The 57,345-nt window shown below is 71.7% G+C and carries 50 protein-coding genes (1 of these 50 only partly in view); 24 read left to right on the top strand and 26 right to left on the bottom strand.

Going from position 1 to position 57,345, the window contains the following annotated elements; genetic code table 11:
- The 6 genes from IEZ20_RS34640 to mce form a co-directional block, all read right to left on the bottom strand.
- A protein-coding gene (locus IEZ20_RS34640) for an ABC transporter ATP-binding protein (RefSeq protein WP_189306149.1) crosses the window boundary here: on the bottom strand, positions 1-840 show its 5' portion. 546 nt of this gene lie to the left of the window's left edge; only the first 840 of its 1,386 coding nucleotides appear in the window; its start codon is at positions 838-840; its stop codon lies beyond the left edge, outside the window.
- Between the two features lie 101 nt (positions 841-941).
- Entirely contained in the window at positions 942-1,712 is a 771-nt protein-coding gene (locus IEZ20_RS34635) for an ABC transporter permease (protein WP_189306147.1), read from the bottom strand.
- Between the two features lie 5 nt (positions 1,713-1,717).
- A complete protein-coding gene (locus IEZ20_RS34630; protein ID WP_189306145.1) occupies positions 1,718-2,671 on the bottom strand; it encodes an ATP-binding cassette domain-containing protein in 954 nt (317 codons plus the stop codon).
- Positions 2,672-2,804: 133 nt separating this feature from the next.
- Complete coding sequence (locus tag IEZ20_RS34625; protein ID WP_189306135.1) at positions 2,805-3,740, bottom strand: coiled-coil domain-containing protein; 936 nt, start codon at positions 3,738-3,740, stop codon at positions 2,805-2,807.
- Between the two features lie 187 nt (positions 3,741-3,927).
- A complete protein-coding gene (scy, locus tag IEZ20_RS34620) occupies positions 3,928-8,028 on the bottom strand; it encodes a polarized growth protein Scy (RefSeq protein WP_189306133.1) in 4,101 nt (1,366 codons plus the stop codon).
- 205 nt (positions 8,029-8,233) lie between these two features.
- Positions 8,234-8,674: a methylmalonyl-CoA epimerase gene (gene mce / locus IEZ20_RS34615; protein WP_189306131.1), complete on the bottom strand. Its 441-nt coding sequence runs from the start codon at positions 8,672-8,674 to the stop codon at positions 8,234-8,236.
- Between the two features lie 150 nt (positions 8,675-8,824).
- Here mce and IEZ20_RS34610 point away from each other — a divergent pair, with 150 nt between their 5' ends.
- From IEZ20_RS34610 to IEZ20_RS34600, 3 genes are all read left to right on the top strand, one after another.
- A complete protein-coding gene (locus IEZ20_RS34610; RefSeq protein WP_189306129.1) occupies positions 8,825-10,024 on the top strand; it encodes an acetyl-CoA C-acetyltransferase in 1,200 nt (399 codons plus the stop codon).
- A 71-nt stretch (positions 10,025-10,095) separates the two neighbouring features.
- Positions 10,096-11,052: a methylmalonyl Co-A mutase-associated GTPase MeaB gene (gene meaB / locus IEZ20_RS34605; RefSeq protein WP_189306127.1), complete on the top strand. Its 957-nt coding sequence runs from the start codon at positions 10,096-10,098 to the stop codon at positions 11,050-11,052.
- A gap of 146 nt (positions 11,053-11,198) precedes the next feature.
- A complete protein-coding gene (locus tag IEZ20_RS34600) occupies positions 11,199-12,419 on the top strand; it encodes an MFS transporter (RefSeq protein WP_189306125.1) in 1,221 nt (406 codons plus the stop codon).
- Here the strand turns inward: IEZ20_RS34600 and IEZ20_RS34595 are convergent.
- The 4 genes from IEZ20_RS34595 to IEZ20_RS34580 all read right to left on the bottom strand — a co-directional run bounded on the left by IEZ20_RS34595 (position 12,373) and on the right by IEZ20_RS34580 (position 15,032).
- Positions 12,373-12,849 carry a MarR family winged helix-turn-helix transcriptional regulator gene (locus IEZ20_RS34595; protein WP_189306123.1) on the bottom strand — a complete coding sequence of 159 codons (477 nt, stop codon included), beginning with the start codon at positions 12,847-12,849 and terminating at the stop codon, positions 12,373-12,375. The two genes, IEZ20_RS34600 and IEZ20_RS34595, sit on opposite strands and share 47 nt — an antisense overlap.
- A gap of 92 nt (positions 12,850-12,941) precedes the next feature.
- Positions 12,942-13,751, bottom strand: coding sequence for an AIM24 family protein (locus tag IEZ20_RS34590; protein WP_189306121.1), 810 nt, complete (start codon positions 13,749-13,751; stop codon positions 12,942-12,944).
- Positions 13,748-14,398 carry an AIM24 family protein gene (locus IEZ20_RS34585; RefSeq protein ID WP_189306119.1) on the bottom strand — a complete coding sequence of 217 codons (651 nt, stop codon included), beginning with the start codon at positions 14,396-14,398 and terminating at the stop codon, positions 13,748-13,750. The genes IEZ20_RS34590 and IEZ20_RS34585 overlap by 4 nt, the downstream gene beginning before the upstream one ends.
- A 1-nt stretch (position 14,399) precedes the next feature.
- A complete protein-coding gene (locus IEZ20_RS34580) occupies positions 14,400-15,032 on the bottom strand; it encodes an AIM24 family protein (protein WP_189306257.1) in 633 nt (210 codons plus the stop codon).
- Between the two features lie 153 nt (positions 15,033-15,185).
- On the opposite strand from IEZ20_RS34580, the gene IEZ20_RS34575 reads away from it, so the two are divergent.
- The 8 genes from IEZ20_RS34575 (at position 15,186) to icmA (ending at position 20,846) form a co-directional block, all read left to right on the top strand.
- Positions 15,186-15,536, top strand: a complete 351-nt coding sequence (locus IEZ20_RS34575; protein WP_189306116.1) for a DUF3817 domain-containing protein — start codon at positions 15,186-15,188, stop codon at positions 15,534-15,536.
- Entirely contained in the window at positions 15,533-15,826 is a 294-nt protein-coding gene (locus IEZ20_RS34570; protein ID WP_189306114.1) for an MTH1187 family thiamine-binding protein, read from the top strand. Before IEZ20_RS34575 ends, IEZ20_RS34570 begins: the two co-directional genes overlap by 4 nt.
- Before the next feature lie 142 nt (positions 15,827-15,968).
- The gene (locus tag IEZ20_RS34565) at positions 15,969-16,754 is read left to right on the top strand and encodes a hypothetical protein (protein ID WP_189306255.1); all 786 of its coding nucleotides are present in this window, start codon (positions 15,969-15,971) and stop codon (positions 16,752-16,754) included.
- Entirely contained in the window at positions 16,751-17,431 is a 681-nt protein-coding gene (locus tag IEZ20_RS34560; RefSeq protein WP_189306111.1) for a DUF4166 domain-containing protein, read from the top strand. The genes IEZ20_RS34565 and IEZ20_RS34560 overlap by 4 nt, the downstream gene beginning before the upstream one ends.
- On the top strand, positions 17,428-18,078 hold the full coding sequence (locus IEZ20_RS34555; protein ID WP_189306109.1) for a TetR/AcrR family transcriptional regulator: 651 nt from the start codon (positions 17,428-17,430) through the stop codon (positions 18,076-18,078). Before IEZ20_RS34560 ends, IEZ20_RS34555 begins: the two co-directional genes overlap by 4 nt.
- A gap of 100 nt (positions 18,079-18,178) precedes the next feature.
- On the top strand, positions 18,179-18,688 hold the full coding sequence (locus IEZ20_RS34550; protein ID WP_189306107.1) for a MarR family winged helix-turn-helix transcriptional regulator: 510 nt from the start codon (positions 18,179-18,181) through the stop codon (positions 18,686-18,688).
- 43 nt (positions 18,689-18,731) lie between these two features.
- A complete protein-coding gene (locus IEZ20_RS34545) occupies positions 18,732-19,070 on the top strand; it encodes a DUF3817 domain-containing protein (protein WP_189306105.1) in 339 nt (112 codons plus the stop codon).
- 75 nt (positions 19,071-19,145) lie between these two features.
- Complete coding sequence (icmA, locus tag IEZ20_RS34540; RefSeq protein ID WP_189306103.1) at positions 19,146-20,846, top strand: coenzyme B12-dependent isobutyryl-CoA mutase large subunit; 1,701 nt, start codon at positions 19,146-19,148, stop codon at positions 20,844-20,846.
- On the opposite strand, the gene IEZ20_RS34535 is transcribed toward icmA, so the two are convergent.
- Positions 20,843-21,508: a TetR/AcrR family transcriptional regulator gene (locus tag IEZ20_RS34535; RefSeq protein WP_189306101.1), complete on the bottom strand. Its 666-nt coding sequence runs from the start codon at positions 21,506-21,508 to the stop codon at positions 20,843-20,845. The genes icmA and IEZ20_RS34535 overlap by 4 nt on opposite strands.
- A gap of 205 nt (positions 21,509-21,713) precedes the next feature.
- On the opposite strand from IEZ20_RS34535, the gene IEZ20_RS34530 reads away from it, so the two are divergent.
- The 4 genes from IEZ20_RS34530 to IEZ20_RS34515 all read left to right on the top strand — a co-directional run bounded on the left by IEZ20_RS34530 (position 21,714) and on the right by IEZ20_RS34515 (position 26,065).
- A complete protein-coding gene (locus tag IEZ20_RS34530; protein ID WP_189306099.1) occupies positions 21,714-22,685 on the top strand; it encodes a tetratricopeptide repeat protein in 972 nt (323 codons plus the stop codon).
- 625 nt (positions 22,686-23,310) lie between these two features.
- On the top strand, positions 23,311-23,949 hold the full coding sequence (locus IEZ20_RS34525) for a DUF6230 family protein (RefSeq protein WP_189306097.1): 639 nt from the start codon (positions 23,311-23,313) through the stop codon (positions 23,947-23,949).
- A 117-nt stretch (positions 23,950-24,066) separates the two neighbouring features.
- Positions 24,067-24,624, top strand: coding sequence for a DUF6114 domain-containing protein (locus IEZ20_RS34520; protein WP_189306095.1), 558 nt, complete (start codon positions 24,067-24,069; stop codon positions 24,622-24,624).
- On the top strand, positions 24,614-26,065 hold the full coding sequence (locus IEZ20_RS34515) for a hypothetical protein (protein ID WP_189306092.1): 1,452 nt from the start codon (positions 24,614-24,616) through the stop codon (positions 26,063-26,065). Before IEZ20_RS34520 ends, IEZ20_RS34515 begins: the two co-directional genes overlap by 11 nt.
- Before the next feature lie 98 nt (positions 26,066-26,163).
- Here IEZ20_RS34515 and pyk read toward each other — a convergent pair whose 3' ends face one another.
- The 3 genes from pyk to pta form a co-directional block, all read right to left on the bottom strand.
- Entirely contained in the window at positions 26,164-27,591 is a 1,428-nt protein-coding gene (gene pyk, locus IEZ20_RS34510) for a pyruvate kinase (protein WP_189306090.1), read from the bottom strand.
- Positions 27,592-27,675: 84 nt separating this feature from the next.
- Positions 27,676-28,887, bottom strand: a complete 1,212-nt coding sequence (locus IEZ20_RS34505) for an acetate kinase (protein ID WP_189306088.1) — start codon at positions 28,885-28,887, stop codon at positions 27,676-27,678.
- Positions 28,884-31,004, bottom strand: a complete 2,121-nt coding sequence (gene pta / locus IEZ20_RS34500) for a phosphate acetyltransferase (protein ID WP_189306086.1) — start codon at positions 31,002-31,004, stop codon at positions 28,884-28,886. Before pta ends, IEZ20_RS34505 begins: the two co-directional genes overlap by 4 nt.
- Positions 31,005-31,205: 201 nt before the next feature.
- Between pta and IEZ20_RS34495 the strand changes: the two genes are divergently transcribed.
- A complete protein-coding gene (locus tag IEZ20_RS34495; protein WP_103812642.1) occupies positions 31,206-32,231 on the top strand; it encodes an ATP-dependent 6-phosphofructokinase in 1,026 nt (341 codons plus the stop codon).
- 210 nt (positions 32,232-32,441) lie between these two features.
- Here the strand turns inward: IEZ20_RS34495 and IEZ20_RS34490 are convergent, their stop codons facing one another.
- From IEZ20_RS34490 to IEZ20_RS34465, 6 genes are all read right to left on the bottom strand, one after another.
- The gene (locus IEZ20_RS34490; protein ID WP_229896417.1) at positions 32,442-33,128 is read right to left on the bottom strand and encodes an XRE family transcriptional regulator; all 687 of its coding nucleotides are present in this window, start codon (positions 33,126-33,128) and stop codon (positions 32,442-32,444) included.
- A 139-nt stretch (positions 33,129-33,267) separates the two neighbouring features.
- On the bottom strand, positions 33,268-34,095 hold the full coding sequence (locus IEZ20_RS34485; RefSeq protein ID WP_189306082.1) for a carbohydrate ABC transporter permease: 828 nt from the start codon (positions 34,093-34,095) through the stop codon (positions 33,268-33,270).
- A complete protein-coding gene (locus IEZ20_RS34480; RefSeq protein ID WP_189306081.1) occupies positions 34,095-34,967 on the bottom strand; it encodes a carbohydrate ABC transporter permease in 873 nt (290 codons plus the stop codon). The genes IEZ20_RS34485 and IEZ20_RS34480 overlap by 1 nt, the downstream gene beginning before the upstream one ends.
- The gene (locus IEZ20_RS34475; protein ID WP_189306079.1) at positions 34,964-36,331 is read right to left on the bottom strand and encodes an extracellular solute-binding protein; all 1,368 of its coding nucleotides are present in this window, start codon (positions 36,329-36,331) and stop codon (positions 34,964-34,966) included. Before IEZ20_RS34475 ends, IEZ20_RS34480 begins: the two co-directional genes overlap by 4 nt.
- A gap of 352 nt (positions 36,332-36,683) precedes the next feature.
- The gene (locus IEZ20_RS34470) at positions 36,684-38,594 is read right to left on the bottom strand and encodes a tetratricopeptide repeat protein (protein ID WP_189306077.1); all 1,911 of its coding nucleotides are present in this window, start codon (positions 38,592-38,594) and stop codon (positions 36,684-36,686) included.
- A 163-nt stretch (positions 38,595-38,757) separates the two neighbouring features.
- Entirely contained in the window at positions 38,758-39,609 is an 852-nt protein-coding gene (locus IEZ20_RS34465) for a 5'-methylthioadenosine/S-adenosylhomocysteine nucleosidase (RefSeq protein ID WP_189306075.1), read from the bottom strand.
- A 27-nt stretch (positions 39,610-39,636) separates the two neighbouring features.
- Here IEZ20_RS34465 and IEZ20_RS40145 point away from each other — a divergent pair, with 27 nt between their 5' ends.
- Together IEZ20_RS40145 and IEZ20_RS34460 are read left to right on the top strand one after the other, a co-directional pair.
- Positions 39,637-40,194 (top strand): hypothetical protein, encoded by a 558-nt coding sequence (locus IEZ20_RS40145; protein WP_229896416.1) that lies wholly within the window; start codon positions 39,637-39,639, stop codon positions 40,192-40,194.
- Complete coding sequence (locus IEZ20_RS34460; RefSeq protein WP_229896415.1) at positions 40,191-42,377, top strand: tetratricopeptide repeat protein; 2,187 nt, start codon at positions 40,191-40,193, stop codon at positions 42,375-42,377. Before IEZ20_RS40145 ends, IEZ20_RS34460 begins: the two co-directional genes overlap by 4 nt.
- Here IEZ20_RS34460 and IEZ20_RS34455 read toward each other — a convergent pair.
- Entirely contained in the window at positions 42,259-42,951 is a 693-nt protein-coding gene (locus IEZ20_RS34455) for a response regulator (protein WP_189306073.1), read from the bottom strand. The two genes, IEZ20_RS34460 and IEZ20_RS34455, sit on opposite strands and share 119 nt — an antisense overlap.
- The gene (locus tag IEZ20_RS34450) at positions 42,948-44,576 is read right to left on the bottom strand and encodes a sensor histidine kinase (RefSeq protein ID WP_189306071.1); all 1,629 of its coding nucleotides are present in this window, start codon (positions 44,574-44,576) and stop codon (positions 42,948-42,950) included. Before IEZ20_RS34450 ends, IEZ20_RS34455 begins: the two co-directional genes overlap by 4 nt.
- A gap of 155 nt (positions 44,577-44,731) precedes the next feature.
- On the opposite strand from IEZ20_RS34450, the gene IEZ20_RS34445 reads away from it, so the two are divergent.
- Positions 44,732-46,111 (top strand): cation:dicarboxylate symporter family transporter, encoded by a 1,380-nt coding sequence (locus IEZ20_RS34445; RefSeq protein ID WP_189306069.1) that lies wholly within the window; start codon positions 44,732-44,734, stop codon positions 46,109-46,111.
- A 265-nt stretch (positions 46,112-46,376) separates the two neighbouring features.
- On the opposite strand, the gene IEZ20_RS34440 is transcribed toward IEZ20_RS34445, so the two are convergent.
- Positions 46,377-46,991 (bottom strand): TetR/AcrR family transcriptional regulator, encoded by a 615-nt coding sequence (locus tag IEZ20_RS34440; protein WP_189306068.1) that lies wholly within the window; start codon positions 46,989-46,991, stop codon positions 46,377-46,379.
- 149 nt (positions 46,992-47,140) lie between these two features.
- On the opposite strand from IEZ20_RS34440, the gene IEZ20_RS34435 reads away from it, so the two are divergent.
- The 5 genes from IEZ20_RS34435 (at position 47,141) to IEZ20_RS34415 (ending at position 53,003) form a co-directional block, all read left to right on the top strand.
- Positions 47,141-48,817 carry an MFS transporter gene (locus IEZ20_RS34435; protein WP_189306066.1) on the top strand — a complete coding sequence of 559 codons (1,677 nt, stop codon included), beginning with the start codon at positions 47,141-47,143 and terminating at the stop codon, positions 48,815-48,817.
- 197 nt (positions 48,818-49,014) lie between these two features.
- Complete coding sequence (locus IEZ20_RS34430; RefSeq protein WP_189306064.1) at positions 49,015-49,782, top strand: DUF2127 domain-containing protein; 768 nt, start codon at positions 49,015-49,017, stop codon at positions 49,780-49,782.
- A 51-nt stretch (positions 49,783-49,833) separates the two neighbouring features.
- Positions 49,834-50,262 (top strand): MerR family transcriptional regulator, encoded by a 429-nt coding sequence (locus IEZ20_RS34425; protein ID WP_189306062.1) that lies wholly within the window; start codon positions 49,834-49,836, stop codon positions 50,260-50,262.
- Positions 50,259-50,591 (top strand): thioredoxin, encoded by a 333-nt coding sequence (trxA, locus tag IEZ20_RS34420; RefSeq protein WP_189306060.1) that lies wholly within the window; start codon positions 50,259-50,261, stop codon positions 50,589-50,591. Before IEZ20_RS34425 ends, trxA begins: the two co-directional genes overlap by 4 nt.
- A gap of 132 nt (positions 50,592-50,723) precedes the next feature.
- Positions 50,724-53,003 carry a HelD family protein gene (locus tag IEZ20_RS34415; RefSeq protein WP_189306251.1) on the top strand — a complete coding sequence of 760 codons (2,280 nt, stop codon included), beginning with the start codon at positions 50,724-50,726 and terminating at the stop codon, positions 53,001-53,003.
- Positions 53,004-53,126: 123 nt separating this feature from the next.
- Here the strand turns inward: IEZ20_RS34415 and glgB are convergent, their stop codons facing one another.
- From glgB to IEZ20_RS34400, 3 genes are all read right to left on the bottom strand, one after another.
- Positions 53,127-55,382, bottom strand: a complete 2,256-nt coding sequence (glgB, locus tag IEZ20_RS34410; protein ID WP_229896414.1) for a 1,4-alpha-glucan branching enzyme — start codon at positions 55,380-55,382, stop codon at positions 53,127-53,129.
- Positions 55,379-56,773: a maltokinase N-terminal cap-like domain-containing protein gene (locus IEZ20_RS34405; protein WP_189306058.1), complete on the bottom strand. Its 1,395-nt coding sequence runs from the start codon at positions 56,771-56,773 to the stop codon at positions 55,379-55,381. The genes glgB and IEZ20_RS34405 overlap by 4 nt, the downstream gene beginning before the upstream one ends.
- Before the next feature lie 93 nt (positions 56,774-56,866).
- Positions 56,867-57,345 (bottom strand): alpha-glucosidase C-terminal domain-containing protein (locus tag IEZ20_RS34400; RefSeq protein WP_189306056.1); only part of this gene is annotated, 479 nt, incomplete at its 5' end.

The following is a 57,345-nucleotide window of genomic DNA, read 5'->3' as shown; positions in this document are numbered from 1 at the left end:
CTCCCACAGCCGGACGTCCGCCTCGTGCGCGAGGTCGCTGATGCGGGGCAGCGGCAGCCCGGTCACCCGGAGCGCGCCGTCCTGCTCGGGCAGCACGTGCCCGCCGGCCTCGGTGAGCGCGGAGGTCAGCTTCTCGCGCAGCTGCGGCTCGGTGTCGGGGGTGCGCACCCGGGCGAAGTCGGCCGAGTTGGCCGAGATGAAGTCCTTCACGCTCATGTCGGCGAGCAGTTGTCCGCGCCCGATGACGATGAGGTGGTCGGCGGTCAGCGCCATCTCGCTCATCAGGTGGGAGGAGACGAAGACCGTACGGCCCTCGGCCGCGAGGGCCTTCATCAGGTTGCGGACCCAGAGGATGCCCTCGGGGTCGAGGCCGTTGACCGGCTCGTCGAAGAGCAGCACCTGGGGGTCGCCGAGCAGCGCGGCGGCGATGCCGAGCCGCTGGCCCATGCCGAGGGAGAAGCCCTTGGAGCGCTTCCGGGCCACGCCCTGGAGACCGACGACACCGAGCACCTCGTCCACGCGCCGGGCCGGGATGCCCGACAGCTGGGCGAGGCTCAGCAGGTGGTTGCGGGCGCTCCGGCCGCCGTGCACGGCCTTGGCGTCCAGCAGCGCGCCGACCTGGCGGGGGGCGTTGGGCAGGTTCCGGTACGGGTAGCCGCCGATGGTCACCGACCCGGACGTGGGGTTGTCCAGTCCGAGGATCATCCGCATCGTGGTGGACTTCCCCGAGCCGTTGGGCCCGAGGAAGCCGGTCACGGCCCCCGGCCGCACCTGGAAGGAAAGGTTGTACACGGCGGTCTTGTCGCCGTAGCGCTTGGTCAGGCCGACAGCCTCGATCATGCTCCGCACCCATCGAAAGGTTCAGGACAGCGGGGCACACGCCCCCGTAAGGGTTAGGAGGATATCCAGGCGCTGACGGTTCCGCCCAAAAGAAAGTAAAGCTATGCGTCGCGCTTCCTGAGCAGCGCGTAGCCGACGAGGAGCACCGCGACCACCCACAGCACCATGATCCCCAGGCCGCCCCAGGGGCCGTAGGGCGTGTCGTCGCCGGCTCTCGGCAGCACCTGCATGATCCGCCGGCCCGCCTGGTCCGGCAGATAGCGGCCGACCTTCTTCGTGGCCTCGACGTTGCCGAGGATGTTCGAGACGAGGAAGAAGAACGGCATCAGGATGCCGAGCGACAGCATCGGCGAGCGCAGCATCACCGCCACGCCCATGGAGAACACCGCGATCAGCGTCATGTACAGCCCGCCGCCGATGACCGCCCGCAGCACCCCGGGGTCGCCGAGGGCGGTCCGGTGGGAGCCGAGCATCGCCTGGCCGAGGAAGAACGCGGCGAAGGCGGTCACCATGCCGACGGCGAGCGCGAGCGCCGTGGCCACCGCGACTTTGCCGCACAGGAAGGTGCCGCGCCGCGGTACGGCGGCCAGGGAGACCCGGATCATGCCGGTGCTGTACTCGTTGGAGACGACCAGCACCCCGAACACGATCATCGCGAGCTGGCCGAGGGTCATGCCCGCGAAGCTGGTCACCGTCGGATCGAAGGAGAGCCGTTCCCGCACGGGCATGTTCTCGTACTGACTGTTCGTGAGCGCGGAGATCAGCATCCCGAGGGCCACGGTGACCACCACGGCCAGCGACAGCGTCCACACCGTGGACGCCACCGAACGGATCTTGGTCCACTCGGACCGGATGACCTGTACGGCCGCCATGGTTCTCAGGCCTCCTTCCCGCCGGCGCCCCAGCCGTGTGCGACCGCGGCGGGTCCGGCGTGCGCGTGGTACTCCACGGCCTCGGCCGTCAGCTGCATGAACGCCTCCTCCAACGAAGCCTGCCGCGGGCTCAGCTCGTGCAGCACGAGCCCGTGCCGCGCGGCCAGCTCACCGATCTGCTCCGCCTTGCCGCCCTCCACCTCCAGCGCCTCGCCGCCCGCCTCCACGACGGTGATCCCCGCCTGGTGCAGCACGTCGAGGAGCCGCTCGCGCTGCGGGGAGCGGATCCGCACGTACGACCGCGCGTTCGTCCGGATGAAGTCGGCCATCGAGGTGTCCGCGAGCAGCCGCCCCTGCCCGATGACCACCAGGTGATCGGCCGTCAGCGCCATCTCGCTCATCAGATGGCTCGACACGAACACCGTGCGGCCCTGCGCGGCCAGCGACTTCATCAGGTTCCGGATCCAGTGGATGCCCTCCGGGTCCAGCCCGTTCACCGGCTCGTCGAACATCACGATCCGCGGGTTGCCGAGCAGCGCGGCGGCGATCCCGAGCCGCTGCCCCATGCCGTACGAGAACCCCTTGGTCTTCTTGCGCGCCACGGAGGTCAGCCCGACGGTCTCCAGCACCTCGGCGACCCGGCTGCCCGGGATGCCGTTGCTCTGCGCGAGGCACAGCAGGTGGTGGTAGGCGCTCCGGCCGCCGTGCACGGCCTTGGCGTCCAGCAGTGCGCCGATGTACGTCAGCGGGTCCCTGAGCCGGGCGTAGTGCGTGCCGTCGATGCGGACGTCGCCGGCGGTGGGGTGGTCGAGCCCGAGGATCATCCGCATGGTGGTGGACTTCCCGGCGCCGTTGGGCCCCAGGAACCCCGTCACGACGCCCGGTCTGACGGTGAAGGTCAGACGGTCGACCGCCACCTTGTCGCCGTACCGCTTGGTCAGCCCCTCCAGCTCGATCATGCGGCCACGCTAGGACGGGCTCGGGGCGGCTGCCACTCGAGCTGCCACTCGAGCTGCCACTCGAACCGCCGACGCCGAAGGGGCGGCGGGAACAGGTCCCACCGCCCCTCAGCGGTCGTACGACTGCCCGGACCTACCGGGACTGCTGGGCCGGAACGCCCCGGGAGATCGGCTCGTCGTCGGTGGACGTGCCGGCCGCGGCCACCGCGGCACCGGTCAGCGTGGCCAGCATCTCGCGGACGTTCGTCAGCTGGGCGTTGATGGAGTCGCGGCGGTTGGTGAGCGCCGCCAGCTCGCGCTCGGATTCCGAACGGATCCGGTCGGCCTTGGCGTTGGCGTCCGCGACGATGTCCTCGGCCTGGCGCTGGGCGGTCTCCACCGTCTGGCGGGCGCGGCGCTCGGCGTCGGTGCGCAGCTTCTCCGCCTCCAGGCGCAGCTGCTCGGCCCGGTGCTCGATCTCCGCGAGCCGCTTCTCGGCCTTCTGCTGACGCGAGGCCAGGTCGCGCTCGGACTGCTCGCGGCGCTTGGCCAGGTTGGTCTCGAAGTCGGCGGCGGCCTGCGCGGCCTTGGCGCGGGTCTCCTCGAAGAGGGCGTCCGCCTCCTCGCGCTTGGACTGCGCGTCCTTCTGCGCCTCGGCGCGCAGCTGGGCCGCGTCCGCCTTGGCCTTCTCGACGATCCGGACGCCCTCGTCCTCGGCCTTGGCCTTGCGCTCGGCCGCGTACGACTCGGCGTCGTTGCGGACCTGCTGGGCCGCCGACTCGGCGAGGTCGCGGTGCTGCTCGGCCGCCCGCCGGGCCTCCTCACGCAGCTCCTTGGCCTCTTCCTCGGCCAGCCGCAGGATCTTCTCGACCCGCGCGCCGAGACCCGCGTACGACGGCTCGGCATCCGTGATCTGGGCCTGGGCGTTCTGCGTCTCGAGGTGCAGTTCCTCGATGCGCTTCTCCAGGGCGGTGATGCGGGCGAGAGCGCTGTCACGGTCGGAGACGAGCTTGGAGATACGTTCGTCCACCTGAGCGCGGTCGTATCCACGCCGCACAAGCTCGAAGCCGTAGGGGGAAGTGTCGCTCATGGGGTTCCTGTCGAATGAGACCGGTGAGTGAGGTGATAAGGGGAATCCTAGGGGCCGAAGCGGTGTGTCATCGAGCAGATACGGTTTTGATCTGGAGAATGGCACCCCATTTGGGTGGCTGACCGTCGGACGGCTTGCCACGGAGTCGGGCAAAGCCCCCAGAAGACACCGGAACCTACCCGTTGCGCTAGCTCTCTGACGACTTGCCACCCGAACGGGGGGCGCCCACCGTGGCGCCCGCCTTGACCCCGCCGTCCTTGCCGGACGTGGGCGCCTCGAAGGACTCCAGCGCCTCCAGGACGTCCTGGACCCGGGAGATCTCGGCGTTGATGTCCTCGCGCCGGCGCACCAGGATCTCCAGCTCCCGCTTGCCCTCCTCGACCGTGCGCCGGGCCTCCCGGATCGCCTCCGCCTTCAGCTCCTCGGCCTCCTTGATCAGGCTGGCCTTCTTCTGCTCGGCCTCCTTGAGCAGCCCCTCCGCCTTCTTCACGGCGGCGATCCGCACCTTGCCCGCCTCCGAGCTGGCGTCCGAGACCAGCTCCTTGGCCTTCGCCTCGGCCTTCGCCAGCTGCTCCTCGGCGGCCTTGATGAGCGCGTCGCAGCGGTCGCCGGTGGACTTCATCGTCTCGGCGGCCTCGCGGCGGGCCCGCTCGTGCAGCTCCTCGATCTCGCTGGTGATGCGGTCGCGCAGCTCCTCCGCGCGCTGCCGGATCGCGGTGGCGTCCCGGCGGGCGCCGACCAGCAGCTCGTCCGCGTCCGTCCGCGCCTTCTCCACCCGCGAGTTGCCCTCGATGGTGGCCTCGGAGACGATCCGCTCGGCCTCGCTGCGGGCCGCGCCGACCATGGTGTCGGCCTGCGACTCGGCGTCCGCGGTGGTCTTCAGCGCCTGCTTCTGCGCCTCCGTCAGCAGCTTGTCGGCCTCGGCCGTGGTCTCCGTGATGAGCTTGTCGACCTGCTCGGCCGCCTCCGAACGCCGCTTGTTGGCTTCCTTGCGGGCCTCGTCCAGGGTCCGCTCGGCCTCCTCGCGCGCGGAGCCGACGAGCCGCTCGGCCTCCGCCTCCGCGTCCGCCCTGGCGCGCTCCGCCTCGGCCCGCAGCCGCTCGGCGTGGGCCTGTGCGGAACCGACCGTCTCCGCGGCCTCCGCGCGCAGCCGCTCGGCCTCGTCGGTGGCCTCCGCGAGCAGCTGCTCGGCACCCGCGAGCGCCTCGGCGCGCACCCGGTCGGCCTCGGCGACGGTCTCGCTCTGGAGCCGCTCGGCCTCGTTGCGGGCCTCGGTGATGAGGGTGTCGGCCTGGGTGGCCGCGTCGGAACGGATGCGGTTGGCTTCCTCGCGGGCCTCCGCACGGGCACGCGTCGCCGCCTCGGTGGCCTCGGTGAGCGTCTGCGACGCCTCCGTGCGGATCCGCTCCGCCTCGGCGGCGGTCTCCGCCTGGAGCCGCTCCGCGTCCGCGAGCGCCTCCGTGCGCACCCGGTCGGCCTCGGCGACGGTCTCGCTCTGGAGCCGCTCGGCCTCGTTGCGGGCCTCGGTGATGAGGGTGTCGGCCTGGGTGGCCGCGTCCGAGCGGATGCGGTTGGCGTCCTCGCGGGCGTCCGCGCGGGTACGGGCCGCCGCCTGGTCCGCCTCGGCCAGCGCGTCCGACGCCTCGGTGCGCACGCGCTGGGCGTACTCGCCGGCGTCCGCGCGCAGCCGCTCGGCCTCCGTGATGGCCTCCGCCATCGTCCGCTCGGCCAGCGCCTTGGCGGCCTCCGACTCCTCGTTCGCCTCGCGCCGGATCCGGGTGGCGTCCTCGCTGGCCCGCTCCCGCTCCGCGTAGGCGTCGGCACGGACCCGGTCCGCCTCCTCCTCGGCCTCCCGCTTCGTCCGCTGCGCCGCGTGCTCGGCGGCCGAACGCAGCCCGGCGATCTCCTCCTGCGCCTGCTCGTGCAGCCCGGCGACGGAGTCCCGGACCTGCTGCGCGTGCTGCTCGGCGGCGGCGACCATCTCGGTGGCCCGCCGGTCGGCCTCCTCCACCAGGCGGGTGGCCTCGGTCTGCGCCTCCTCGACCCGCTTGCGGGCGGAGGCCAGCAGCTCCTCGCTCTGCTCGCGGGCCCGCTGCCGCTCCTGGTCGGCCTCCTCACGGGCCGCGCCGAGGAGTTCCTCGGCCTCGCGGCGGCGCCGGGCGGCCTCCTCCTGCGCGGCCGCCAGCGTCTCGGACGCCTCGGCGCCCAGCCGCTCGGCGGCGGCCTGCGCCTCCGCGCGCACCCGGTCGGCGGTGTCCTGCGCCTCCGCCTTCAGCCGCTCGGCCTCGGCGGCGGCCTCGGACCGCAGCCGTACGGCGACGGCCTCGCCCTCGGCACGGGAGGCGGACGCGTCGGCCGCCGCCTCGTCGCGCAGCCGCTCGGCCTCGGCCTCGGCCTGCTGCTGGAGCGTACGGATCCGCTCGGCGGCCTCGCCGCGCAGCCGCTCGGTCTCCTCGGCGGCCTCCCTGCGGATCCGGGCGGCCTCCTCGCGGGCGTCGGCCAGCGCCTGTTCGGCCGACGCCAGCCGCTCCTGCGCCTCCGTCTGGAGCCGCGTCAGCTCCTCGGCGGCCTCGGTACGGCGGGCCTCGACGGCCTTCTCGGTCTCCTCGCGCAGCTCCCGCGCGGCCTTCTCGGCGTCCGCGGCGACCGTCTCGGCCTGCTCGGCGGCCTCGGCGCGCAGCCGCTCGGCCTCCTTGCGGGTGCGCTCCAGGGTCTCCTCGGCCTGCCGGCGCAGGCTCGTGGCGCGCTCGATGGCCTCGGTGCGGACCTTCTCGCTGTCGGCGGTCGCGGTCTGCCGCAGCTCGTCGGCGTCCGCCTTGGCCTTCGCCAGCAGCTCCTCGGCGGACTTGGCCGCCTCCTCGATCTGCGCCACCGCCTCCCGGCGGGCCTCGGCACGGATCGACTCGCCCTCGGCGACCGCGTCGGCGCGCAGCTGCTCGGCCTCGCCGCGCAGCCGGCGGGCCTCCTCCTGCAGCTCGACCGTCTTGGCGCGGTACTCCTTGGTGTCGTCCTTCGCCGCGCCCTTGAGCTGCTCGGCGATGTCGTGCGCCTCGGCGCGCAGCCGGTCCGCCTCGGTCTCGGCCTCCGAGCGGATCCGCTCGGCCTCCTCCGCGGCGGCCCTGGTGGTCTTCCGGGCGTCCTCGGACGCCTTGTTGAGGACCTCCTCGGCGGTCCTGGCCGCCTTGGACAGCTGGGTGGCCGTCTCCTCGGCGGTGATCGTGCGGGCCTTCTCGGCGGCCTCGGCGACGATCTTCTCGGCCTCGGCCCGGGCGTCCGCGACCAGCTGCTCGGCCTCGGACTTGGTGTGCTCGGCCTCCTTGGTGGCCTCCTCGACCAGCCGGGCGACCTGCTCCTTGGCGGTGCGGGTGCGGGTCTCGTTGGCGGCCTCGGCGCTCGCGAGGGCCTTGGCGGCGGCCTCCTTCGCCTCGGTGACCACCTTCTCGGCCTCGGCCTGCGCCTTGCGCAGCGCCTCCTCGGCCGCGGCCATCCGCTCCTCGGCGGCCCGGCTCAGCTCGGCGGCCTGCCGGCGCGCGGTGTCCGACTCGGTGACCGTCGCCGTCCGCAGCTGCTCGGCGTGCTCGGTGGCCTCCTGGGCCTGCGTGGAGGCGGCGTTCAGCAGCCGCTCGGCGTCCGTGCGGGCCCGGCGCAGGATCTGCTCGGCCTCCGCGCGCGCCGACTCGGCCTCGCTCTGCAGCCGCTCCCGGGCCTCCCGGGTCAGCCGCTCGGCCTCCGCACGGGCGGCGGCCATCGCCTGCTCGGCCTCCGCGCGGGACTCCTCCAGCAGCCGGCGCGCCTGCTGCTCCGTCCGGGCACGCAGCTGCTCCGCCCAGGCGACGTTCTCGTTGACGTGCGACTCGACGGTGGCGCGGCGCTCGGCCAGCTCCTGGTCGAGCTGCTGGCGCCGGGTCACCGCCTCCTGGTGCAGCTCGGCCTGGAGCCGGGCGGCCTGCTCGGCGTGCTCCTGGAGGATGCGCTGGGTCTGCGCGCGGGCCTGGCTCAGCTCCCGCTCGGCGTCCTGGCGCAGCTGCTCGGCCTGCATCTGGGCGTTGCGGAGCAACTGCTCGGCCTGGTAGCCGATGTCGCCCGCGTCGTAGGCGGGCCGGGTCATGAGGGTGCGCCGCGCCTCATGCAGCTTGGCACGCAGCACCTCGACCTGGTAGCCGAGGTCCTCGGCGTGCTGGATCGCCTTCTCGCGCTCGGTCCTCAGCCGCTTCATCTCGGCCTCGAACCGAGAGAGGTGGTCGACGTCAGCCGCCGGCTCTCGCTCCTGGCTCTCGTAGCCCCGCACTGCGCGGTCCCATCCGTCCCCTGGTCAGCTTCTCCAACGAGCCTCGTCCTCCGCCGAACGGGGCCCCCGGGGAATGGTGTCAGATCAACGGCGGAGCACGGGCTGCTGCCCCGACGCACGTCCCCCGAAACCCGGACCCCGGCATGCGATCGTCCCCGTTTCAGGGACGATCGCCCCCAACCCTACCGGCCCTTATGTACGGGGGTCAGTGCTCAGGTGACTCAACAGGGGCCGAAGTGACCAGTTCCGTCAGAACACCGTGGCAGTCCTTGGGGTGCAGGAAGGTGATCCGGGACCCCATGGAGCCCCTGCGCGGCTCCTCGTACAGCACCCGGACGCCCTTGCCGCGGATCTCCTCGGAGTCCGCGTCGACGTCCGCCGTGCCGAAGGCGATGTGGTGGACGCCCTCCCCGTTCTTCGCGAGCCACTTGGCGACCGTGGAGTCCTCGCGGACCGGTTCCAGCAGCTGGAGGTAGGAGGCACCGCCGTCCGAGGTCTCGTTGATCTTGAGCATGGCCTCGCGCACGCCCTGTTCCTCGTTGACCTCGGTGTGGAACACCTCGAAGCCGTACGTGGTCCGGTAGAACTCGACGGTCGCGTCGAGGTCGTGGCAGGCGATCCCGATGTGGTCGATTCGCGTCAGCATGAACTCAGTGCAGCGCTCCCGGGGTGGTTACGCAACGTGCGCGCGATCACACCGACAGGCCGGTGACGCCGTGTCCAACCGCTCAGTACATTCGAAGTAAACCCTCGTTCACTCCTCGGCTGCGCGGCAGCTGGAAGGGGATCGCACCTCATGTCTTCTGGAACGACCAGCTCGGTGATCGTCGCGGGCGCCCGGACGCCCATGGGGCGGCTGCTGGGCTCGCTGAAGTCCTTCTCCGGAGCCGACCTGGGCGGCTTCGCGATCAAGGCCGCCCTCGACCGTGCGGGGATCGGCGGCGACCAGGTGCAGTACGTGATCATGGGCCAGGTCCTGCAGGCCGGCGCGGGCCAGATCCCGGCCCGCCAGGCCGCCGTCAAGGCCGGCATCCCCATGAACGTCCCGGCGCTCACCATCAACAAGGTGTGCCTCTCCGGCCTCGACGCCATCGCCCTCGCGGACCAGCTGATCCGCGCCGGCGAGTTCGACATCGTCGTCGCGGGCGGCCAGGAGTCCATGACCAACGCCCCGCACCTGCTCCCGAAGTCCCGCGAGGGCTACAAGTACGGCGCGGTCGAGATGCTCGACGCGATGGCCCACGACGGCCTGACCGACTCCTTCGAGGGCGTCGCCATGGGCGAGTCCACCGAGAAGCACAACACCCGCCTCGGCATCAAGCGCCCCGAGCAGGACGAGATCGCCGCGCTGTCCCACCAGCGGGCCGCCGCCGCCCAGAAGAACGGCCTGTTCGAGGCGGAGATCACCCCGGTGGAGATCCCGCAGCGCAAGGGCGACCCGGTGCTGTTCAGCAAGGACGAGGGCATCCGCGGCGACACCACCGTGGAGTCCCTGGCCAAGCTCCGCCCGGCCTTCGCCAAGGACGGCACGATCACCGCCGGCACCTCCTCGCAGATCTCCGACGGCGCCGCCGCGGTCGTCGTGATGAGCAAGGCCAAGGCCGAGGAGCTGGGCCTGACCTGGCTCGCCGAGATCGGCGCGCACGGCAATGTGGCCGGCCCGGACAACTCGCTGCAGTCGCAGCCGTCCAACGCCATCCAGCACGCCCTCAAGAAGGAGGGCCTGAACGTCTCCGACCTGGACCTCATCGAGATCAACGAGGCCTTCGCCGCCGTCGCCGTGCAGTCAATGAAGGACCTCGGCGTGTCCACGGAAAAGGTGAACGTCAACGGCGGCGCGATCGCGCTGGGCCACCCGATCGGTATGTCCGGCGCCCGGATCGTGCTCCACTTGGCGCTGGAGCTGAAGCGCCGCGGCGGCGGGGTCGGCGCGGCCGCGCTGTGCGGTGGCGGCGGCCAGGGTGACGCCCTGATCGTGCGGGTACCGAAGGCCTGAGACACCGTGGGCCTGAGCCCGGTACCTCAGGTCTCGTTCCGGTACGTCGGTGAAGTGAACGGAGCTGTTTGATGCAGGACGTCTCCTCTCTGGTGGCGCAGGCGAGGGAAGGCCGGCCGCGGGCCGTGGCCCGGCTGATCTCCCTCGTGGAGGGGGCGTCCCCGCAGCTCAGGGAGGTGATGGCGGCGCTCGCGCCGCTCACCGGGAACGCCTATGTGGTCGGCCTGACCGGCTCGCCCGGCGTCGGCAAGTCCACCTCCACCTCCGCGCTCGTCACCGCCTACCGCAAGCAGGGCAAGCGGGTCGGTGTCCTGGCCGTCGACCCCTCGTCCCCGTTCTCCGGCGGCGCGCTGCTCGGCGACCGGGTCCGGATGTCGGAGCACGCCTCCGACCCCGGCGTCTACATCCGCTCGATGGCCACCCGCGGTCACCTCGGCGGCCTGGCCTGGGCGGCCCCGCAGGCCATCCGGGTGCTGGACGCGGCGGGCTGCGACGTGATCCTGGTCGAGACGGTCGGCGTGGGCCAGTCGGAGGTGGAGATCGCCTCCCAGGCGGACACCAGCGTGGTCCTGCTGGCCCCCGGCATGGGCGACGGCATCCAGGCGGCGAAGGCGGGCATCCTGGAGATCGGCGACGTCTACGTCGTCAACAAGGCGGACCGGGACGGTGCCGACGCCACCGCCCGCGAGCTGAACCACATGCTGGGCCTGGGCGAGGCCCGCGGGCCCGGCGACTGGCGGCCGCCGATCGTGAAAACGGTCGCGGCCCGCGCCGAGGGCGTCGACGAGGTGGTGGAGGCCCTGGAGAAGCACCGGGCCTGGATGGAGGAGCGCGGTGTCCTCGCCGAGCGCCGCCGGGCCCGCGCGGCCCGCGAGGTGGAGACCATCGCCGTCACCGCGCTGCGCGAACGCATCGGCGACCTGCACGGCGACCGCCGCCTCAGCGCCCTCGCCGAGCGGATCGTCACCGGCGAACTGGACCCGTACCGCGCGGCCGACGAGCTGGTCACGGGCCTGACACAGGGCTGACCCTCGTCAACTCCGCCGGAGGACTGCTAGGTTCACCGCCATGTTCCTCTCCCTGGCGTAGAGCGCACCCGGGATCGCGGAGCCGTCACACACGGCCACCGCGCCCTTCGGTGTCCCTCTTCCGCCTCTTCCGGAGGAACTCCCGCGTGTCCACGCACCCTTCGCGGCCCTCGTACGCCGCCGTCCTGCGCGTCCCGCACGCGCGCCGCACCTTCACCGCCGCGCTGACGGCCCGCCTGTCCTACGGGACGGTCTCCCTCGCCGTCCTGCTGTCCGTCACCCGGGCCACCGGCTCCTGGGCCGTCTCCGGCCTGGTGCTGTCCCTGTTCGGAGCGACGACGGTCCTCCTGATGCCGCTGCGGGCCGCTCTGATCGACGCCCACGGCCCGCGCCGGGCCCTGCTGCCCATGTCCGTGCTCTACGGCGCCCTGCTGACCGTCCTGGCCGTCCTGACCTGGCGTCCGGGGGCACCGGCGGCGGCCGTCGCCGGAGCGGCCGCGCTCGCGGGCTGCTGCGCGCCGCCGCTGGGCCCGGTCATGCGCGCCCTGTGGTCCGAACTGGTCCCGGACCGGGCGCTGTTGCAGCGCGCCTACAGCCTGGACGGCGTCGCCGAGGAACTGCTGTTCGTCTCCGGTCCGGCCGTGGTCGGCGGGCTCATGGCCTTCGCCCCGCCCGCCGCCGGCATCCTGCTGAGCGCCGCCCTGAACACGGCCGGCACCTGCGCCCTCGTCACCTCCCCGGCGATGACCGCGCCCCGCCCCGCCGCCCGCGGCGAACGGCGGCCGGCCCGGGTGCGGGGCCTGCTGCCGCCGGTCGCGGTCGCCCTGGGCGTGGGGCTCGCCCTCAGCTCCGTGGAGCTGCTGGTGATGGCCTTCGTCACGGAACGCTCCTACGACCCCGCCCTGGTCCCCTGGGTCCTGGGCGCGCTCTCGGCGGGCAGCGCGCTGGGCGGTCTGGCCAACGGGGCGCTGCGCTGGCGTACGACCGCCCGCGCCCGGCTGTACCGGTTCGCCGCGGCCCTGGGTGTGACCCTGGCGGCAGCGGCCCTGGCCCCCACCCTGTGGACCCTCACCGGGGTGATGGCCCTCGCGGGCGCCTTCGTCGCTCCCGCGCTGACCACGGCCTACCTCCTGGCCGACGAATCGGCGACCGAGGCCACCCGCACCCGGGCCGGGGCCTGGGTGAACATGGCGGTCAACACGGGAAGCTCGGGCGGGGCGGCGGTCATGGGCCTGCTGATCGGCCGGGTGCCGCTGGAGGTGTGCTTCCTCCTGGCGGGCTCGGTGGCCGTGCTGCCCGCCGTGGTCGCGCGCCGCACGCTCAGGGACGCCCCCGCTGTCCTCTCAGGTGCTCGGCGATCGGCTTGAGCGCCTTGTCGAGTTCCATCAGCGCGTCGGCCGACAGCAGGTCGATGAAGTGCCGCCGGACCGACGACACGTGGTGCGGCGCGACCTTCCGCATCGTCTCCATGCCGTGCTCGGTGAGCACGGCGTAGAGCCCCCGCCGGTCCGACTCGCAGTTCTCCCGGCGCACCAGGTTCGCGTTCTCCATGCGTGTGATCTGGTGCGAGAGCCGGCTCTTGGACTGGAGGGTCGCGGAGGCGAGGTCGCTCATCCGCATCCGTACGTCTTCCGACTCGGACAGGTTCACGAGGATCTCGTAGTCGTTCATTGTCAGGCCGAACGGCTGCAGATCCTTTTCGAGCTGGTACGTCAACAGCCTGTTGACCTCCAGGTGGGTGCGCCAGGCGCACTGCTCCGCATCGGTCAGCCAGCGCGTGGCCGTCTCGGTCTCCATGAATGAAGTCTACCTAAGAAGTTGAATGACGAACTACTTCGGGTGGTGTGACAGTGCGCACGCGTTCGACGTCACACTCCGCAGACTACCGCTCACAGCCCGAAGCGACGCTGGAGGTCTCCCAGCTGTCCGGGAAGGCGCGGTACGCCCGACGATTGCGGACCGTGTCCGCCCGGTGCCGTTCCGCCACCTCCGGGGACCCCCGGTTCGGGCGGAACCGCCCCCGTCGCGGCCTCGGCCATGAGGGTCTCCGTCGACTGCAGCAGGACCGTCCCGGCGCCCGCGAACTCGAACTGGTGCTCCTCCCCGGAGACCCCGCCGAAGCCCGTCATCGCACGTAGACCGCCCAGTACACCCGTCAGGTACCCGTGGTCGTAGTGATGGAACGGGGACGGGCAGTCGGCCCACCCGACGAGCGCCTGGGGGTCGACCCGGATCGGAGGTTCCATGAACACCACCGGACCGTTAGATGCGGCCACAAACTTTCCGGTTCCGATAAGGGTCAGAAAACCCGGCACGATCGATTGCTTGAGCGCGAGACTTGGCTGAAAAGCGAGCAGATTGCCCGCGCGAATGGTCAAGTTCCCGTCGTCCAGGTCGTAGGAGTTGACGTCGAAGGCCCGGTCGGCCAGCAGCATCTTCCCGGAGCCCTCCGCCACCACCCAGTCGCTCGCGTGCAGTGGCGAATGAAAGGAACTACGGACAAGTCGGTCGAGGCGCCCGAGCCCGATGCCGTTGAACTCGATCGCCCCGTAGTAGGCGATCATCTTTCCCTTCTGCAGGAACCACTGCCCGCCCTTCAGCTCCACGCAGAAGGTGTAGGCGTTCACGTTGTCGTCGGCGGGCAGGGTCACCGGGTCGTACACGACCGGCCCGGCGCCCGGAGTTCCGTGGGTGCTCACAGCTTCTCCTCCGACGCCTGGACGTAGACCGTGCCGTTGCCGCTCAGCTCCAGCTGGAAGGCCTCGCCGGAGCCCCGGCCGACCATCTCGCGCCAGCCGAGCGCGGTGGACAGCCTGTTGCGGACCTCGCCGTGATGGGCGACGTAGGCCTGGGGGTCGACATGGACCGGGTGCTGCGGGGTGACCGGGATCTCGAAGACGCCGCCGTGCGCCATGACGGCCACCGAGCCGTGCCCCTGGAGGGTGGTGGTGAACAGGCCCTGCCCCGTCACCTGCCCCCGCACCATGCCCATGACCCCGCCCTGAGAGCCGAGGAACATCGTGCCCTGCCGCAGCGTGCCCTCGAAGGCGAGCAGCCGGTCCGCCTCGACGTAGAGGGTGTCGCCGGAGAGGGTGATCACATGGACGTGGTGGCCGCCGTGCCCGAAGAAGACCGTGCCGCTGCCCTCCACGGTCATCAGCGGGGCCGCCTCGCCGGCCACCCGGCGCCCGATCATGGACATCAGCCCGCCCTGGCCGCCCTGCACGTTGGGCGTGAAGGACACCTGGCCCCGGTAGGCGAGCATCGCCCCGCGCTGGCTGAACAGCCGCTGCCCCGGCACCACGGTCGCCTCGACCATCTTGGAGTTGATCTCTCGGAAGGTCATCTCACACGTCCCCCGCGATCGTGTTCCGCTCGCTCGGCTGCACGTACACCAGCCCGTCGCCCTCGAAGCGGATCTGGAACGCCTCGCCGCCGCCCTCCCCGAGGAGCGTGCGGAAGGTCACACCGGACTGGAAGGACTGCCGGACGTTCCCCTGGTGGGCCACATAGGCGCCCGGGTCCACGATCAGCGGGTACTGCGGGCTGACCCGGAGGACGACCGCCGGCCCGTCGGAGAGGATCGCCGCCTGGCCGTGGCCCTCCACGGTCGTCGTGAACAGGCCGTTGCCCTGCGAGGCCCCGCGCAGCCCCGTGAACGTCGTGCCCGTTCTCAGCCCCGCGTCCGTCGCCAGCAGGTTGCCCGCCTCGACGCAGAGCTTGTCGCCCCGGAGGCCGACCAGGTTGATCTCGGACGCCCGGTCCGCGAACCAGCAGGTCCCGTGCCCTTTCACCTCCATCACCGTCATCTGTTCGCCGGTGAGCCGCCGGGTCACCATCCCGCGCAGCCCCTCGCCGCCGCCGCTCAGCTTCTTGAAGGCCATCTGCCCGTCGTACGCGACCATCGAGCCGTTCTTCGCCTTGACGGCGTCCCCGGTCATGTCGACGGCGAGCACCTTGCTCCCTTGGAGTCGGAACATCGCCACGCTGCGAAAGTAGCCGCCGGGCAGGTGGACGGAACAGGGCCCGTGGGTGGATACCCACCCTGAGCGGACCCCCAGGGGCGCGGTTTGCCACAATGGGGGAACGCTTGTGCGTGCGTTCACAAACGACTCTCCCACCGAAGGTGACCCGTGGACCTGAAGACAGCCTCCGCCATCCGCCGCCTGCGCCTGGTCTCCGTGCCGGAGGGCATCTCCTGGATCGTGCTCGCGACCTGCACGGTCATCAAGTACACGGTGGCCTCCGGCTTCGACGCGGCCCCGGTGCTCGGCCCGATCCACGGCGTGCTGTTCATCCTCTACGTGCTCTTCTGGCTGGACGCCTGGAACCGCACCAAGTGGAACAAGGGCAAGGCCGCCCTCTACTTCGCGTACTCGTTCATCCCCGGCGGCGGCTTCGTCATCGAGCGCGCGCTGCGCCGTGAGGCCGAGGACGCCGTCATCGCGGCCCGCGCCCGCAAGGAAGGGGTCGTGAACGCATGATCGTCGCCTTCTCCGTGACACCCCTGGGCGTCGGCGAGGACGTGGGGGAGTACGTCGCCGACGCCGTGCGCGTGGTCCGCGAGTCGGGCCTGCCCCACCGCACCGACGCCATGTTCACCTCCGTCGAGGGCGAGTGGGACGAGGTCATGGACGTCGTCAGGCGCGCCGTCGCCGCCGTGGAGGCGCGTGCCCCGCGCGTGTCGCTCGTCCTCAAGGCCGACATCCGGCCCGGTGTGACGGACGGACTGACGTCGAAGGTGGAGACGGTCGAGCGGCACCTCGCCCAGTAGTCCGGCCACCCTGGCGAAACCCCGGTCCTGCGGGCCGGGGTTTTCCCGTCCCGCAGGATTGAGCGATCGCTCAAAGAGGTGTACGTTCGGCGCCAGATGATTTGAGCACTCGCTCAAACACCATGCTGACGTGGGGGAACACATGGGTCTCTACATAGAGACACACATCCGCGCCGACCTCGACGAGCTATGGGCCCGCACCCAGGACCCGGCCCGCCACCAGCGCTGGGACCTGCGCTTCACCGAGATCGCCTACCTCCCGCGCGCGGAGGACGAGCCCCAGCGCTTCCGGTACGCCACGCGCGTCCTGCCGTTCCTCACGGTCTCCGGGGCCGGAGTCGCCGCCGGGGAGAAGGAGCGCCCCGACGGCACCCGCACCTCCGCCCTGCGCTTCGCCTCCCCCGACCCCCTCTCCCTGATCGCCGAGGGCAGCGGCTACTGGCGCTACGTCCCCGACGCCCAGGGCGTCCGCTTCCTCACCGGCTACGACTACCGCCCCCGCTGGGGAGCCCTCGGCGCCCTCGCCGACCGCCTGCTGTTCCGCCCGCTCATGGGCTGGGCGACCGCCTGGTCCTTCGACCGGCTCCGGCTCTGGCTGGAGCGCGGCATCAGCCCCGAGCGGGCCCTGGCCAACTGGCTGGCCGAACTGGCGCTCCGCGCGCTCCTGCTCGCCGGATGCCTGGCCGGGCTGGTGCGCGGCTCCCTCCCCGGCCTGCTCGGCCCCCTCGCCGACGCCACGGCCTACCTCTGCCCGCTGCTGCTCGTGGTCGGCGTCTGGTTCGCCCTGTTCAAGGCGCCGCTCGCCGGCACCCCGGCCGCCCGCCGCTGCCTGCGCGCCCCCGCCGGCCGTGCCCGCACGCCCCGCCTCCTGAAGACACTCCGGCCCCTGCCCCCGCAGTCCCGGGGGATCGTGGAGGAGAACGCATGACCTCGATCTTCCAGACCGCGATGGGCCCCGACTTCCACCGCCTCCACCCGGCCCTGCGGCGCCGCTTCTCGGTGGGCCTGGACAGCGGCGAGGCCTGCACCGGCCGGGGCGTGATGGACCGGATCTGGCACGGACCGGCGTTCGTGAAGCCGTTCCTCGCCCTCGGCGCCACCCGGAACATCCTGGTCCCCCGGACCGGACGCGACATCCCCTTCGTGATCGAGAACGTGCCCTACGCCGACACCTTCGGCCGTGAGACGGTGAGCTTCGTGCGCACCTTCGACCTCCCCGGCCGCGCCCGCCGCTTCGACGCGCAGATGGTGCTCGGCCCCCGGGGCGACCGCATCCTCGACTACCTCGGCACCCACCAGCACCTCGCGAGCGACCTGCACTTGCGCGCCCAGCCCGACGGCTCCCTGCTCATCCGCTCCGGCACCCACCGGTTCCGGGAGGGTCCGGTGGACGTCCGCGTCCCCGAGCTGGTCGGCGCCACGGCCGAGGTGCGGGAGGCGTACGACGAGCGGACCGGGCGCTTCCGCGTCCGGGTCCGGGTGGTGAACCGGTACGTCGGGCCGCTCTTCGGCTACGAGGGCTCCTTCACCGTGTCGTACACCGACGCCCGCGCGCGCGGGGTGCGGCCCGGGCTGCGGCCGGTGCGCGAGGAGGCCCGCGCATGAGCCCGGAGACCGCGAAGGCGCAGGAGACCAAGACCAAGCTGCTGGAGGGGGCGCTGCGGACGCTCACCGAGCAGGGCATCGCCAAGACCTCGGCCCGTACGGTGGCGGCGGCGGCCGGTGTCAACCAGGCGCTCGTCTTCTACCACTTCGGATCGGTGGACGAACTGCTGGCGGCGGCCTGCCGGTACGGCGCGGAGAAGGCCGTGGGCCGGTACCGGGAGCGGCTCGCCGCCGTCGGCTCGCTCACCGAGCTCCTCGCGGTCGGGCGCGAGATCCACGAGCGGGAGCGGGCCGGGGGGCAGGTGGCACTGCTCGGACAGCTGCTCGCCGGCGCGCCGACCCATCCGGCGCTGGGGCCGGCCACGGCGGCCGGGCTCGACCTGTGGATCACCGAGATCGAGCAGGTGCTCCGGCGGGTGCTCGCGCCGACGCCGTTCGGGGAGTTCGCCGATCCGGCGGGGCTGGCGCGGGCCGTGGCGGCGTCCTTCGTGGGGATCGAGCTGTACGAGGGGGTGGACGAGGCGGGGGCGCACGCGGCGCTGGACGCGCTGGAACAGCTGGGGGCGCTGGTGGCCGCGGTGGAGTCGCTCGGGCCGGTCGCCCAGCGGGCGGTCCGCCACCACCTGCGGCGCCGCGGACGCCCCTGACGGCCCGGGCGGGGCCCTCGGCGCACCGCCGTGAGCGCCCGGGGACCGAAAGGCGAGACGGAGCTGACCGGCATATGACCGACGGGTAGGGTCTGATGACGTGCCGAAGCCTCTCAGCCTTCCGTTCGACCCCATCGCCCGTGCCGACGAGCTCTGGAAGCAGCGCTGGGGAAACGTGCCGCCCATGGCCGCGATCACCTCGATCATGCGGGCCCAGCAGATCCTGCTCGCCGAGGTGGACGCGGTGGTCAAGCCGTACGGGCTGACGTTCGCCCGCTACGAGGCGCTGGTGCTGCTCACCTTCTCCAAGGCCGGTGAGCTGCCGATGTCTAAGATCGGTGAGCGGCTGATGGTGCATCCCACGTCCGTGACGAACACCGTGGACCGGCTGGTGAAGTCGGGTCTGGTCGCCAAGCGGCCCAATCCCAACGACGGGCGCGGCACGCTCGCCGTCATCACCGACAAGGGCCGCGAGGTGGTCGACGCGGCCACCCGGGACCTGATGGCCATGGACTTCGGGCTCGGGGTGTACGACGCGGAGGAGTGCCGGGAGATCTTCGCGATGCTCCGGCCGCTGCGGATCGCGGCACACGACTTCGAGGAGCAGTGACCCGGGGCAAGATCTCCCGGAACGGGTGGTTACGCTCATCTCCATGAAAAAAAGCGTGCTGACCCGCTACCGCGTCATGGCCTACACCACCGGCGTGCTGCTGGTGCTGCTCTGCCTGAGCATGATCGCGAAGTACGGGCTGGACGTCGACGGTGCCGCCGACTTCACCCGGGTCGTCGCCATCGCCCACGGCTGGCTGTACGTCGTCTACCTGATCTTCGCCTTCGACCTGGGTTCCAAGGCCAGGATGCCGGTCGGCCGCCAGCTCTGGGTGCTGCTCGCGGGGACGATCCCCACCGCCGCCTTCTTCGTGGAGCGGAAGATCAGCCGCGAGCTGGAGGCCCGGGTCGCCGACGAGGGCCCGGCCGTCGCCAAGGTGTAGCGGATACCGCCGTACGGATGCCGTGCGGCGGTCTGCCATCGACATTTACTAGGACGTCCAAGTAAATTCGAGGGTATGGACGCTCACGCCATCGAGGAGGGCCGCCGACGCTGGCAGGCCCGCTACGACGCCGCGCGCAAGCGCGACGCGGACTTCACCACGCTCTCCGGCGACCCCGTGGAGCCGGTGTACGGGCCCCGACCGGGCGACACGTACGAGGGATTCGAGCGGATCGGCTGGCCCGGGGAGTACCCCTTCACGCGCGGGCTCCATCCGACCGGCTACCGCGGCCGCACCTGGACGATCCGGCAGTTCGCCGGGTTCGGCAACGCCGAGCAGACCAACGAGCGGTACAAGATGATCCTCGCCGCCGGCGGCGGGGGCCTGTCCGTCGCCTTCGACATGCCGACGCTCATGGGGCGGGACTCCGACGATCCCCGGTCGCTCGGCGAGGTCGGGCACTGCGGGGTCGCCATCGACTCGGCCGCCGACATGGAGGTGCTGTTCAAGGACATCCCGCTGGGGGACGTCACCACCTCCATGACCATCAGCGGGCCGGCCGTGCCCGTCTTCTGCATGTACCTGGTGGCCGCCGAGCGGCAGGGGGTCGACCCGGGGGTGCTCAACGGCACCCTCCAGACGGACATCTTCAAGGAGTACATCGCGCAGAAGGAGTGGCTCTTCCAGCCCGAGCCCCATCTGCGGCTGATCGGCGACCTGATGGAGTACTGCGCGGCGGGCATCCCCGCGTACAAGCCGCTGTCCGTCTCCGGCTACCACATCCGCGAGGCCGGGGCCACGGCCGCGCAGGAGCTGGCGTACACGCTGGCGGACGGGTTCGGGTACGTCGAGCTGGGCCTCAGCCGCGGCCTCGACGTCGACGTCTTCGCGCCGGGTCTGTCCTTCTTCTTCGACGCGCACGTCGATTTCTTCGAGGAGATCGCCAAGTTCCGGGCGGCCCGGCGCATCTGGGCGCGGTGGATGCGGGACGTGTACGGGGCGAAGAGCGACAAGGCGCAGTGGCTGCGGTTCCACACGCAGACCGCGGGGGTCTCGCTGACCGCGCAGCAGCCGTACAACAACGTGGTGCGTACGGCGGTGGAGGCGCTGGCCGCCGTGCTCGGCGGGACCAACTCGCTGCACACCAACGCGCTGGACGAGACCCTGGCGCTGCCGAGCGAGCAGGCCGCGGAGATCGCGCTGCGCACGCAGCAGGTGCTGATGGAGGAGACCGGGGTCGCCAACGTGGCCGATCCGCTGGGCGGGGCCTGGTACGTCGAGCAGCTGACGGACCGGATCGAGGCCGACGCGGAGAAGATCTTCGAGCAGATCAAGGAGCGGGGCCTGAGGGCTCACCCGGACGGGCGACACCCGATCGGGCCGATCACGTCCGGGATCCTGCGCGGGATCGAGGACGGCTGGTTCACCGGGGAGATCGCGGAGTCCGCGTTCCGGTACCAGCAGGCGCTGGAGAAGGGTGAGAAGCGGGTCGTCGGCGTCAACGTCCACACCGGGTCCGTCACCGGTGACCTGGAGATCCTGCGGGTCAGCCACGAGGTGGAGCGGGAGCAGGTGCGGGTGCTCGCCGAGCGGAAGGCGGCGCGGGACGAGGCGGCGGTGCGGACGGCGCTGGACGGGATGCTCGCCGCCGCGCGGTCCGGGGCCAACATGATCGAGCCGATGCTGGACGCCGTGCGGGCCGAGGCGACGCTGGGCGAGATCTGCGGCGTGCTGCGCGACGAGTGGGGGGTGTACACGGAGCCCGCCGGTTTCTAGGCGGTTCCGCGGGTCCCAGGCGGTCCCGCGGCTTCCTGGGCGGTTCCGGCGGACGAGGTCAGGCCCAGCAGCAGCACCCGGGTGAAGCTGCGCACCCACTCCTCGTCCGCCGGCTGGCCGCTGACCAGGGTGCGGTGGACCACCGCGCCCGCCACCACGTCGAAGATGAGGTCGCCCGTGCGGGCGGCCTCGGCCGGGTCCGGTTCCGGGGGCAGTTCGCCGCGCCGCTGGGCCCGGGCACGGCCCGCCAGCACCAGGCGCATCTGGCGGTCCACGATGGAGGCGCGGATGCGTTCGCGCAGCGCGTCGTCGCGGGTGGCCTCGGCGACCACCGCCATCAGGCCGCTCTTGGCCTCCGGGCGGGCCAGGATGGCCGCGAACTGCAGGACGACACCCTCGATGTCGGCGGCGAGGCTGCCGCGGTCGGGCAGTTCCAGCTCGTCGAAGAGTTCCGCGACGGCGTCCACGACCAGTTCGTTCTTGCCGGCCCAGCGCCGGTACAGCGTCGTTTTCGCAACCCCGGCCCGGGTGGCGACGTCTCCCAGGGTGAGTTTCGACCAGCCGAGTTCGACGAGAGCCTCGCGGGTCGCGGCCAGGATCGCGGTGTCGGCCGCGGCGCTGCGCGGGCGTCCGGTACGGCTGGCGGGGGTGCGGCTCTGCATTCCACGACCATAACCGGCGGGATCTGCGCGGTCGTGAGGGAGATCACCGGGGTGTGGTGTCGCGCGGTGCCCCCCGGGTATTACGCTACGAGTCGTAGCGAAAGCCCGTGAGGACGTACACGGGTGACGACGCACGGCGCGGGTGGGGACCCGGCGCCGCACACCGCTTTTTCACTCAGGCGCGAGATCGGGGGAGGATAGACGCATGCAGCCACGGAACATGTCCATGAGCGGTGTCGTCGACCTCGCCGCGGTCAAGGCGGCCCAGGAGGCCAAGACCAAGGCCGAGCAGGCACGCGCCGAAGCCGCCCGCCAGGGCGGGACGGGGGCCGTCTCCCCGGCCGATCTCGTCATCGACGTCGATGAGGCGGGGTTCGAGCGGGAGATCCTGCAGCGCTCCGCCGAAGTCCCCGTCGTCATCGACTTCTGGGCCGAGTGGTGTGAGCCCTGCAAGCAGCTGAGCCCGGTCCTGGAGCGGCTGGCCGTCGAGTACAACGGGCGCTTCCTCCTCGCCAAGATCGATGTCGACGCCAACCCGATGCTGATGCAGCAGTTCGGGATCCAGGGTGTCCCGGCCGTGTTCGCCGTCGTGGCCGGACAGGCCCTGCCGCTGTTCCAGGGGGCGGCCCCCGAGCAGCAGATCCGGCAGACCCTGGACCAGCTGGTGCAGGTCGCCGAGCAGCGCTTCGGGCTCACCGGCCTGACCGTCGACCCGGACGCCGAGCCGGGCGGAGCCGCGCCGGCCGCGGCGACCGAGGGGCCGTACGACGCGTTGCTGAACGCCGCCGCGCAGGCGCTGGACGCCGGCGACCTCGCCGGGGCCGTCCAGGCGTACAAGAACGTGCTGGCCGACGACCCGGCCCACCCGGAGGCCAAGCTGGGCCTGGCGCAGGCCGAGCTGCTGCAGCGGGTGCAGGGCATGGACCCGCAGAAGGTGCGCCAGGAGGCCGCCGAGAAGCCGAAGGACATCGCGGCGCAGATCGCCGCCGCCGACCTGGACCTGGTGGGCGGGCACGTCGAGGACGCCTTCGGGCGGCTGATCGAGACCGTGCAGCGCACGGCGGGCGACGACCGGGACGCCGTACGGCTCCGGCTGCTGGAGCTGTTCGAGGTCGTGGGCCAGGAGGATCCGCGGGTCGTGGGCGCGCGCAGGGCGCTCGCCCGGGCCCTGTTCTGACCAGTCGTTAAACGCCACGGCATGTGATGCCGGGGTGAAAGGTTCGCCGACGAGGCGTCACGGCAACCGCGCTTTACCAAATCTTGGTAATCGCGGTTGCTGTTACTCGGAGTAAATCAATGCCGTTGGTCTGTCTGGATTCGTCCAGGGATCAACGGCTTTGCTCTGCCCGTCGATGCCACCGAGCGTGGCACTCCGAGACCGGTCGGTCGTCCTCCGGTTATCCGGCCGTTACTAGCCAGTAACGAACCCCCTTGTGTCCGGGCCGAGAATGCACCACGATCGGCGACGCTCGGTCCATTCCCGTACCCCCGGCAGCCGGTCGGGTCACCGGGAGACTCTGGGTCCCCACCGAGCAGAGCCGGCGGCAGTGGCGCCGGGTCTAGGGCAGGGGGGTCTTCGCCGGCCGGTGAAGCCTGTCCAGCAAGGTTGTGCGTGATGCGTGTCAGGCGCGACCAGTGGTTGTCGCTCGGGGGTGATCGCCGGTGATTCGGGCGCGGTTCGCGCCGCCGAGCGCGGGCGCTCTCCTTTCCGAGGACGTAGCACTTCTCCCATCCCTGCCCGGTTGAGCCGCCGCCTCGGGGCGAGTCCGGGCCAGGAGATGTACGTCCGAGAAGGAGGAAATATGGAGTCCCAGGTGCGTGGCGGGACCAGATGGAAGCGGTTCGCTGTGGTCATGGTGCCCAGCGTCGCCGCTACGGCCGCGATAGGTGTCGCCCTCGCTCAGGGTGCTCTCGCCGCCTCGTTCAGCGTTTCGGGTCAGTCGTTCAAGGTGTCGGCGGACCAGCTGGTCGGTACCGGCTTCGCCCAGTACGGCGCGATCGACAGCGGCTACACGATGGACGGCAAGAAGACGGCGCACCCGGTGGCCGTCTCGGCGTTCAAGCACGCGGAGATCACCAACCTGTGTCAGTCCGTGGTCACGCCCGACGTGCCGATCTTCGGCAACGTCAGCCTGATCCTGCGGGCCGGCGGCGACGGTGCCGAGAAGGTCCAGGCCGACAACATCTACATCGACGTCGCCGACCTCAGCGCCGACGCGACGTTCGACAACATCGACATCGGCGTGGCCGCCAAGGACGCCTCCAAGGGTCCGGGCATGAAGGGGGGCGGCGAGCAGTCCAACCCCTTCGGCTTCGCGCAGCAGGCCGACAAGGCCACGCTGAAGAACGTGAAGCAGACGGCGTGGGCGACCACCGCCGGCACCTTCAAGCTCAGCGGCCTGAAGATGTCGCTGTCGACGGGTGTCAAGGAGTGCTACTAAGCACTCGCTGACGGGCGGGGGAGCCGATGGCGCCCCCGCCCGTCCACACTCCGGCCGCGTCCTCACACGCGGCACACATCACCACCACAGCAACGCCGCACCAGGGAGCTGTTTTCCATGAGCGCCGAGACCCCTGCCGCCGAGCCCGGCCAGTTCACCCGCCGGAGGCTGCAGTTCCGCGCCTGGCGGGGCACACGTCCGTTCTGGGCCGGTCTGTTCGTCATGGTCGGCGGCTTTCTCATCCTGTACTTCCCGTACGCCCACGTGCAGCTGGGCCACATCTCGATGACGATGGGGACGCCCGGCGGCTCCAGTTCCCTGATCATCGGCGGACTGCTCTTCGTCCTCGGGATCATCCTCTGGTTCCAGCAGCACATCCGGGTGTTCGGGGGCGTCGCGGCGATCCTGCTGGCGCTGGTGTCCCTCCCGCTGTCCAACATCGGCGGCTTCATCGTCGGCTTCCTGTGCGCGCTGACCGGCGGGGCGATGGCCATCGCCTGGGCACCGGGCGCGCCCGCGCAGCCGCAGCCGCCGGCCGGAGCGGCACCGGCCCAGGGCGGTTCGCCCGCCGCCGCGCCCCTGCCGGAGCAGCGCGTGTACGGACTGGACGAGCCGAACGACCTGTCAGGAACGAACCCGGCCAACGGGGCGAACGGGAGGCACAGTGCCGGCTGACGAGGTGACCCGCGGGACCGATGTGGACGGGTCCCGCGCGAGAACCGGGCCCCGCCACGCGGCCCCCAGAAAGCCGCTGTTCACCAGGTTCCACATGCCGGCCGGCAAGGCCATAGCCTCCGTGGCGATGCCCACGGCGGTGCTCATGGGCATGGGCTTCACGTCCACGTTCGCCCTCGCCGACAACAACGGCAGCCCGTCCCCGTCGACGTCGGCGAAGAGCCTGACGGCCGACGAGTACAAGGACTGCGTCAAGGCGCTGGACGAGGACAAGGACGCCTCGGCCTCGCCGTCGCCGTCCGCGTCGCCGAGCACGTCGGCCTCGCCGTCGCAGACCGCCGGGAGCGGCAAGACGGAGGAGCCGGGCGGTACCTCTTCGTCGGGTTCAGGTTCCGACGACAAGGCCACCCCCGACCCGACGGCCACCTCGGACTCCGGCTCCTCCGGGTCCGACTCGGGCTCCTCCGGCTCCGGTTCGGGTTCCGCCGGCTCCGACTCGGGGTCGACCGGCTCCGACTCCGGTTCGGCCGGCTCGGGTTCGGGCTCGGGCGGTGACACGGACACGCCGTCGACGTCGCAGACCCAGAGCGGCGGCGGTGGCGTCCTGGACACCATCGGCGACACCCTCGGTGACCTCCTCACCGGCGGCGGTGGCACGGACACGGGCTCCGGCGCGTCGACGCAGACCGCGACGCCGGCACCGACCGCGTCCCCCTCGTCCTCGTCCTCCTCCGCCACGGACACCTCGTCCGGCGGCGGCAAGGACGCGGCCGGCAAGGACACGGGCGGCAGCGCCTCCGACACCGTGAAGGACACGGCGAAGAAGGCCACGGACACCGTCAAGGACACGGCCGGGGACACCACGGGCACCGTCTCCAAGACCGCCGACGACACCACCCGGGCGGCCGGGGACGCGACCGCGACGGCCACGCCGAGCCCGTCCGCGAGCGAGTCCGCCTCCGCCGAGGACTGTCCGGTGGCCACGGACGACGAGGGCGGCGTCGACAACAAGGTGCCGGTGGCCGACGACCCCTGGTACCTGAACGCCAGCTCCCTGCTCCTCAAGGGCGCCGACTACCAGGGCATCGTCCAGGTGAAGACGGCCAACGGCACCACGAAGAAGGTGCTGAAGTACGTCATCTCCGGCGGCACCGACATCGGCGACCTGCACCAGACGGTGAACGACAAGCAGGCGAACAAGACCTACCACGTCCAGGCGGCCAAGGGCTCGACGTCCACCATCACCGGCGGCGACACGGTGATGTACACCGAGAGCATCTCGGGCAACCTGTTCGGGCTGATCCCGGTGACGTTCAGCCCGGACAGCCCGCCCCCGCTGAACATCCCGCTGATCTACTTCACCAACGTCAAGGTGGTCCAGGCGGCCCAGTTCGGCGGCAACCTGCACGTGCCCGGCATGCACGTGTACACGACCGACTGAGCGGTCGTACAAGCCCGGTTCGGGAGCCGCACAACACCGAGGGCGCCCCCTGTCGAAGGGGGCGCCCTCGGTGCCGTACAGGGCCCGTGCCGGACGGGTCAGCCGTTCTGGCCGCCCAGGTGGTGGACACGGAGCATGTTGGTGGTGCCGGGGACCCCGGGGGGCGAGCCGGCGGTGATGATGACGGTGTCGCCCGGGCTGAAGCGGCCGAGCCGGTCGATCTCCTGGTCCACCAGCTCGACCATCTCGTCCGTGGTGTTCACGAACGGCACGACGTGCGACTCCACGCCCCAGCTGAGGGTGAGCTGGTTGCGGGTGCCCTCGTCCGTGGTGAAGGCGATGATCGGCTGGATCGCGCGGTAGCGGGACAGCCGGCGCGCCGTGTCACCGGACTGCGTGAAGGCGATCAGGCCCTTGCCGCCGAGGAAGTCGGCGATCTCGGCGGCCGCGCGGGCCACCGAACCGCCCTGCGTGCGCGGCTTCTTGCCCGGCACGAGCGGCTGGAGGCCCTTGGCGAGCAGCTCCTGCTCGGCCGCGGTGACGATCTTCGACATGGTCTTGACCGTCTCGACCGGGTAGGCGCCCACGCTGGACTCGGCCGACAGCATGACCGCGTCGGCGCCGTCCAGGATCGCGTTGGCGACGTCGGAGGCCTCGGCGCGGGTCGGGCGGGAGTTGGTGATCATCGACTCCATCATCTGGGTCGCGACGATCACCGGCTTGGCGTTGCGCCGGCACATCTCCACCAGGCGCTTCTGCACCATGGGGACCTTCTCCAGCGGGTACTCGACGGCGAGGTCACCACGGGCGACCATCACGCCGTCGAACGCCAGCACGACGGCTTCCATGTTGTCGACCGCCTGCGGCTTCTCCACCTTGGCGATCACCGGGACCCGGCGGCCCTCCTCGTCCATCACGCGGTGGACGTCGTGCACGTCCTTGGCGTCCCGGACGAAGGACAGCGCGACCATGTCGCAGCCCATGCGGAGGGCGAAGCGCAGGTCCTCGACGTCCTTCTCGCTCAGCGCGGGCACGTTGACGGCCGCGCCGGGCAGGTTGATGCCCTTGTGGTCGGAGACGACGCCGCCCTCGATGACGATCGTCCTCACCCGCGGGCCCTCGACGTCCAGGACCTTCAGCTCGACGTTGCCGTCGTTGATCAGGACCTGGTCGCCGCGCGAGACGTCACCCGGCAGCCCCTTGTACGTCGTGCCGCAGATGTGCTTGTCGCCCGGTACGTCCTCGGTCGTGATGACGAACTCGTCACCGCGCTCCAGCTCGACCGGACCCTCGGCGAAGGTCTCCAGGCGGATCTTCGGGCCCTGCAGGTCGGCGAGGACGCCGATGGGACGGCCGGTCTCCTTGGAGGCGGCCCGGACGCGGTCGTACCGCGCCTGGTGCTCGGCGTGGGTGCCGTGGCTGAAGTTGAACCGGGCCACGTTCATGCCCGCCTCGATCATGGCGACGAGCATCTCGTGGGAGTCGACCGCGGGGCCGAGAGTACAGACGATTTTCGAACGGCGCATGGGGCGATCCTATCGGTTTGTTTCGCTACGGAATATTCCGTCTGGCGGAAGATACAAATGAGTGCCACACCGCTCAGGTGGTATTCAGTTGTTCTTTCCGACCAGTGCGTAGGTCTGCGTCGCGATCTCCAGTTCTTCATCCGTCGGCACCACGGCGACCGCCACGCGGGCGGACTCCGGCGAAATGAGCCGCGGCTCGCCGCCGCGCACGGCGTTGCGCTCCGCGTCGACCGCCAGGCCCAGCCCCTCCAGGCCCGCGATCGCCGCCTCGCGCACCTCGGCGGCGTTCTCGCCGACCCCGGCGGTGAAGGCCACCGCGTCCACGGTGCCGAGCACCGCGTAATAGGCGCCGATGTACTTCCTGAGCCGGTGAATGTAAATGTCGAAGGCGAGTGCGGCCTCTTCGTCACCCTCGTCGATCCGGCGGCGGATCTCCCGCATGTCGTTGTCCCCGCACAGACCGAACAGGCCGCTCCTCTTGTTGAGAAGAGTGTCGATCTCGTCCATGGACATATCCCCAACCCGGGCCAAATGGAAGATGACGGCGGGGTCCACATCACCGGAGCGCGTACCCATCACGAGCCCCTCCAAAGGCGTCAGCCCCATGGAGGTGTCCACGCACCGGCCCCTCTCGACCGCGGACGCCGAGGCGCCGTTGCCCAGGTGCAGCACGATCACGTTGACCTCGGACGGGTCCTTGCCCAGCAGCCGCGCGGTCTCCCGCGAGACGTAGGCGTGCGAGGTGCCGTGGAAGCCGTAGCGGCGGATGCGGTGCCGGTCGGCGATCTTCGGGTCGATCGCGTAGCGCGCCGCGGACTCCGGCATCGTCGTGTGGAACGCGGTGTCGAAGACGGCGACCTGGGGCAGGTCGGGGCGCAGCCCCTGCGCGGTGCGGATGCCGGTCAGGTTGGCCGGGTTGTGCAGCGGGGCGACCGGGATCAGCCGCTCGATCTCGGTGAGCACCGCGTCGTCGATGACGGTGGGCTCGGTGAAGAACATCCCGCCGTGCACCACGCGGTGGCCGATCGCGGCCAGCTCCGGGGAGTCCAGGCCCAGTCCGTCGCGGCCCAGCTCCTCGGCGACCGCCTTCAGGGCGGCGTCGTGGTCGGCGATCGGACCGGTGTGCTCACGGGTGTCGCCGCTGGTGAGGCAGGTGTGCTTCAGCCGGGAGGTCTGCTCGCCGATGCGCTCGACCAGGCCCACCGCGAGCCGGCTGCTGTCCCGCATGTCCAGCAGCTGGTACTTCACCGACGAGGAACCGGAGTTGAGGACGAGGACACGGGTGGGGGAGGTCACTGCTGGGACGCCTTCTCGCTGGGGGACGGGGTGCCGCCGGGGGACGGGGCGGGATTCTGGGCCTGGATCGCCGTGATGGCGACGGTGGAGACGATGTCCTGGACGAGGGCGCCCCGGGACAGGTCGTTGACCGGCTTGCGCAGACCCTGCAGGACCGGGCCGACGGCGATCGCGCCGGCCGAACGCTGCACGGCCTTGTAGGTGTTGTTGCCGGTGTTGAGGTCGGGGAAGATCAGCACGCTGGCCTGACCGGCGACGTCCGAGTCGGGCAGCTTGGTCGCGGCGATGGACGGCTCCACCGCCGCGTCGTACTGGATCGGGCCCTCGATCTTCAGGTCCGGCCGGCGCGAGCGGACCAGCTCGGTGGCCTGGCGCACCTTGTCCACGTCGGCGCCCGAACCGGACGTCCCCGTGGAGTACGACAGCATCGCGATCCGCGGCTCCACACCGAACTGCGCGGCCGTGCCCGCCGACTGGATGGCGATGTCCGCGAGCTGCTCGGCGTTCGGGTCCGGGTTGACCGCGCAGTCGCCGTAGACCAGCACCTTGTCGGCCAGGCACATGAAGAACACCGACGAGACGATGGACGCCTCGGGCTTCGTCTTGATGATCTCGAAGGCGGGCCGGATGGTGGCCGCCGTCGAGTGCACCGAGCCGGACACCATGCCGTCGGCCAGGCCCTCCTGGACCATCAGGGTGCCGAAGTAGTTCACGTCGGAGACGACGTCGTAGGCCAGCTCGACGGTGACGCCCTTGTGGGCGCGCAGTGCCGCGTACTTCTCCGCGAAGCTGTCGCGCAGCTCGGAGGTGGCCGGGTCGATCAGCTGGCTGTCGCCGAGGTCGATGCCGAGGTCGGCGGCCTTCTTGCGGATCCGGTCGGCCGGGCCGAGCAGGGTCAGGTCGCACACGCCCCGGCGCAGCAGCACCTCGGCCGCGTGCAGCACCCGCTCCTCGGTGCCCTCGGGGAGGACGACCCGGCGCTTGTCGGCGCGGGCCTGCTCCAGCAGCTTGTGCTCGAACATCATCGGGGTGACCCGGTCGCTGCTCGGCGCGGAGACCCGGCGGGCCAGGCCGGCGGTGTCGGTGTACCGCTCGAACAGGCCGAGCGCGGTCTCCGCCTTGCGCGGGGTGGCCGCGGTCATCTTCCCCTCCATGGAGAAGAGCTGCTCGGCGGTGGGGAAGCTGTTGCCGGACACGGAGAGCACCGGGGTGCCCGGGGCGAGGCGGGCGGCGAGGGTGAGGACCTCCTCGCTCGGCACCTCGTTCAGGGTGAGCAGCACGCCGGCGATCGGCGGGGTGCCGGCGCTGTGCGCGGCGAGCGAGCCCACCACCAGGTCGGCGCGGTCGCCGGGGGTGACGACCAGGCAGCCCGGGGTGAGGGCGCCCAGGAAGTTCGGCAACATGGCGCCGCCGAAGACGAAGCCGAGGGCGTCCCGGGCGAGCCCGGAGTCGTCGCCGAGCAGCACCTTGGCGCCGAGGGTCTGGGCGATCTGGGCGACCGTCGGCGCGGACAGGGCCGGCTCGTCGGGCAGGACGTACGTCGGCACCGGCAGCCGGCCGGCGAGCCGCTCGGCGATCTCGTCGCGGTCCTCGCGGGCCACCCGGTTGGCGACCATGGCGAGCACGTCGCAGCCGAGGCCGTCGTAGGCGCGGTAGGCGTTGCGGGTCTCGGCCAGCACGGACTCGGCGGACTGCCTGCGGCCCCCGACCACCGGGATCACGGAGGCGCCGAACTCGTTGGCGAGGCGGGCGTTGAGGGACAGCTCGTCCGGCAGCTGGGTGCCGGCGTAGTCGGTGCCGAGGACCAGGACGACGTCGTAGTCCCGGGCCACCAGGTGGAAGCGGTCGACCAGGGCGGAGACCAGCTCGTCGGTGCCCTGCTCGGCCTGGAGCGCGGAGGCCTGGTGGTAGTCCATGCCGTAGACGGTCGCCGGGTCCTGCGAGAGGCGGTAGCGCGACCGCAGCAGCTCGAACAGTCGATCGGGGCCGTCGTGGACGAGGGGACGGAACACACCCACCCGGTCGACCTGCCGTGTCAGGAGCTCCATGACCCCCAGCTCCACGACCTGGCGGCCGTCACCGCGGTCGATCCCGGTGACGTACACGCTGCGCGTCACGTGTCCACTCCGTTCCTCATATCGCTCTGTCGCTTCTGTCGCGTCTTCGGCATAAAAATCACTCACCGAGGTGAGTGGAACCCTCTTGACAATACCCCCGCCGACGGATAAGGCGCCCGTCAAGGCTTCACCGGTCCGGCGGACGTGAAACAATCGACACCGGCTCACCGGTACACGACAGCGAGCAGGAGACACAGCACGATGCGCATCGGAGTTCTCACCGCAGGCGGCGACTGCCCCGGCCTGAACGCCGTGATCCGGTCGGTCGTGCACCGGGCGGTGGCGCAGTACGGCGACGAGGTCATCGGCTTCGAGGACGGCTACCGCGGCCTGCTGGACCGCCACTACCGCACCCTCGACCTGGACGCGGTCAGCGGCATCCTGGCCCGCGGCGGCACCATCCTCGGCTCCTCCCGGCTGGAGCGGGACCGGCTGCGCGAGGCCTGCGAGGGCGCGGCCGACATGGTCGAGGAGTTCGGTATCGACGCGCTGATCCCGATCGGCGGCGAGGGCACCCTGACGGCGGCCCGCATGCTGTCCGACGCGGGCCTGCCGGTCGTCGGTGTCCCCAAGACCATCGACAACGACATCTCCTCCACCGACCGCACCTTCGGCTTCGACACCGCCGTCGGCGTGGCGACGGAGGCCATGGACCGCCTGAAGACCACCGCCGAGTCCCACCAGCGCGTGATGGTCGTGGAGGTCATGGGCCGGCACGCCGGCTGGATCGCCCTGGAGTCCGGCATGGCCGCCGGCGCCCACGGCATCTGCCTGCCCGAGCGCCCCTTCGACCCCGCCGACCTGGTCAAGATGGTCGAGGAGCGCTTCGCCCGCGGCAAGAAGTTCGCCGTCATCTGCGTCGCCGAGGGCGCCCACCCCGCCGAGGGCACCATGGACTACGGCAAGGGCGAGATCGACCAGTACGGCCACGAGCGCTTCCAGGGCATCGGCACCGCCCTCGCCTACGAGCTGGAGCGGCGCCTCGGCAAGGAGGCCAAGCCGGTCATCCTCGGACACGTCCAGCGCGGCGGCGTCCCCACCGCCTACGACCGCGTCCTCGCCACCCGCTTCGGCTGGCACGCCGTCGAGGCCGCGCACCGCGGCGAGTTCGGCAGGATGACCGCGCTGCGCGGCACCGACATCGTGATGGTGCCGCTCGCCGAGGCCGTCACCGAGCTGAAGACGGTCCCGAAGGACCGGATGGACGAGGCCGAGTCGGTCTTCTAGGGCCTCTCTTTCGGATCGGGCCGGCTGCGGGGGACGGTGCCTGTCGGCTGACCCGAGCGGGGTCCGGTGCGTGCAGCCGCAAGGCGGAGGAGGGCGTCGACGCGGAGCGTCGACAACCGACGACAACGCCGCGGATGTGCGTGCCGGACCCCGCGACCCCGGCATGATCCGGAAGAGAGGTCCTAGACCGCACCGGCGGCCGGCCCCGCCTCAGGTCCGCTGCTCCACCGCCGTCCAGAAGTTCTCCACGATCCGGTCGAGGAACTCCTGGCCGGACCGGCTGGCACTCCTGCTGCCGCCGCCCCAGCTGAGGGTGGCGGCCATGTGCCCCTGGTAGTCCTGGTGGAGTTCCTGGAGCACTCCTTCGAGGACCTCGGCGTCCACCGGGGCCAGTTTCCGCACCGGCCGCACATAGGCCTGCCAGCGGGTGGTCACCGCGCTGTGCAGCAGCTCGGCCAGCCTCGCCTCGCGGCCGGTGACGGCGACGAAGTCGGGCAGGGCGAGGTCCAGGACCCGCGCGAGCGCGGCCGACTGGCGTTCGTTGCCCTTCCACTGCCTGCTCTCCTCCGCCCGCAGGTACGCGCGCAGGTCCATGCCGACGGCGTGGGCGACGTCCTCGGGCGCGACGGCACGGGCGATGCGGTGCTCGCGCAGGGTCTGCGGGCGGCCGAGGAGTTCGCCCGGGGAACACCACAGCACGCCCGCGAGGGCGGTCAGTTCGGGACTGCTCGGGGCGGCGACACCGCGTTCCCAGGCGATCACCAGATCGGGTGTGACGTACGGCAGCCCGTACGAGGCCCGCAGGCCGTAGGCGACGTGCTCGGGGCCCATGCCGAGCGCGGCGCGCAGCCGGCGGGCCGCCGGGGCGTTGAACGGAGGAGCTGAGGGTTGGCGCACCCGGCACAAGCTAGGGGTGCCGTGACGGGATGGCTACGGTCGGTTCGGACAGGATCACGGATCGTAGGAACGTACGGGGCGATCGCACGACATGACCTGACACTCAGTGTCACCCGCCGTGACCTGGCATTACTCCCGGTCACCCCTTCACCGCGCCGCCCAGCGCGAATCCGCCGCCCAGCCGCCGTGCCACCAGAACGTACAGAAGGACCACCGGCGTCGAGTAGATCACCGAGAACGCGGCGAGCTGGCCGTACGCCACCATGCCCCGGTTGCCGAAGAAGTCGTTGATGCTCACCGAGGCCGGCATCCGGTCCGGGGTGAGCAGCAGCATGAACGGGACGAAGAAGTTCCCCCACATCATCACGAACGAGAACACGGTCACCACGGCGAGCCCCGGCCCCATCAGTGGCAGCACGATCCGCACCAGGGACTGCAGGGCCGAGGCCCCGTCCGTCCAGGCCGCCTCCTCCAGCTCCCTCGGTACTCCGTCCATGAAGTTCTTCGTCAGCCAGATCGCGAACGGCAGCTGCGAGGCGGCGAAGAAGAGGATCGTGCCCTGGAGGGTGTCGATCAGGTTCACCCGGACGAACAGGGCGTACACCGGCACCATGACCGCCGTGATCGGCAGGCTCGTCGCGAACAGGATGGTCAGCAGGAACGGCCGGTTCAGCCGGGACCGGAACCGGGACAGCGGATAGGCGGCGAGCGCGGCGCAGCCGACGGTCAGCGCCGTGGCGCCCCCGCACAGCACCAGGCTGTTCAGCAGCGGGGTGTAGGTGATGTCCGGGGTCAGGATCGCCCGGAAGTTGTCCAGGGTCGGGCTGTCCGGGACCCTGACCCTCAGCCCGGCGTGCGGGTCCACGGCCGACAGCAGCACCCAGGCGAGGGGCAGCGCGAAGGCGGCGGCCACGGCCAGCAGCGACAGGTCGGCGGCGAGCCGCCGGGAGGAGCGCATCCTGGCCATCAGACCTCCGTCCGCAGCAGCCGCAGATAGACGACGGAGAACAGCGAGCCGACGACCAGCAGGAGCAGGGCGACCGCGGTGGCGTACCCGATCATGCTGTTCTGGAAGGCCGTCTCGTACATGAACAGCGGCAGCGTCTGGCTCCGGTCCCCGGGCCCGCCCCGGGTCATCACCCAGATCAGACCGAAGACGGAGAGCGTCTGGAGGGTGTTGAGCATGAGGTTGGTGCCGATGGAGCGCCGGATCATCGGCAGCGTGATGTGCCACAGCCGCCGCCACCCGCCGGCCCCGTCCACCTCGGCGGCCTCCGTGATCTCGGCGGGGATCTCGTCCAGCGCGGCGGAGTACACGAGCATCGAGAACGCCGTCCCGCGCCAGACGTTGGCGAAGGACACGGCGAGGATCGGCAGCGTGAACAGCCAGTTCTGCCGGGGGAGGTGCAGCAGGTCCAGGACCGCGTTCAGGGTGCCCTCGCGCCGGAAGAACGCGTACAGCAGGAACCCGGCGACGACCTCCGGCAGCACCCACGCGGTGACGACGACGGCGCCGGTCACGGTCCGGACGGGCTTCGAGGCCCGCTTCATCAACGCGGCCAGGGCCAGCCCCAGCGTGTTCTGCCCGACCAGCGAGGACACCACCGTGAACACGAGCGTCAGCCAGACGGCGTTCAGGAACGCGTCGTCCCGGAAGGCCCGGCGGAAGTTGGCGAGGCCGACGAAGGAGGAGTGGGCCTGCCCGGTCAGCTGGAGGTCGGTGAAGGCGATCCAGACGCAGTAGGCGATCGGCCCGGCGAGGAAGAGGAGCAGCAGGACCACGGCGGGGGCGAGGGGGAGCGCCCTGACGGCCTGGGCGCCCCGGTGTCCGCGCCTCACTTCTCGACCACTTGGCCGCCGGTGACGTCCTTGACCGTGGCGTCGTAGCCGCTCGCCGCCTCCGCGACCGACAGATCACCGGTCGTGACCCCCTCCATGGCCTCCTGCACGGCGGTCGACACCTTCGGGTACGCCGGGAACGCGGGCCGGTAGTGCGTGCTCGCGACGAGATCGGTGAAGAACCTGATGCCGGGCTGGGCGCGGGCGTAGGCCGGATCGGCGGCGACGTCCTTCCGTACGGCGATCCCGGAGTTGGCGATGTACCACTTCCGCGCGTTGTCCTTCGTCTGCATGGTCCGGACGAAGTCGAAGGCGAGGCCGGGATTGCCCGCCTTGGCAGGGATGGACCAGGTCCAGCCGCCGGACATGCTCACCTTGCCGGGCGACTGCCCGTGCTGGGTGGGCATGGCGGCGAGCCCCAACCGCTTCGACCACTCCGGCCACTCGTGCCCGCTGCCCGGCAGCCAGGCCTGCGGCAGCCAGGACCCGTCGAGGGCGATGCCGAGCTTGCCCTGGGGGAGCAGCTCGCCGTTGACGGTGGTGTTGAAGTTCGGGTCGAGGGCGTCGGAGACGTCGGGGCCGAGTCCGTCCTGGTAGACGGTCTCGACGAAGCGGAGGGAGTCCTTGAAGGCCTGCGACCCCGTGATCCACTTCTTGCTGCCGCTGTCGTACAGCGGATCGTGGGTGCCGTCGCCCGTGCCGTACAGGAGCATCTCGAAGCCCTGCATGGTGGCCCGTTCACCGGCGGGCTTGCCGGTGTAGACGTTGAGCGGGACGACACCGGGGACCTTCCGCTTGATGGTCCGGGCGGCGGCGAGCACGTCGTCCCAGGTCCTCGGCTGCCAGTCGGCGGGCAGCCCCGCCTTGGCGAACACCCGCTTGTCGAACCAGAGCCCGCGGGTGTCGGTCCCGTCCGGAACGCCGTACGTCTTCCCGTCCTCACCCTTCGCCGCCGCCTTCGCGGTGCCGACGAACTGCTTCCAGTCGGGCCACTTGGCGAGGTACGGGTCGAGCGGCTTCAGGTACCCGCTGGTGATGTCGGAGTTGATGAGGAACGTGTCCTCGTAGACCAGGTCCGGGGCGGTCCGCGGCGAGCGCAGCATCTGCTGGAGCTTGGTGTAGTACTCGGCGTCCGGAGCCTTGATCGGCACGAACTGTACTTTCTTGCCGGGGTGGTCGTGCTCGAACTGCTTCTTGATCCCGGCGAGGTAGGTGTCCATCACCTTGACGGAGTTGTCGGTGGACTGCTTGTACGACACCTTGATCGTGTCCGGGCTGCTGCCGGATCCGCCGCCGCAGGCGGTGAGGGCGGTGGCGGCGAGCGCGAGGGCGGTGAGGGGGGCGGCGGTGGGGTGCACGGGCATGACCTCCTGAGCACACGTGAGGGTGGCGCGGAGATTGCTGCCGTGAAGGTAAGAGGAGTGGTCTAGTCAGGTCAATGCGCGTGCGCGGGATTGGACACCGGTGGGGTACAGGAGACCGGCCGACTGCAGGAGACGCGTGGACTACGGGAGGCCGTGGCCTAGCGAAGGCCCGTGGACTACAGGAGGTGGTCCGCCTTGCCGGCCTTGATGTCGCGGATGAGGGCGCGGAGGGCCTCGCGGGTGTCGGTGAGGGGGTGGTCCTCCTGGCCGGCTACGGCGATGTAGGCGTTGCCTTGGGGTCGTGCGTGCCCGGCGTGGGTGCGGGCTTGCGAGGGGGAGTGGAGGAGCGGTGTCAGTCGGGTAGTTCGGTGGCGCGGGCGCGGGCTTGGGCGGCTTCGGTGGGGGCGTTGGCTCGGGTGAAGGCGTCGGCGGCCTTGAGGTAGGTGGTGCGGGCCTCGGCGGGGCGGTGGGCGGCCTGCTGGGCGAGGGCCAGCCCGTGGAGGGTTTGCCCCTCGCCGTACCAGTCCTCGAACTCGTGGCGAAGCCCCAGGGACTTGCCGTACGCCTCGATTGCCTCTTCCACCCGGCCTGCCTCCCGCAGGGCGATGCCGAGGTTGTTCCACGCACTGGCCTCGCGGTGGCGGTCCTCGGCGGTCTGGCAGAGGTCGCGGGCCCGAGTGTGGGCGTGGATCGCCTCTTCCACCCGGCCCGCCTCCCGCAGCGCGAGACCAAGGCCGTCCCACGCACTGGCCTCGCTGTGGCGGTCCCCGACGGCCTGGAGCAGGTCGCGGGCCCGGGCGTAGGCGCCGATTGCCTCTTCCGCCCGGCCGGCATTCCACAGGGAGGTGCCCAGGTTGCTCCATGCCGTGGCCTCGCTGTGGCGGTTCTCGGCGGTCTGGTAGAGGTCGCGGGCCCGGGTGTGGGCGTCGATCGCCTCTTCCGCCCGGCCCGCCGACGTCAGGGCGAGGCCGAGGTGGTCCCACGCGATGGCCTCGCCCAGCCGGTCCCCGGCAAGGCGGGCGGCCTCCCGCGCCGCCTCCGCAACAGTGATCCAGTCGTCGAAATACCGCCGCCAGAGCAGGTACTCCCCCAGACACTGGGCCAGCCTCACCGCCGCGTCCGCGTACCGCTCCTCCCGTCCCCACTCCACCGCAGCGACCAGACCCGCCCGCTCCCCGTCCAGCCACGCCAACGCCTGGCCCCGCTCCGCGAACCGTTCCGGCTCCTCCATCCCGGGCAGCCACCGCAACCGGTTGTCAGCGGCATCCGCCCACCGCCAGTAGAAGTCCAGCACCCGTGCCCGCGCCGCCTCCCCCTCCTTCCGCAGCCCCGCGTCCCCCGCCACCACGCTGGCCCCGAACCCCCGCACCAAGTCGTGTAACCGCCACCGCACCCCGGGAGCCGCCCCGCTGCCGCCCCGCACTGACGCGACGAGATGGGTGGCGGCCAGGTCCTCCAGCAGCGGCAGCACGGATTCCGTTGCGAGGTCCGCGAGGGCCGCGATCGCGTCTGTCCCGGTCTCCGCGCCCGGGGCCAGACAGAGCAGGCGCAGCAGCCGGGCCTGGTCGTGCGGCAGTCGGCGGTAGGAGGTCTCCAGTACAGGGCGCAGGACGAGTGAGCGCCCGTACAGGTCTGTTCCAGGACTGCCGTGGTCGAGGACCGCGGTCGTATCTCCGGCGTCCCGGATCTCGGTCACCACGGACGAGATGTCCCGATGGCGGCGCCGGCGCAGCATGCCCGCCGCGATCTGCAGGGCCAGGGGCAAGTGGCCGCAGAGGTCAGCGAGTTCATGTAGTGCGGCGTATTCGCGTGCCGGGCGGTCGTCACGTTCGTCGGTGCCGTGCAGGGCGCGGGTCACCAGGGCGACCGAGTCTTCGGGCTCGAGCGTCTCAAGGTCGATCAGGCGTACGGGAAGAGCGTCGGGACGGTCCCGGGAGGTGATGAGGACCCGGTGCCGGTCCGTACCGGGCAGCAGAGGTACGTACTGGGACGGGTCAGACGCGTTGTCCAGGACCAGCAGCAGGCGGTCCCGTTCGGCGAGGAGTGCACGGTACGCGTCGTACTGGCGCTCGGTCGTCGGAGGTAGATCCTGCTCCCGTACGCCGAGCGCGTCGAGCAGCGCCAGGACCGCCTGATCCGCCGTAGCCGGATCGTCGTCGTAGCCGCGCAAGTCCACGAAGAGCGTCCCGCCCGGGAACCAGCCCTGCGCGCAGGCCCGGTGTGCCGCCTCCACCGCCAGTGCCGTCTTGCCGATGCCACCCATGCCGGTGACGGCGAAGATGAGCAGCGGAAGCGCGGTCGGGTCGTCCCCGCCGGGTGCGAGGTGGGGGAGCAGGCGGTCCAGCTCCGCCGACCGGCCGGTGAAGCCGAGGGGGCGGGGCGGCAGGGTGGCGGTCGCGCGCGGGACCGGGCCGTGGGTCGTGCCCTTACCGGTCTCCGACCTGCTTGCCGATGACCGTTCCGTAGAAGGTCCCGCCCCGGAAGTCGATGTGGTCGCCGTCCCCGTGGCGTGCTTGGGGTCCCTCCTCGGCGTCGCCGGACCCCGAGCGGCGGGGCTGGTGCTTGCGCAGCATCGCCACCGCCACGGTCGCCGCGTGCGCGGCCGCCCGCTGCTGCGAGCCGCCGGCGTCGGCCCGGCGCTTGTTGCGGTCGGCGCGGTCGCTGACGCCCCGTACGACGAGGGTGTCCACCTGCCCGCTCAGGTGCGCCGCCTGGGCCGCTCCGGAGCCCTCCATCTCGATGGCGCCCGCGTCGTTGTAGTGCTTCTCGATGTGCCGGGCGATGTCCGATCGGGAGTCGGCCAGCACCACGTCACCGGTCGCGATCGGCGCGAAGTGCACGCGGACCTCCGGCAGGTCCCGCGCCGCGGAACGCGCCGCCTGCTCCAGTGCGTGCGAGCCGGGCAGGGCCCTCGGGCGGACCTTGAAACCGTCGTGGGCCTGCTTGCCGCTGTGGATCTCGTAGACCTGGGTGCCCACCACGACGTCGCCTATCTCGATGTCGTCCTTCAGGCTCCCCGCCACCCCGACGAAGAGGATGGCCTCGGGGCGCAGCCACTCGATGAGCTGGGTCGTGAGCGCGGCGGCCCGATCCGCCCCCACACCCAGCTCGCTGATCGCCAGCTGCCAGGCACTGTCCGGCAGCCGGCCGACCTCGACGCGGGTCCCTTTGTCGTGGACGCGTTCCTGCCGCTCCGGGACGTACGCCCGCACAGCGGCGTATTCCAGCGGGAGCGCGGTCAGGACCAGAACGGTGGGTTGAGTCTCCGGCACACTCATAAGGTACTGCTGGGGGAAGGGGTTCGCGTGCCGGAACGAGACGTCACCGTGGGGCAGTTGCTGCTCACCGAGTACCAGACCGTCAAGGACGAGCAGAAGACACGGATCGGGTTCCGGGACAACCTGCTCTACGTCACCCTGACCGTCGTGGCCGCCGTCATCGCCGCCGCGGCGCAGGCCAAGCAGACGGCGATGCTGCTCGCGCTGCCGCCGGTGTGCGTCGTGCTCGGCTGGACGTACCTGGTCAACGACCAGAAGATCTCCGCGATCGGGGCCTACGTCCGGGGTGAGTTGGGGCCCCGGCTCGCCGCGCTGGCCCAGGCCGAGGGGGGCGAGGTCTTCCGCTGGGAGACCGCGCACCGGGGGGACGCCCGGCGCGTCTCCCGGAAGGTCGTGCAGTGCGTGGTGGATCTGCTCGCCTTCTGCGTCGTGCCGTTGAGCGCGCTCGTCGTGTACTGGGTGGGGGGCGACCTCTCGGCCGGGCTGGCGGTCGTGTCCGTGCTGGAGGCGGTCGCGGTCGTGGGGCTGGGGGTGTGCGTCGTGCAGTACGCCGTGCCGTTCGGGGTGGGGGGAGGGGCCGGGTGAGCGATCATGTCGAGTTCCGGGGCGGGGAGTTCAAAGGGCAGGTCATCGGCAAGGCCGAGTTCAAGCAGCAGGCGCCGGCCCCTACCGCCCTGGACGCGCTGCCGCCGAGGGCCGCCGGGTTCACCGGGCGGGACGAGGAGTTGGGGCGTCTGCGCACCGCGCTGGACCCGGCCGGCCCCGGCACCGAACGGGCCGTCCTCGTCACCGCCGTGTCCGGCCTTGGCGGCATCGGCAAGACGGCCCTCGCGGTGCAGGCGGCGTACGCGGCGCGGGAGGCGGGCTGGTTTCCGGGAGGCGTGCTCTTCGTGGACCTGCACGGGTACGACGACGCACCCGTTACCGCCGACCAGGCCCTGCAGTCGCTGCTGCGGGCACTCGGTGTTGAGCCGAACCACATCCCGGTGACGGCGGACGAGCGGGCCGCACTGTACCGGTCGGTGCTGGCTGAGCGGGAGGCGGTGCTGATCGTCGCCGACAACGCGTCCTCACCGGAGCAGGTACGGCCTCTGCTACCCGGTGGCGGGCTGCACAGGGTGCTTGTGACGTCGCGGGACCGGTTGGCTCAACTCGGGGCTCGGCTCGTGCCGTTGGACCTGTTGACGCCCCGGGCGGCGTACGACCTCCTTGATTGCGCGCTGCGAATCGCCGACCCGGCGGACAGCCGGGTGGTGGCGGAGCCGGAGGCGGTGGCACAGCTGGCCGGGTTGTGCGGGCACCTTCCGCTGGCACTCCAGATCGCGGCGGCGCTCCTCGCGGAGGATCCCGGCAGATCGGTGGCGGAACTCGCCGACGAGCTGGCCACCTCGTACGACCGGCTCGACGCCCTGGACGATGGCGAGCGCAGTGTGCGCGCAGCATTCGACCTGTCGTACCGGCGACTTCCCGCGGACGAGGCACGGTTGCTGCGTCTGCTCGCCCTCGCACCGGGACCCGACGTGAGTGAGGAGGTGGCGGCCGTATTGGCCGGGGCGGACGCCCCTCCCCTGCGGCAACTGAAGGCGCTGGCCCGCGCTCACCTTCTCCAGCGGGTACGCGGGCGATGGCGCCTGCACGACCTCGTGCGGGCGTTCTGCGCGGGGGTGACGGCACGTACGGCCGAGCTGTGCGAGGAGGGTGATGCCGCGCGGGAGCGGGTTCTGGCTTGCTACTGCCGGTGGGCGTACGCGGCCGACGACCGCTTGCGGTGGTTGCCGGGGCAAGCGCAGCCCGAAGGCTTCGGCGATCATGCCCAGGCGCTCGCGTGGCTGAACACGGAGCGGGCGTCGCTGGTGGAGGCCGTGCTGTGGGGGCGGGAGGAGCGCTACGCGGCCAGGGCGGTGATTCTGGCGCAGTGTCTGGCGATATACCTCGAGTGGGGGCGGCACTTCGACGACTGGTTCATCGTCAGCCGCACCGCTCAGGAGGCAGCCCGCCGCATCGGGAATCGCCTGGGCGAGGGTCTGGCGTGGACCAGCCTCGGGTGCGCCCTGCGTTACATGGGGCGTTTGCACGAGGCGGTCGACGCGCACCTGCACGCCCGTGACATCTTTCAAGCCGTCGGGGACCGTGAGCACGAGTGCGCCCTGTTGAACAACCTGGGTCTCGCGCTGCGTGACGTCGGCCGAGTGGAAGAGGCGGTCGAGGCGCACAAGCGTGACCGTGACCTGTGCCGCGCTGACGGCGACCAGCACGGCGAGGCCATCGCCTGGACAAGTCTCGGCCGCGCCCTGGAAGCCGCGGGTCGCAGTGCGGAAGCGATCGACGCGCTCATGCGGGCCCGGGAGCTGTTCCGGACCCTCGGGGACCGCCGCTCCGAAGCCGTGACATGGTTCAACCTGGCCGACACCCTGCGGGAGACGGCCCGGGCACCGGAGGCGATCGAGGCGTTCCGCAAGGCTCTGTCGCTCTACCGGGAGAGCAAGGATTGGTACTGGGCCGCCAGGACCCACGCACGCCTGGCCGACATGTACGTGGAAGCCGGCCAGCTCTCCAGCGCCGGCTCCCATTGCCTTCGAGCCGCCGACGCCTACACCCGTGCCAACGCCCCCCAGGAGGCCACCGAAGCCCGTGTCGCCGCAGCCGCCCTCACCCCCCTTGAGAAACCCACCGATATACCAGCTCAGGCCTTCCGACCTGCCCGTACAACGGACTCCGCCCAGCCCTCCCCGCATCCACCAGATGCTCCAGGTACCGCCGTGCGGTGATCCGCGAGATCCCCACCGCCTCGGCCACCCCGGCCGCCGTGAGCCCCTCCGATGCGGCCTCCCGCAACGCGGCCGTCACCCGTTCCAGCGTCGGCCCGCTGAGCCCCTTCGGCAGGGCGGCCGGCGAGGGTGCCCGCAACACCGCCAGCGCCCGGTCCACCTCGTCCTGCCCGCTCGCCTCGCCCACCGCCGCGTGGAACTCGGCGTACCGCACCAGCCGGTCCCTCAGCGTCGCGAAGGTGAAGGGTTTGAGGACGTACTGGACCACCCCCAGCGAGACCCCCTCCCGCACCACCGCCAGGTCCCGCGCCGACGTCACCGCTATCACGTCGGCGTGGTAACCGGCGGCCCGTAGCGACCGGGCCAGTTGCAGTCCGTGCACGTCCGGCAGGTGGAGGTCCAGCAGCAGGAGATCCACCGCCGTGCGGTCCAGGATCCGCCGCGCCTCCGCGCCCGTGTGCGCCTTTCCGACCGCGACGAACCCCGGGACCCGGCCGACGTACATCACGTGCGCGTCGGCGGCCACCGGGTCGTCCTCGACCACCAGCACACGAATGGGCTGCCCGCTCGTCATCCGCCGCCACCCGCCGACGCGCGCAACGGCAACCGCACCTCGAACACCGCTCCGCCCTCGCCGTCCTCACCGGACTCCGTCACCGTCAACGTGCCCTCGTGGCGGGTCACCGCCTGCCGGACCAGGGCCAGCCCGAGTCCCCGCCCGCCGGGGCCGGCGGGCTTGGTGGAGAACCCCCGCTGGAATACCAGGTCGGCATGGGCCGGGTCGACCCCCGGCCCGGTGTCCGAGACCCGCAGCACCACTTCGGCGGGCGTAGCGTACGCCGTCACGGTCACCCGTGCGCGGGTGCTGCCCTGTGCCGCGTCGACCGCGTTGTCGATCAGGTTGCCGAGGATCGTCACGAGGTCGCGGGCGGACAGGTCGTACGGCAGTACGCCGTCGTCCAGGCGGCTGTCCGGCGAGACCACCAGCTCCACGCCCCGCTCGTTCGCCTGGGCGGTCTTGCCGAGCAGCAGCGCGGCCAGCACCGGCTCGCTCACCGCCGCCACCACCTGGTCGGTGAGGGCCTGCGCCAGCTCCAGCTCGGCCGTGGCGAACTCCACCGCCTCCTCGGCCCGGCCCAGCTCGATCAGGGAGACCACCGTGTGGAGGCGGTTCGCGGCCTCGTGCGCCTGGGAGCGCAGCGCCTGGGTGAAGCCCCGCTCCGAGTCCAGCTCGCCCATCAGGGACTGGAGTTCGGTGACGTCCCGGAGCGTCACGACCGTCCCCCGGTGTTCGCCGCCCGACACCGGGGACGTGTTGACCACCAGCACCCGGGACGCCGTCAGGTGCACCTCGTCCACCCGGGGCTCGGAGGAGAGCAGGGCGCCCGTCAGCGGGGCGGGCAGGCCGAGGTCGGCGACCGAGCGGCCGATCGCCTCCTCCTCCGGGCCGACGCCCAGGAGTTCCCGGCCGCCGTCGTTGATCAGCGCCACCCGGTACTGGCCGTCCAGCATCAGCAGCCCCTCCCGGACCGCGTGCAGCGCCGCCTGGTGGTAGTCGTGCATCCGGCTCAGCTCGGTGGCGTTCATGCCGTGGGTGTGGCGGCGCAGCCGGGCGTTGATCACGTACGTGCCGATGGCGCCCAGCAGCAGGGCCACGGCGGCCACCCCGAGCAGGGCGGTGAGCTGGTCCTGGGCCCGGGCGCTGATCGTCTCGACCTTGATGCCGGCGCTGACCAGGCCGACGATCCGGCCGTGGTCGGTGACGGGGGTCACCGCGCGGACGGACGGGCCGAGCGTGCCGGTGTAGGTCTCGGTGAAGGTGCGGCCGTGCAGGGCGGGGCCGATGTTGCCGAGGAAGCGCTTGCCGATCTGCTTCCGGTCGGGGTGGGTCCAGCGGATGCCGGACGGGTTCATGATCGTGACGAAGTCGACGTTGGCGTCCCGTACGACCTGGAGGGCGTACGGCTCCAGCCGGGCCGTGGGGTCGGGGGTGCGGATGGCCGCGCGGACCGAGGGGGAGTCGGCGATGGACCGGGCCACCGCCGTGGCCTGCCGGGCGGCGGCCTCCTCGGCCTGCCGCTGGTCGCTGACGTAGGTGAAGAGCGCGTACCCGGCGACGACCACCGCGATGAGCACGGCCTGCATGGCGAACAGCTGGCCGGCCAGGCTGCGGGCTCGGGGGAAGGCGGGGACGCGCATGTCAGCAGTGTGCCTCTCCGGTTAAGTGTGAACTAAATGAACGGAAGGGTGACCGCCCTCACAGGGCGGGAGATAGTCACGGCATTCCCCGAACATCGCCCGGACGTGAGCCGCACGCCGGTTGTTCGCCGACGAAGACGTCAAGGAGGGCAGTCGTGGCCGCCAGCACTGCCGATACGGCACCTGCCGCGCCCCGCGTGAAGCGGGACCGGACCCATTACCTGTACATCGCCGTCATCGTGGCGGTCGCGCTCGGTATCGCCGTGGGGCTCATCTGGCCCGACGCGGCGGTGGAGCTGAAGCCGCTGGGCACCGGATTCGTGAACCTGATCAAGATGATGATCTCGCCGATCATCTTCTGCACGATCGTGCTCGGTATCGGTTCCGTACGGAAGGCCGCCAAGGTCGGCGCCGTCGGCGGAATCGCCCTCGGCTACTTCCTGGTGATGTCGCTCGTCGCGCTCGCCATCGGCCTCGTCGTCGGAAACGTGCTGCACCCCGGTGACGGGCTGCACATCACCGACGCCATCAAGGCCACCGGGCACGGCCAGGTGTCCGCCGACGCGCTGCCGCCCGTCGACTTCGTGCTGTCGATCATCCCCACCACGTTCGTCTCCGCCTTCACCGAGGGCCAGGTCCTCCAGACCCTGCTGGTGGCCCTGCTCGCCGGGTTCGCGCTCCAGGCCATGGGCTCGGCCGGACAGCCGGTGCTGCGCGGCATCGAGCACATCCAGCGGCTCGTCTTCCGCATCCTGTCCATGGTGATGTGGGCCGCGCCGGTCGGTGCCTTCGGCGCCATCGCGGCGGTCGTCGGGTCGGCCGGCATCGACGCGCTCAAGAGCCTCGCCGTGCTGATGCTCGGCTTCTACGTCACCTGCTTCCTGTTCGTCTTCGTCGTCCTCGGCGCGCTGCTGCGGATCGTCGCGGGTCTGAACGTCTTCTCCCTGTTCAAGTACCTCGCGAGGGAGTTCCTGCTGATCCTGTCGACCTCGTCGTCGGAGTCCGCGCTGCCCCGCCTGATCGCGAAGATGGAGCACCTGGGCGTCAGCCGGCCGGTCGTCGGCATCACCGTGCCGACCGGCTACTCCTTCAACCTCGACGGCACGATGATCTACATGACCATGGCGTCGCTGTACATCGCGGACGCGTTGGGCACGCCGATGTCGATCGGCGAGCAGATCCCGCTGCTGCTCTTCCTGCTGCTGGCGTCCAAGGGCGCGGCCGGCGTCAGCGGCGCGGGGCTCGCCACCCTGGCCGGCGGCCTCCAGTCGCACAAGCCGGCGCTGGTCGACGGTGTCGGTCTGATCGTCGGCATCGACCGGTTCATGAGCGAGGCCCGGGCGCTGACGAACTTCGCGGGCAACGCGGTGGCGACGGTGCTCGTGGGCACGTGGACCAAGGAGATCGACACGGTCCGGGTGCGCAGGGTGCTGGCCGGGGAGCTGCCGTTCGACGAGACCACGCTGGTGGACGAGGGCCACGACGCCGCTCCCGAAGCTCCCGAGCCCCGGGAGAAGGAGCTGGCCAAGGCCTAGGCGCCTGCCGGGTCCGGCCGCCGCGCGGCCGACGGTCCTCTGCGGCCCGTCGCGCGGCCGTCGGCCCGGTGCGGCCCGTCGCGCGGTCCCCTCGCTCCTGGACGCGGCGCTTCGCGCCCGTCCCCCTCGCTCCGGACGTCCGGCCCCGCCTGAACCCGGGCCGGGCGTCCGGTACCGCCGCCGGGCGGCTGAGGTTCCCCCGTACCCCAGCCGCCCGGCTTCCCCCGTTTTCCCGGCCTGCGCCCACCCCCCTTTTTCCGGCCTTCTACGACACCTCGGCCACCAGCGCGGTGGCCCGCGAGGCGGGTACGCCCGCCGCGGTCAGTACGACGACCGTGGCGGAGCGGCCCGCCTCTTCCGCTGCCAGGAGGCCGTCGTTCACCGCCTCCGTCACGGCGAACAGCATCTGCTCGACCACGTACGCGAGGGCCGGCGCGGGCAGCGGGGAGACGAAGGCGCCCTCGTCCAGTCCCCGCTGGAGGAGGCGGACCTTGTCGTCGCGCACGGGGGCGAGGCGGTCGCGGATGCCCTGCACGGTGACGGTGCGCTGGGCCAGCGCGATCAGCAGCCGGTAGCGGTCGGCGACCGGCCACAGCGCGAGCACCGAGCGGGCCAGCGCCTCCGCCGGGTCGGTCACTCCGGCGCGGGCCCGCGCATCCGCGTCCGCCAGCGCCTCCACGGCCCCGTCGACCAGGGTGCTGATCAGCGCCTCCCGGCTGGGGAAGTGGCCGTACACCGTCCGTCGTACGACGCCGGCGGCACGCGCGATCTGGTCCATGGAGGCGTCGGGATCGCGCAGCAGTTCGGCGAGGGCGACGTCGAGGATGCGGCGCCGGTTGGCGTCGGCGCGGCTGCTGTTACCCGTGGTCATGGCGGTCATTCTGCCTTCCTGAGGTCTCCTCCACGCCCTCCCGGGCGGCCCCCGGTCGACTTGCACAGCGATGTGCAACACCCGTACATTGCACACTGTTGTGCAATTGCACGGTGCTGTGCAAGTCCCGTCGCGTACCGAGGAAGGCGACCCCTGCCATGCGACTCGTCATGACCGAACCGGCCGAGAGGACGGACCGGCCCTACCCCCGGCGCTGGTGGGCGCTGCTGGTGCTCTGCCTGAGTCTGCTGATCATCGTGATGGCGAACACCGCCCTCACGGTCGCGGCACCCGACATGACCCGGGACCTCGGGCTCTCCAGCGCCGACCTCCAGTGGGTGATCGACGGCTACACCGTCCCCTACGCGGCGCTGATGCTGCTGCTCGGCGCGATCGGCGACAAGTACAGCCGGCGCGGGGCGCTCGTCCTCGGCCTGGTGGTGTTCGGCGGCGGAGCCGTCTTCGGCTACCTCGCCGACAGCTCCACCACCGTCATCGCGGCCCGCGCCGTGATGGGCGTCGGCGCGGCCCTGATCATGCCGGCCACGCTGTCGCTGCTCGCCGCGACCTTCCCGCGCGCCGAGCGGGCCAAGGCGATCACGCTGTGGACCGCCACCGCCGGGCTCGCCATCGCCGCCGGACCGGTGGTCGCCGGCGCCCTGCTGCGCGACCACGGGTGGTCCTCGACCTTCCTGATCAACGTGCCCGTCGCGGCCGTCGCCATCATCGGCGCCTTCGTCCTGGTCCCGCCGTCCAAGGCCGGCCACCACGACCGCATCGACTACGTCGGCGGAGTGCTGTCGGTGATCTGGACCGGCGCGCTCGTCTACATGATCATCGAGGGCCCGCACTTCGGGTGGGGGGCCAAGGCGGTGACGGCAGCCGTGATCGCCGGGGTGGGCCTGGTCGCCTTCGTCGGCTGGGAGCTGCGCCATCCGCGTCCGATCCTGGACGTGCGCCGCTTCACCGGCCGCCGGTTCGCCGGCTCCAACCTCGCCGTCGCCCTGTTCTTCCTCGCCGTCTTCGGCGCCTTCTACTACCTCACCCAGCACCTGCAGTTCGTCCTCGGCTACGACGCCCTGGAGACCGGTGTGCGCATGCTGCCGCTCGCCGGCGCCGTCTTCGTCGGCTCGGCGCTGACCGGCTGGCTCACCCCGCGGGTCGGCATGAAGTGGACCGTCAGCGCGGGCATGGTCGGCGGTACGGTCGCCCTCGCCCTGCTCACCCGGGTGGACGCGGGCTCCACGTACGGCGACTTCGTGGCACCCCTGGTCATACTGGGCCTCGCCATCGGCCTCGCCCTCTCGCCCTGCACCGACGCGATCATGGGCGCGTTCCCGGAGTCCGAGCTCGGCGTCGGCGGCGCCGTCAACGACACCTCGCTGGAGCTGGGCGGCTCGCTCGGCATCGCCATCCTCGGCTCGCTGCTCGCCACCTCCTACGGCGACCACCTGTCCGACGCCACCGCCGGCAGCAAGCTCCCGGCGAGCGCCCTGGACACCGCGCAGGACTCGGTCGGCGCGGGGTACGCCGTCGCGCACGGCATCGGTGAGAAGGCGCAGCAGGCCGCCGCGCAGGCCCAGCGGGCGGGGGACCCGCAGCAGGCCGCGCAGCTCAAGCAGCAGGCGACCGAACTGGCCGCCGGCGCCCGCCAGATGGCCGACGCGGTGGGCTCCGCCTTCTCCGACGCGGTCGCCCACACCAGCCTGGTCGGCGCGGTGATCCTCGGCATCGGCACGGTCCTGGTGGCCTTCCTGCTGCCGCGCCGCGAGGCCCAGGCGCCGGAGCCGGTGCAGACGCAGGAGCGGGAACCGGCGGACAGCACCGCCGGCTGACGCCTCCCGCCCCTCCCGCACGGGCCGCGGCCCGCCCGGTCCACGAGCCCGGGCGGCCCGCGGCCCGCCGCGCCGCGTACGGCCCGGGTGCCCGGCGCGGCGGCGCCGCAGTAACGTGCCGTACCGATCAACCGGAACGGCATGTTCGAGTCCGGCGTCAGTACAGGTATGTCAGTGCGTACACGGAGGCACGGGGGATGAAGATCGACTGGGACCGGCGGACCTGCGCGCGCAAGGGTCATGTGACCTACGCGCCCGACGATCCCCGGCTGCGCATCAGGCTGCACGCGCGGACCGCGCTCGGGGACGTCTGGCGGTGCCTGCGCTGCGGTGACTTCGTGCTCGGCGAGCCGCGCGCCTCGGGACCGGCCGCCGACGCCCCGCTGGTGCCGCGCGGCAAGGTGCTCCGGGACCTGTTCGTCCTGCGCTTCCTCGCCGTCGAGCGGGCCCTGCGCGGGGTGTTCATCGTGCTGGTCGCGGTCGCGGTGTGGAAGTTCAGCAACAGCCGGGACGCGGTGCGCCGCCTGTTCGAGGAGTACCTCGACGTGTTGCGCCCGGTCTTCCGGCACTTCCACTACGACCTCGACCACTCCCCGGTCGTCGGCTCCCTCCAGAAGGCCTTCGGCTACCAGCGCTCCACGCTGCTGCTGGTGGCCGGCCTGCTGCTGGCCTACGCGCTGATCGAGATCGTCGAGGCGGTCGGCCTCTGGTACGCCAAGCGCTGGGCGGAGTACCTGACGGTCGTCGCCACGGCCGCCTTCCTCCCGCTGGAGATCTACGAACTCACCGAGCACGTCAGCTGGCTGAAGATCGCCACCCTGGTGCTGAACATCCTCGCGGTCCTCTACATCGCCCTCACCAAGCGCCTGTTCGGCCTGCGCGGCGGCCGCCGGAAGTTCGAGGAGGAACGGCACAGCGCCTCCCTGATGGAGGTCGAGGAGTCGGCGGGGCTGGTGGACGCGTAGCGGCGCCGCGGCCTTGCCTTGACGTCGACGTCAAGCCGTACCGTCGTCTACATGCGAATCGGCGAGCTGGCCGCGCGGGCCGGGACCACGACACGCACCCTGCGGTACTACGAGTCGCGGGGGCTGCTGCCGGCCCGGCGGGACGGCAACGGACACCGTACGTACGACGAGAGCGACCTCCGGCTGCTGCGGCAGATCCGCACGCTGCAGGACTTCGGGTTCGACCTGGAGGAGACCCGGCCGTTCGTGGAGTGTCTGCGGGCCGGGCACCCGGAGGGCGACTCCTGTCCGGCCGCGCTCGTGGTCTACCGGCGCAAGCTGGCCGAGCTGGACGCGCTCATCGGGCAGCTGACGTCGGTGCGCGAGACGGTCGCGGGGCAGTTGGCGCGGGCCGAGCGCGCGCGGGACGAACTGGCCGTCGAGGCGCTGGTTCCGGGAGGTCCGGAGCCGTTGTGCGAACTGGGAGGGCAGGAACGGTGACGAAGGCGGCGGGTGTACCCGAGGTGGGGGACGCGGACTTCGACAAGGAGGTACTGGCGTCGGAACTGCCGGTACTGGTGGAGTTCACGGCGGACTGGTGCCCGCCGTGCCGGCAGATGGCGCCGGTGCTCAGCGCCCTCGCCGCGGAGGAGGGCGAGCGGCTGAAGGTCGTCCAGCTGGACGTGGACCACAACCCGGAGACCACGAACGCGTACAAGGTGCTGTCGATGCCGACGTTCATGGTCTTCCAGGGCGGTGAGCCCGTGAAGTCGATGGTGGGTGCGCGGCCCAAGCGGCGCCTGCTGGAGGAGCTGGCCGACGTGCTGTAAAGCGGCCCCGCTCGCAAAGAATCCCCCGGGCAATTGCGTCCGGGGGATTCCTGTGCGTATATTCAATGATTCGTGACTTCATTTCGGCGAGTCGCACATGAGGCCACGAATGACGTTTACTGGGCACAGTATATCCGGGCGGGAGCGGAATTGTCAAACACCGAATTTCCAGACGATGAAATCCGGCACGAACAGGAATTCATCGACGGACTGTACGCGCGCGCGGACGTGCTGCGCGGCGAGGCCGAGACCTCCGTCGCGGACGCGCTCGCCCAGGGCGACAAGCCGATGCAGGCCCGGCTGGAGCGGGACATCCTGGTCGCCGAGCGCTCGGGGCTGCTCGCCGCGCTGAACGCCGTGGACGGCTCGCTCTGCTTCGGCCGGATCGACCTCGCCGACGGCACGAAGCACCACATCGGCCGGATCGGGCTGCGCGAGGACGACACCGAGCGCACCCCGGTCCTCATCGACTGGCGGGCCGACGTCGCCCGCCCCTTCTACCTGGCCACCGGCCACACCCCGATGGGCCTGCGCCGCCGCCGGCACATCGCCACCGAGGGCCGTACCGTCACCTCCCTGCACGACGAGATCCTCGACCTCGGCGACGCCACCCGCACCGGGCACGAGGACCCGAGCGGCGACGCCGTGCTGCTCGCCGCGCTGAACTCGGCCCGCACCGGCCGGATGAGCGACATCGTGCAGACCATCCAGGCCGACCAGGACCGCATCATCCGGGCACCGCACCGGGGCGTGCTGGTCGTCGAGGGCGGACCCGGCACCGGCAAGACGGCGGTCGCCCTGCACCGCGCGGCCTACCTGCTGTACGAGCACCGGGAGCTGCTGGCCCGCCGCGCGGTCCTCATCGTCGGCCCCAACCCGGCCTTCCTCGGCTACATCGGCGAGGTGCTGCCCTCCCTCGGCGAGACCGGCGTCCTGCTGGCCACCGTCGGCGAGCTGTTCCCCGGCGTGAAGGCCACCGCCGCCGACAGCCCCGCGGCCGCCGCCGTCAAGGGCCGCGCCGGCATGGCCGACGTGCTCGCCGCCGTCGTCCGCGACCGGCAGGCGCTGCCCGACCCGGTCCTCGCGATCGAGCACGACCGCGAGGTGCTCATGCTGGACGAGGGCCTGGTCGGCGTGGCCCGGACACGCACCCGCGCCGCCAAGCTGCCGCACAACGTCGCCCGCGAGCACTTCGAGGGATACATCCTCAACACGCTCACCGAGCTGTACGCCGAGCGCGTCGGCACCGACCCCTACGACGGCAGCAGCCTGCTCGACGCCTCGGACATCACCCAGATCCGCGACGAACTCGCCGAGAACCCGGAGGTCTGGGACGCCATCGACCAGCTGTGGCCCCGGATCACCCCGCAGCGGCTGGTCGCCGACTTCCTCGCCGAGCCGGACGGCTACCTGCCGCAGGAGGACGCCGACGCGATCCGCCGCCCGGTGACCCGCGCCTGGACCGTCGCCGACGTGCCCCTGCTGGACGAGGCGGCCGAACTCCTCGGCGAGGACGACCGGCCGGCCAGGGCCCGCGCCGAACGCGAACGCGAGACCCAGGTCGCCTACGCGCAGGGCGTGCTGGACGTCTCCTACGCCTCCCGGACCTACGAGTTCGAGGACAAGGAGGCCGACGACCCGGACGCTTCCGAGGTCCTGTCCGCGCACGACATCATCGACGCCGAGCGGTTCGCCGAGCGGCAGGAGGAGGCCGACCACCGCAGCGCCGCCGAGCGGGCCGCCGCCGACCGCACCTGGGCGTTCGGGCACATCATCGTGGACGAGGCGCAGGAGCTGTCGCCGATGGCCTGGCGGCTGCTGATGCGGCGCTGCCCGACCCGCTCGATGACCCTGGTCGGCGACCCCGCCCAGACGGCGGAGGCGGCCGGCGTCGGCTCCTGGGCGGACATCCTCGCCCCCTATGTCGAGGACCGCTGGGAGCACACCCGCCTCGGCGTCAACTACCGCACCCCCGCCGAGATCATGGACCTCGCGGCGGCCGTGGTCCGCGCCGGCGACCCCGGCTTCCGGCCGCCCAGCTCGGTCCGTTCGACGGGGGTACGGCCCTGGGTGCGCCGGGTCCTGGACGACCTGCCCGGCGCGGTCGCCAAGGCGGTCGCCGAACTCACCCCGGCGGAGGGCAGGCTCGCGGTGATCGCCCCGCGCGCCCTGCACCGCTCCCTGGCCGCCCACCTGGACGGCGTCACGGCCGGCGGCGAACCCGACCTGACCCGTACGGTCGTCCTGCTCGACCCGCGCCAGTCCAAGGGCCTCGAATTCGACTCCGTCCTGGTGGTCGAACCGGGCGCCTACGGCACGAGCGACCTGTACGTGGCCCTCACCCGGGCGACACAGCAGCTCGGCGTGGTGCACACGGGGGAGCTGCCGCCGGGTCTGGCCGACACGGAGTGAGGGCCGGGGCCCGAGGGCAGCCGCTCGCAGACCCCACCACGACGAACCGCCGCGTGTCCTCCCCCTCCGCCCCGCCGGGCGCCCGGGCCCGGGTGTACGCCGGGGCGGAAGGCGAAGGACAGGTCAGGCCGGGCGCAGCCACACCGTCGCCAGTGGGGGCAGGGTCAGCCGGATGCTCGCCGGGCGGCCGTGCCACGGGTGCGGCTCGGGCTTGACGACGTCCGGGTGGGTGGCGCCGCTGCCGCCGTAGCGGGCCGCGTCGGTGTTCAGGGCCTCCGCCCAGGCCGGGACGTCGTCCGGCACACCCAGCCGGTAGTCGTGGCGGACCACCGGGGACAGGTGGGAGACCGCGAGCAGCGGGGTGCCCTCGGCGTCGTGGCGCAGGAACGCGAAGACGTTGTCCTCCGCCGCGTCCCCGGTGATCCACTCGAAGCCCGCCGGGTCGGTGTCCCGCTGCCACAGCGCCGGAGTCGACCGGTACACCGCGTTCAGGTCCCGGACGAGGTCCCGCACGCCCCGGTGGTCCGCCTCGGCGCCGTACTCCGGGTCGAGCAGCCACCAGTCGGGGCCGCGCGCCTCGGACCACTCGGCGCCCTGGGCGAACTCCTGCCCCATGAAGAGGAGCTGCTTGCCCGGGTGGGCCCACATGAAGCCCAGGTAGGCGCGCAGGCCGGCGCGCTGCTGCCACCAGTCGCCCGGCATCTTCGACACCAGGGACCGCTTGCCGTGCACGACCTCGTCGTGGGAGATCGGCAGGACGTAGTTCTCGCTGTAGGCGTACACCATCGAGAAGGTCATCTCGTGGTGGTGGTACTTGCGGTGCACGGGGTCGTGGCTCATGTACTGCAGCGAGTCGTGCATCCAGCCCATGTTCCACTTCAGCCCGAAGCCCAGCCCGCCGAAACCGCTCGGGCCCCTGTGGTGGGTGGGCCGGGTGACACCGTCCCAGGCCGTGGACTCCTCGGCGACGGTCACCACACCGGGGCAGCGCCGGTACACGGTGGCGTTCATCTCCTGCAGGAAGGCCACCGCGTCGAGGTTCTCCCGGCCGCCGTGCTCGTTCGGCGTCCACTGGCCCGGCTCGCGCGAGTAGTCCAGGTAGAGCATCGAGGCGACCGCGTCCACCCGCAGCCCGTCGATGTGGAACTCCTCGCACCAGTACACCGCGTTGGCGACGAGGAAGTTGCGCACCTCGCGCCGGCCGAAGTCGAACTCCAGCGTGCCCCAGTCGGGGTGGGCGGCCCGCCGCGGGTCGTGGTGCTCGTACAGCGGACGCCCGTCGAACTCGGCGAGCGCCCAGTCGTCGCGCGGGAAGTGCGCCGGCACCCAGTCCATCAGCACCCCGATGCCGGCCTGGTGCAGCCGGTCCACCAGGTACTTGAAGTCGTCGGGGGTGCCGAGACGGGCCGTTGGGGCGTAGAAGCCGGTGACCTGGTAGCCCCAGGAGCCGCCGAAGGGATGCTCGGCGACCGGCATCAGCTCCACGTGGGTGAAGCCCGTCTCGCGGACGTAGGCGGGGAGTTCCTCGGCCAGTTCCCGGTAGGTCAGCCCCGGCCGCCAGGACGGCAGGTGCACCTCGTACACCGAGAAGGGCGCCTCGTGCACCGGGGTCTCCGCCCGGCGCGCCAGCCACTCGGCGTCGCCCCACTCGTGGTGCGAGGCGTGCACGATCGAGGAGGTGGCGGGCGGAACCTCGGTACGGCGGGCCAGCGGGTCGGCGCGCAGGGTGCGCGAGCCGTCCGGCCGGGTGATCTCGAACTTGTACAGCTCGCCCTCGCCGATCCCCGGCACGAACAGCTCCCAGACCCCGGTGCCGCCGAGCGAGCGCATCGGGTACCCGGTGCCGTCCCAGAAGGAGAAGGAGCCCGTGACCCGCACGCCCCGCGCGTTCGGCGCCCACACCGCGAACCGGGTCCCGGCGACCTGCTCGTGGGTGGTGACGTGCGCGCCGAGCGCCCGCCACAGCTGCTCGTGCCGGCCCTCCCCGATCAGGTGCAGGTCCAGCTCGCCGAGGGTGGGCAGGAAGCGGTAGGCGTCCTCGGTCTCGTGCACCGTGCCGTCGTACGTCACCAGCAGCCGGTAGACGGGCACCTCGGTGAGCGGCAGCAGGCCGGAGAAGAAGCCGTCACCGTCGTCGTGCAGCTCCGCCCGCAGCTCGTCCGAGACCACGGTGACCGCCTGGGCGTGGGGGCGGAAGGCACGGAAGGCGACCCCGCCCGGGACCGGGTGCGCGCCCAGCACGGAGTGCGGGTCGTGGTGGGTGCCGTGCAGCAGCCGTTCGCGGTCGCCCGCGTCGACGGCCGCGGACAGGGCGGCCTCCACGGCGGGCGCCGGCGCCTGCGCGGGGACCCTGGTCTTCTTCTGGGCCTTGGGGGTCACGGAAGAACCTCCTGGTCGGGCAGGGAGAGGCGGCGCACCGCGCTCAGCGGCACGGGCAGCCAGTCGGGGCGGTGCCGGGCCTCGTAGACGACCTCGTAGACCGCCTTGTCGGTCTCGAAGGCCCGCAGCAGCACCGGGTCGGTACGCGGATCGCGGCCGGCCACCTCCGCGTACCCGGAGCAGTAGGCGGCCCGGCAGGCGTGCGCCCAGTCCCGGGCGGGCGGGGTCACCGTGTGGGCCGCGTAGTCGAAGGAGCGGAGCATCCCCGCGATGTCCCGCACCGGCGGCTGCGGCATGCGCCGCTCGGCCAGCGGACGGGCCGGCTCGCCCTCGAAGTCGATCAGCGACCAGCCCCCGGACGGCGAGCGCAGGCACTGCCCCAGGTGCAGATCGCCGTGCACCCGCTGCGCGGTCCAGGTGCGGCCCTCGGCGGCGAGCTGGCCCAGCGCCCGGTACGCCGAGCACAGCCCGCTCTCGTACGGCCGCAGAGCCGGCACCGCCTGCACGGCCGCCGCCAGCCGCTCGGTCATGCCGTCCACCAGCAGCTCCAGCTGGGCACGGCCGAGGCTGACCGTGGGCAGCGCCCGGGCGAGCGCGGTGTGCACCTCGGCGGTGGCCCGGCCCAGATCCCGGGCCTCGGCGGCGAAGTCCTCGCTCTTGGCCAGCTCGCGCAGGGCCAGTTCCCAGCCGTCGGCGGCACCGCTCACGAACGGCTGCAGCACGGCCAGGACGTACGACGCCCCGCCCACCTCGGCGTGCAGCCAGGCCGTCGGCGCGGGCACCCGGGGGCAGCCCTCGCGGGCCAGGGCGAGGGGTATCTCCAGGTCGGGGTTGACGCCGGGCACGACCCGGCGCAACAGCTTCAGAATGAACGTATCTCCGTAGACCACCGACGAGTTGGACTGCTCGGCGGTCATCAGCCGGGCCACCAGCCCCGCCCGGATGTCCTGCGCCGGGTCGCGCTCGAAGCGCAGCCCGCCGATGCGGGCCCGGGTGCGCAGGGCCTCCAGCAGCACTTCGGCGGGCCGGGGGTCGTACAGGGCCTCGTACACCGTGCGTCCGGCGAGCGGGCCCTCCGTCACGTGTCCGATCAGCGCGGGCGCCAGCCGGGGTGGCAGCGCCTCGCGCACGCCTATGAGGAGCTGGTAGCAGTCGCCGGGATGCGGCGGCGCGCCCGGCGCGGTGGGCTGGTGGACGCGCAGCAGCAGGTGGTACAGGCCGAGCCGGCCGTCGGGCGGAAGCAGTTCGGTGACGGACACGGGGCTGAACCCGGTGATCGGGCGCCCCTTGCCCGCGAACCAGCGCTGTCGGGGCAGCCAGGCGCGCAGCAGGGGATCGAGCGAGGTGAGGAGTGAACCGGTGGTGCCGGAAGAGGTGACCGTTTCCGCCATGGGCGTCAGTCCTTTCCCCGGGGGTCGTCGGGGTGTTACTGATGCGTGCCCCGGGTGGGGCGGTGAAAACGCCGCACCGCCCCACCGGGCTCGCTATACGGGTTCCCGGCGCAGCCGGAACCAGTAGAAGCCGTGCCCCGCGAGGGTGAGCAGGTACGGCAGTTCGCCGATCGCCGGGAACCGGACCCCGCCGAACAGCTCGACGGGGTGCCGCCCGCCGAACCGGCTCAGGTCCAGCTCCGTCGGCTGGGCGAAGCGGGAGAAGTTGTGGACGCACAGCACGAGGTCGTCCTCGTACTCGCGCAGGAACGCCAGCACCGCCGGGTTCGACGACGGCAGCTCGGTGTAGGACCCCAGTCCGAAGGCAGGATTCTGCTTGCGGATCTCGATCATGCGGCGGGTCCAGTGCAGCAGCGACGAGGGCGAGGACATCGACGCCTCGACGTTCGTCACCTGGTAGCCGTAGACCGGGTCCATGATCGTGGGCAGGAAGAGGCGTCCCGGGTCGCAGGACGAGAAGCCGGCGTTGCGGTCGGGCGTCCACTGCATGGGGGTGCGGACGGCGTCGCGGT

It is taken from the genome of Streptomyces cinerochromogenes (assembly GCF_014648635.1).
GTDB lineage: Bacteria > Actinomycetota > Actinomycetes > Streptomycetales > Streptomycetaceae > Streptomyces > Streptomyces cinerochromogenes.
This window is presented reverse-complemented; position numbering and strand designations above follow the sequence as displayed.

Bases quoted from the DNA above. Each gene is read 5' to 3' on its own strand.
- IEZ20_RS34635 (WP_189306147.1), bottom strand. From the start codon at position 1,712: ATGGCGGCCGTACAGGTCATCCGGTCCGAGTGGACCAAGATCCGTTCG.
- IEZ20_RS34630 (WP_189306145.1), bottom strand. From the start codon at position 2,671: ATGATCGAGCTGGAGGGGCTGACCAAGCGGTACGGCGACAAGGTGGCG.
- IEZ20_RS34625 (WP_189306135.1), bottom strand. From the start codon at position 3,740: ATGAGCGACACTTCCCCCTACGGCTTCGAGCTTGTGCGGCGTGGATAC.
- mce (WP_189306131.1), bottom strand. From the start codon at position 8,674: ATGCTGACGCGAATCGACCACATCGGGATCGCCTGCCACGACCTCGAC.
- IEZ20_RS34610 (WP_189306129.1), top strand. From the start codon at position 8,825: ATGTCTTCTGGAACGACCAGCTCGGTGATCGTCGCGGGCGCCCGGACG.
- meaB (WP_189306127.1), top strand. From the start codon at position 10,096: ATGCAGGACGTCTCCTCTCTGGTGGCGCAGGCGAGGGAAGGCCGGCCG.
- IEZ20_RS34595 (WP_189306123.1), bottom strand. From the start codon at position 12,849: ATGGAGACCGAGACGGCCACGCGCTGGCTGACCGATGCGGAGCAGTGC.
- IEZ20_RS34585 (WP_189306119.1), bottom strand. From the start codon at position 14,398: ATGACCTTCCGAGAGATCAACTCCAAGATGGTCGAGGCGACCGTGGTG.
- IEZ20_RS34580 (WP_189306257.1), bottom strand. From the start codon at position 15,032: ATGTTCCGACTCCAAGGGAGCAAGGTGCTCGCCGTCGACATGACCGGG.
- IEZ20_RS34570 (WP_189306114.1), top strand. From the start codon at position 15,533: ATGATCGTCGCCTTCTCCGTGACACCCCTGGGCGTCGGCGAGGACGTG.
- IEZ20_RS34565 (WP_189306255.1), top strand. From the start codon at position 15,969: ATGGGTCTCTACATAGAGACACACATCCGCGCCGACCTCGACGAGCTA.
- IEZ20_RS34560 (WP_189306111.1), top strand. From the start codon at position 16,751: ATGACCTCGATCTTCCAGACCGCGATGGGCCCCGACTTCCACCGCCTC.
- IEZ20_RS34555 (WP_189306109.1), top strand. From the start codon at position 17,428: ATGAGCCCGGAGACCGCGAAGGCGCAGGAGACCAAGACCAAGCTGCTG.
- IEZ20_RS34545 (WP_189306105.1), top strand. From the start codon at position 18,732: ATGAAAAAAAGCGTGCTGACCCGCTACCGCGTCATGGCCTACACCACC.
- icmA (WP_189306103.1), top strand. From the start codon at position 19,146: ATGGACGCTCACGCCATCGAGGAGGGCCGCCGACGCTGGCAGGCCCGC.
- IEZ20_RS34535 (WP_189306101.1), bottom strand. From the start codon at position 21,508: ATGCAGAGCCGCACCCCCGCCAGCCGTACCGGACGCCCGCGCAGCGCC.
- IEZ20_RS34530 (WP_189306099.1), top strand. From the start codon at position 21,714: ATGCAGCCACGGAACATGTCCATGAGCGGTGTCGTCGACCTCGCCGCG.
- IEZ20_RS34525 (WP_189306097.1), top strand. From the start codon at position 23,311: ATGGAGTCCCAGGTGCGTGGCGGGACCAGATGGAAGCGGTTCGCTGTG.
- IEZ20_RS34520 (WP_189306095.1), top strand. From the start codon at position 24,067: ATGAGCGCCGAGACCCCTGCCGCCGAGCCCGGCCAGTTCACCCGCCGG.
- pyk (WP_189306090.1), bottom strand. From the start codon at position 27,591: ATGCGCCGTTCGAAAATCGTCTGTACTCTCGGCCCCGCGGTCGACTCC.
- IEZ20_RS34495 (WP_103812642.1), top strand. From the start codon at position 31,206: ATGCGCATCGGAGTTCTCACCGCAGGCGGCGACTGCCCCGGCCTGAAC.
- IEZ20_RS34485 (WP_189306082.1), bottom strand. From the start codon at position 34,095: ATGGCCAGGATGCGCTCCTCCCGGCGGCTCGCCGCCGACCTGTCGCTG.
- IEZ20_RS34475 (WP_189306079.1), bottom strand. From the start codon at position 36,331: ATGCCCGTGCACCCCACCGCCGCCCCCCTCACCGCCCTCGCGCTCGCC.
- IEZ20_RS34470 (WP_189306077.1), bottom strand. From the start codon at position 38,594: ATGGGTGGCATCGGCAAGACGGCACTGGCGGTGGAGGCGGCACACCGG.
- IEZ20_RS34465 (WP_189306075.1), bottom strand. From the start codon at position 39,609: ATGAGTGTGCCGGAGACTCAACCCACCGTTCTGGTCCTGACCGCGCTC.
- IEZ20_RS34455 (WP_189306073.1), bottom strand. From the start codon at position 42,951: ATGACGAGCGGGCAGCCCATTCGTGTGCTGGTGGTCGAGGACGACCCG.
- IEZ20_RS34450 (WP_189306071.1), bottom strand. From the start codon at position 44,576: ATGCGCGTCCCCGCCTTCCCCCGAGCCCGCAGCCTGGCCGGCCAGCTG.
- IEZ20_RS34440 (WP_189306068.1), bottom strand. From the start codon at position 46,991: ATGACCGCCATGACCACGGGTAACAGCAGCCGCGCCGACGCCAACCGG.
- IEZ20_RS34435 (WP_189306066.1), top strand. From the start codon at position 47,141: ATGCGACTCGTCATGACCGAACCGGCCGAGAGGACGGACCGGCCCTAC.
- IEZ20_RS34430 (WP_189306064.1), top strand. From the start codon at position 49,015: ATGAAGATCGACTGGGACCGGCGGACCTGCGCGCGCAAGGGTCATGTG.
- IEZ20_RS34425 (WP_189306062.1), top strand. From the start codon at position 49,834: ATGCGAATCGGCGAGCTGGCCGCGCGGGCCGGGACCACGACACGCACC.
- IEZ20_RS34405 (WP_189306058.1), bottom strand. From the start codon at position 56,773: ATGGCGGAAACGGTCACCTCTTCCGGCACCACCGGTTCACTCCTCACC.